The 57,671-nt window shown below is 56.2% G+C and carries 41 protein-coding genes (2 of these 41 cut by a window edge); 14 read left to right on the forward strand and 27 right to left on the reverse strand.

What is annotated here, in order from left to right:
- Window positions 1-251: the 3' end of an efflux transporter outer membrane subunit gene (locus ACOYA6_RS07855; RefSeq protein ID WP_139565230.1), read on the forward strand. The gene continues 1,111 nt to the left of window position 1, outside the view; the window shows 251 of its 1,362 coding nt (coding positions 1,112-1,362); the start codon falls outside the window, past its left edge; its stop codon occupies window positions 249-251.
- A 533-nt stretch (window positions 252-784) separates the two neighbouring features.
- Entirely contained in the window at window positions 785-6,679 is a 5,895-nt protein-coding gene (locus ACOYA6_RS07860) for a DUF3320 domain-containing protein (RefSeq protein ID WP_422654442.1), read from the forward strand.
- A 539-nt stretch (window positions 6,680-7,218) separates the two neighbouring features.
- Here the strand turns inward: ACOYA6_RS07860 and pgaD are convergent.
- The 7 genes from pgaD to ACOYA6_RS07895 all read right to left on the reverse strand — a co-directional run bounded on the left by pgaD (window position 7,219) and on the right by ACOYA6_RS07895 (window position 16,918).
- Complete coding sequence (pgaD, locus tag ACOYA6_RS07865) at window positions 7,219-7,656, reverse strand: poly-beta-1,6-N-acetyl-D-glucosamine biosynthesis protein PgaD (RefSeq protein ID WP_039028573.1); 438 nt, start codon at window positions 7,654-7,656, stop codon at window positions 7,219-7,221.
- A complete protein-coding gene (gene pgaC / locus ACOYA6_RS07870; RefSeq protein WP_223075391.1) occupies window positions 7,653-8,987 on the reverse strand; it encodes a poly-beta-1,6-N-acetyl-D-glucosamine synthase in 1,335 nt (444 codons plus the stop codon). The genes pgaD and pgaC overlap by 4 nt, the downstream gene beginning before the upstream one ends.
- Window positions 8,984-10,999 (reverse strand): poly-beta-1,6-N-acetyl-D-glucosamine N-deacetylase PgaB, encoded by a 2,016-nt coding sequence (gene pgaB, locus ACOYA6_RS07875; RefSeq protein WP_422654443.1) that lies wholly within the window; start codon window positions 10,997-10,999, stop codon window positions 8,984-8,986. The genes pgaC and pgaB overlap by 4 nt, the downstream gene beginning before the upstream one ends.
- A gap of 9 nt (window positions 11,000-11,008) precedes the next feature.
- The gene (gene pgaA, locus ACOYA6_RS07880) at window positions 11,009-13,471 is read right to left on the reverse strand and encodes a poly-beta-1,6 N-acetyl-D-glucosamine export porin PgaA (protein WP_422654444.1); all 2,463 of its coding nucleotides are present in this window, start codon (window positions 13,469-13,471) and stop codon (window positions 11,009-11,011) included.
- A gap of 325 nt (window positions 13,472-13,796) precedes the next feature.
- Entirely contained in the window at window positions 13,797-15,212 is a 1,416-nt protein-coding gene (locus tag ACOYA6_RS07885; protein WP_422654445.1) for a surface lipoprotein assembly modifier, read from the reverse strand.
- 52 nt (window positions 15,213-15,264) lie between these two features.
- Window positions 15,265-16,005, reverse strand: coding sequence for a Slam-dependent surface lipoprotein (locus ACOYA6_RS07890; RefSeq protein WP_422654446.1), 741 nt, complete (start codon window positions 16,003-16,005; stop codon window positions 15,265-15,267).
- A gap of 406 nt (window positions 16,006-16,411) precedes the next feature.
- Window positions 16,412-16,918 carry an Lrp/AsnC family transcriptional regulator gene (locus ACOYA6_RS07895; protein WP_170927880.1) on the reverse strand — a complete coding sequence of 169 codons (507 nt, stop codon included), beginning with the start codon at window positions 16,916-16,918 and terminating at the stop codon, window positions 16,412-16,414.
- An 84-nt stretch (window positions 16,919-17,002) separates the two neighbouring features.
- On the opposite strand from ACOYA6_RS07895, the gene ACOYA6_RS07900 reads away from it, so the two are divergent.
- Together ACOYA6_RS07900 and ACOYA6_RS07905 are read left to right on the forward strand one after the other, a co-directional pair.
- Window positions 17,003-18,178 carry an MFS transporter gene (locus ACOYA6_RS07900; protein ID WP_422654447.1) on the forward strand — a complete coding sequence of 392 codons (1,176 nt, stop codon included), beginning with the start codon at window positions 17,003-17,005 and terminating at the stop codon, window positions 18,176-18,178.
- Between the two features lie 215 nt (window positions 18,179-18,393).
- Window positions 18,394-18,885 (forward strand): 2-thiouracil desulfurase family protein, encoded by a 492-nt coding sequence (locus ACOYA6_RS07905; protein WP_223075405.1) that lies wholly within the window; start codon window positions 18,394-18,396, stop codon window positions 18,883-18,885.
- 90 nt (window positions 18,886-18,975) lie between these two features.
- Here ACOYA6_RS07905 and ACOYA6_RS07910 read toward each other — a convergent pair whose 3' ends face one another.
- Together ACOYA6_RS07910 and ACOYA6_RS07915 are read right to left on the reverse strand one after the other, a co-directional pair.
- Window positions 18,976-19,467: a GNAT family N-acetyltransferase gene (locus ACOYA6_RS07910; protein WP_422654448.1), complete on the reverse strand. Its 492-nt coding sequence runs from the start codon at window positions 19,465-19,467 to the stop codon at window positions 18,976-18,978.
- 70 nt (window positions 19,468-19,537) lie between these two features.
- Window positions 19,538-19,957: a translesion error-prone DNA polymerase V autoproteolytic subunit gene (locus ACOYA6_RS07915; RefSeq protein ID WP_039028559.1), complete on the reverse strand. Its 420-nt coding sequence runs from the start codon at window positions 19,955-19,957 to the stop codon at window positions 19,538-19,540.
- A 244-nt stretch (window positions 19,958-20,201) separates the two neighbouring features.
- Here ACOYA6_RS07915 and ACOYA6_RS07920 point away from each other — a divergent pair, with 244 nt between their 5' ends.
- From ACOYA6_RS07920 to ACOYA6_RS07935, 4 genes are all read left to right on the forward strand, one after another.
- Window positions 20,202-20,393 carry a hypothetical protein gene (locus ACOYA6_RS07920; protein WP_039028558.1) on the forward strand — a complete coding sequence of 64 codons (192 nt, stop codon included), beginning with the start codon at window positions 20,202-20,204 and terminating at the stop codon, window positions 20,391-20,393.
- Between the two features lie 219 nt (window positions 20,394-20,612).
- A complete protein-coding gene (locus ACOYA6_RS07925; protein WP_422654449.1) occupies window positions 20,613-21,338 on the forward strand; it encodes a hypothetical protein in 726 nt (241 codons plus the stop codon).
- An 18-nt stretch (window positions 21,339-21,356) separates the two neighbouring features.
- Window positions 21,357-22,247, forward strand: a complete 891-nt coding sequence (locus tag ACOYA6_RS07930; protein WP_422654450.1) for a LysR family transcriptional regulator — start codon at window positions 21,357-21,359, stop codon at window positions 22,245-22,247.
- A gap of 149 nt (window positions 22,248-22,396) precedes the next feature.
- Entirely contained in the window at window positions 22,397-22,924 is a 528-nt protein-coding gene (locus tag ACOYA6_RS07935) for a helix-turn-helix transcriptional regulator (RefSeq protein WP_139565240.1), read from the forward strand.
- 42 nt (window positions 22,925-22,966) lie between these two features.
- Here ACOYA6_RS07935 and ACOYA6_RS07940 read toward each other — a convergent pair whose 3' ends face one another.
- The 13 genes from ACOYA6_RS07940 to ACOYA6_RS08000 all read right to left on the reverse strand — a co-directional run bounded on the left by ACOYA6_RS07940 (window position 22,967) and on the right by ACOYA6_RS08000 (window position 46,935).
- Window positions 22,967-24,154 carry an OmpP1/FadL family transporter gene (locus ACOYA6_RS07940; RefSeq protein ID WP_139565241.1) on the reverse strand — a complete coding sequence of 396 codons (1,188 nt, stop codon included), beginning with the start codon at window positions 24,152-24,154 and terminating at the stop codon, window positions 22,967-22,969.
- Between the two features lie 224 nt (window positions 24,155-24,378).
- The gene (locus ACOYA6_RS07945; protein ID WP_422654451.1) at window positions 24,379-25,494 is read right to left on the reverse strand and encodes a BamA/TamA family outer membrane protein; all 1,116 of its coding nucleotides are present in this window, start codon (window positions 25,492-25,494) and stop codon (window positions 24,379-24,381) included.
- Window positions 25,491-27,107, reverse strand: a complete 1,617-nt coding sequence (locus tag ACOYA6_RS07950) for a mechanosensitive ion channel family protein (RefSeq protein ID WP_039028553.1) — start codon at window positions 27,105-27,107, stop codon at window positions 25,491-25,493. The genes ACOYA6_RS07945 and ACOYA6_RS07950 overlap by 4 nt, the downstream gene beginning before the upstream one ends.
- Before the next feature lie 107 nt (window positions 27,108-27,214).
- Window positions 27,215-36,907 carry an autotransporter-associated beta strand repeat-containing protein gene (locus tag ACOYA6_RS07955; RefSeq protein ID WP_422654452.1) on the reverse strand — a complete coding sequence of 3,231 codons (9,693 nt, stop codon included), beginning with the start codon at window positions 36,905-36,907 and terminating at the stop codon, window positions 27,215-27,217.
- A gap of 257 nt (window positions 36,908-37,164) precedes the next feature.
- On the reverse strand, window positions 37,165-38,160 hold the full coding sequence (locus tag ACOYA6_RS07960) for an HAD family hydrolase (protein ID WP_223075410.1): 996 nt from the start codon (window positions 38,158-38,160) through the stop codon (window positions 37,165-37,167).
- Between the two features lie 3 nt (window positions 38,161-38,163).
- Window positions 38,164-39,174 carry a PDZ domain-containing protein gene (locus ACOYA6_RS07965; protein WP_422654453.1) on the reverse strand — a complete coding sequence of 337 codons (1,011 nt, stop codon included), beginning with the start codon at window positions 39,172-39,174 and terminating at the stop codon, window positions 38,164-38,166.
- Complete coding sequence (locus ACOYA6_RS07970) at window positions 39,171-40,694, reverse strand: tetratricopeptide repeat protein (protein ID WP_422654454.1); 1,524 nt, start codon at window positions 40,692-40,694, stop codon at window positions 39,171-39,173. The genes ACOYA6_RS07965 and ACOYA6_RS07970 overlap by 4 nt, the downstream gene beginning before the upstream one ends.
- Window positions 40,691-41,668 carry a VWA domain-containing protein gene (locus tag ACOYA6_RS07975; protein ID WP_422654455.1) on the reverse strand — a complete coding sequence of 326 codons (978 nt, stop codon included), beginning with the start codon at window positions 41,666-41,668 and terminating at the stop codon, window positions 40,691-40,693. Before ACOYA6_RS07975 ends, ACOYA6_RS07970 begins: the two co-directional genes overlap by 4 nt.
- Entirely contained in the window at window positions 41,661-42,101 is a 441-nt protein-coding gene (locus ACOYA6_RS07980; RefSeq protein WP_422654456.1) for a DUF4381 family protein, read from the reverse strand. The genes ACOYA6_RS07975 and ACOYA6_RS07980 overlap by 8 nt, the downstream gene beginning before the upstream one ends.
- Window positions 42,102-43,007, reverse strand: a complete 906-nt coding sequence (locus ACOYA6_RS07985; RefSeq protein ID WP_422654457.1) for a DUF58 domain-containing protein — start codon at window positions 43,005-43,007, stop codon at window positions 42,102-42,104.
- Window positions 43,007-44,002, reverse strand: coding sequence for an AAA family ATPase (locus ACOYA6_RS07990; RefSeq protein ID WP_422654458.1), 996 nt, complete (start codon window positions 44,000-44,002; stop codon window positions 43,007-43,009). The genes ACOYA6_RS07985 and ACOYA6_RS07990 overlap by 1 nt, the downstream gene beginning before the upstream one ends.
- Window positions 43,999-45,294 carry an anaerobic sulfatase maturase gene (locus ACOYA6_RS07995; RefSeq protein ID WP_422654459.1) on the reverse strand — a complete coding sequence of 432 codons (1,296 nt, stop codon included), beginning with the start codon at window positions 45,292-45,294 and terminating at the stop codon, window positions 43,999-44,001. The genes ACOYA6_RS07990 and ACOYA6_RS07995 overlap by 4 nt, the downstream gene beginning before the upstream one ends.
- Window positions 45,295-45,342: 48 nt before the next feature.
- Entirely contained in the window at window positions 45,343-46,935 is a 1,593-nt protein-coding gene (locus ACOYA6_RS08000; protein ID WP_039028543.1) for an arylsulfatase, read from the reverse strand.
- Window positions 46,936-47,430: 495 nt separating this feature from the next.
- On the opposite strand from ACOYA6_RS08000, the gene ACOYA6_RS08005 reads away from it, so the two are divergent.
- On the forward strand, window positions 47,431-48,354 hold the full coding sequence (locus ACOYA6_RS08005; RefSeq protein ID WP_422654460.1) for a hypothetical protein: 924 nt from the start codon (window positions 47,431-47,433) through the stop codon (window positions 48,352-48,354).
- 611 nt (window positions 48,355-48,965) lie between these two features.
- Here ACOYA6_RS08005 and ACOYA6_RS08010 read toward each other — a convergent pair.
- Window positions 48,966-49,853, reverse strand: a complete 888-nt coding sequence (locus tag ACOYA6_RS08010; protein WP_039028541.1) for a dihydrodipicolinate synthase family protein — start codon at window positions 49,851-49,853, stop codon at window positions 48,966-48,968.
- Window positions 49,854-49,871: 18 nt separating this feature from the next.
- Window positions 49,872-50,750 (reverse strand): DMT family transporter, encoded by an 879-nt coding sequence (locus tag ACOYA6_RS08015; RefSeq protein ID WP_422654461.1) that lies wholly within the window; start codon window positions 50,748-50,750, stop codon window positions 49,872-49,874.
- 88 nt (window positions 50,751-50,838) lie between these two features.
- Between ACOYA6_RS08015 and ACOYA6_RS08020 the strand changes: the two genes are divergently transcribed.
- From ACOYA6_RS08020 to ACOYA6_RS08030, 3 genes are all read left to right on the forward strand, one after another.
- Window positions 50,839-52,173 (forward strand): aminotransferase-like domain-containing protein, encoded by a 1,335-nt coding sequence (locus ACOYA6_RS08020; protein WP_422654462.1) that lies wholly within the window; start codon window positions 50,839-50,841, stop codon window positions 52,171-52,173.
- A 292-nt stretch (window positions 52,174-52,465) separates the two neighbouring features.
- A complete protein-coding gene (locus ACOYA6_RS08025; protein WP_039028538.1) occupies window positions 52,466-52,648 on the forward strand; it encodes a con-10 family general stress protein in 183 nt (60 codons plus the stop codon).
- A 117-nt stretch (window positions 52,649-52,765) separates the two neighbouring features.
- Complete coding sequence (locus ACOYA6_RS08030; RefSeq protein WP_139565254.1) at window positions 52,766-52,999, forward strand: hypothetical protein; 234 nt, start codon at window positions 52,766-52,768, stop codon at window positions 52,997-52,999.
- Window positions 53,000-53,077: 78 nt separating this feature from the next.
- Here ACOYA6_RS08030 and ACOYA6_RS08035 read toward each other — a convergent pair whose 3' ends face one another.
- Window positions 53,078-54,346, reverse strand: coding sequence for an MFS transporter (locus ACOYA6_RS08035; RefSeq protein WP_422654463.1), 1,269 nt, complete (start codon window positions 54,344-54,346; stop codon window positions 53,078-53,080).
- A 9-nt stretch (window positions 54,347-54,355) separates the two neighbouring features.
- Complete coding sequence (cybB, locus tag ACOYA6_RS08040) at window positions 54,356-54,883, reverse strand: cytochrome b561 (RefSeq protein ID WP_422654464.1); 528 nt, start codon at window positions 54,881-54,883, stop codon at window positions 54,356-54,358.
- A 184-nt stretch (window positions 54,884-55,067) separates the two neighbouring features.
- Between cybB and gap the strand changes: the two genes are divergently transcribed.
- Window positions 55,068-56,069, forward strand: a complete 1,002-nt coding sequence (gene gap / locus ACOYA6_RS08045) for a type I glyceraldehyde-3-phosphate dehydrogenase (protein ID WP_422654465.1) — start codon at window positions 55,068-55,070, stop codon at window positions 56,067-56,069.
- Window positions 56,070-56,172: 103 nt separating this feature from the next.
- A complete protein-coding gene (locus ACOYA6_RS08050) occupies window positions 56,173-57,099 on the forward strand; it encodes an alpha/beta hydrolase (RefSeq protein ID WP_422654466.1) in 927 nt (308 codons plus the stop codon).
- 227 nt (window positions 57,100-57,326) lie between these two features.
- Here ACOYA6_RS08050 and aldA read toward each other — a convergent pair whose 3' ends face one another.
- Window positions 57,327-57,671 carry the end of an aldehyde dehydrogenase gene (gene aldA, locus ACOYA6_RS08055; protein WP_039028534.1) on the reverse strand. 1,095 nt of this gene lie beyond the right edge of the window, so only the last 345 of its 1,440 coding nucleotides appear in the window; the start codon falls outside the window, past its right edge; the stop codon is at window positions 57,327-57,329.

Below are 57,671 nucleotides of genomic sequence, written 5' to 3' on the forward strand. Positions count from 1 at the left end.
ACGTGGCCGACGCGCTGGCGCGCCGGGAAACCCTGAGCGAGCAGCTTGATGCCCAGCGCGAGTACGTGGCGGCAGAGCAAAAAACGCTGGATGTAGCGACCCGTAGCTATCAGGCGGGAGCGGGAGATTACCTGACGGTACTGACCGCACGGCGCTCGCTGTGGTCGGCCCAGTCGTCGCTGATCGCGCTACAACAGACCGACCTGGAAAACCGCATTACTCTGTGGCAGTCCCTCGGGGGCGGTATTTAGCAGGATTTGCCGGGCATGCCATCGTCGCCAGCGCCGTGCTGGCGACGAACTATGTGCGTGAGTTTGAGCCTGGTTCGGGGAGACTGGGGTGACTGACGGCGAGAAGAATCTTAAAGAGCGGAATGTCGGCTTTGTGCCAGGAACGGGCATTACAAACTCTATGATTCGTAATAAAGATTTCTAAAATCATATGGCCCGCCTGGATGGGATATTTACACCTTCACACAGGGAAAAGTGGAATCGCATTATCTTGCCAATAGCTGGCGTATAGAAGTTGGAAGAATACACCATCTTATTGCTGCAATAATCAGCGCTAGAAGATCGTTATGAACTGCTGGTAAATCCCAAGTTTAATGTGGCTTAGGTGGATTGAATCCTTTATCGTATAAACCATTAAGATAAATCTTAAGTCCATATATCAAGTCGACGATAAATTGACCTGATAGCCCTATTCAGCAGGATTTTCGTTCACCTAGGCTCCTCCATTTATAAACATGCCCTAAGTGATATATTCTCATTGGAGACGGAATTTTATGAGCATTAAGGCATATGTCAGTGTCGCCCATAAGCTGGGATTCACTTCGCACCAAAATGCGGTTCCCCTGTTACGTGAATTGGTATTACATAACGAATCTGACCAAACGTACCAGGATTTAACACTGTACTTGCAGACAACACCTGCGGTGCTGGAAGCGAAAATGTGGAAAATTGATCGCTTGCTTCCTCGCTCCTCACTCGATATTCGCGATCGTGATGTCAAACTGAATGCTGAATGGCTGGCTGAACTGACTGAAAGTGTGCTTTGCGAAATCACGTTATGTTTACGCCAGGGAGAGGACGAACTTTTTACCATTAATTATCCCCTTGAAGCCCTGGCAAAAAATGAATGGGGCGGCGATGCGATGATGGAGTTATTGCCGACGTTTATTATGCCGAACGACCCAGCCATAGACCGACTGCTTAAAGCAACAGCAGATGTTCTGCATAGCGCAGGGAAACGCGAATCACTTGATGGCTACGAGAGCAAATCCAGGACGCGAGTCTGGGAGCTGGCTTCTGCTCTCTGGACCGCCATTTGCAATATGAATATCAGCTATGCCCTGCCCCCTGCCAGCTTTGAACGCAACGGTCAGAAGATCCGCACACCCGGCACCATTATTGAAGCCAGAGTCGCAACCTGTCTCGACACGACACTCTTGTTTGCTTCTGCCCTAGAACAAATGGGTCTTAATCCGCTGATTTTGTTAACGGAAGGACATGCTTTTGCCGGTTTATGGCTCCAGCCACAGGAATTCGCACAACTAGTTACCGAAGATGTCTCAGCCGTACGTAAGCGGATTGATTTAAAAGAGATAGTGGTATTTGAAACGACGCTGGCCACCAAAGCACACCCGGCATCCTTTACGCAGGCTTCCGGCGAGGCGCTTCAGCATCTAACGGAAAAAAATTTCTACGCTGTTATCGATGTACGACGCGCACGAATGCAAAAAATCCGCCCGCTTGCCTTGGGTGGAATGACGGCAGCCACTCAGGCCGATGGCGCAGAACAACTCACTTCACATGGGTTTGAAGATGCGCCGCTTCTGCCCTCATTTGATCTTGATATCGAGATCGCTGATGAAAAAAACGCAACCAACCGCCTGGTACAGTGGCAACGTAAACTTTTAGATTTAACTACCCGAAACCGTCTGCTTCACCTGCCGGAAAGTGCGAAAGCTATCCGGTTAATCTGTTCAAATCCTGGCGTGCTAGAAGACAAGCTGGCAGAAGGAAAGCGCCTGCGTATTGTCTCCTTGCCAAATCTGGAAATGGGTGGTCGGGACACAGAGTTATATCAGCAGCAAACTCATGAGAACTTACGCGACGAGTATGCTCAGCTTGCATTAGATCGCGGTGAGGTTGTCTCTCCTCTTGAGCAAGAGCGCCTTGAATCTTCACTAATCGATCTGTATCGAAAATCAAAAAGCGATCTCGAAGAAGGCGGAGCAAATACGCTTTTTCTGGCTGTAGGGTTTCTGAAATGGAAAAAAGCAGCTGATGACCCTAAAAGTTATTTTGCACCGTTGATCCTGCTGCCCATTCAACTTGATCGTAAAAGTGCACTGTCTGGCGTCACGATGCGACTGCTTGAAGAGGAACCTCGCTTCAACCTGACATTACTTGAGTTGCTGCGTAATGATTTCGCACTAACCATCAACGGCCTGGATGCCGAATTGCCTACCGATGAAATCGGGATTGATGTTGACGGCATCTGGAACCTGGTACGTCGTGCTGTACGTGATATGCCGGGCTTTGAGGTGACTCGCGATGTGGTGATTGGCACGTTCTCATTCGCCAAGTATCTGATGTGGAAAGATCTCATCGACCGTACACCACAGTTGATGGAAAGTCCGCTGGTCAGATACCTGATAGAGCGCGGGCAGGAAAATGCGACCCTGGAGAAAAGCGGCGACATCATCGATGTCGATGAGCTGGATGATGAAGTCGGCACGCAGGAGCTTTTTCTGCCATTGCCTGCTGATTCGTCGCAAGTCGCAGCGGTTGTTGCTTCGGCCAAAGGACGCGACTTTGTGCTGGACGGCCCGCCCGGAACAGGTAAATCGCAAACCATTGCCAATATGATTGCCCATAACCTTGCGCTAGGGCGACGTGTGCTGTTTGTCGCGGAAAAAAAAGCCGCGCTGGAGGTGGTTTATCGCCGACTCGAAGCACAAGGATTAGGCGAGTTTTGTCTGGAATTGCACTCCAGCAAAACCTCGAAAATGGATTTCCTTAAGCAGCTCGAACGGGCATGGGATGCACGTGATGCACTGACCGCGCAGGAATGGGAAGAAGAAGCAAGCAAGGTACAAAACCTGCGGGATAAGCTCAATGAGGTTGTGCGGTTACTGCATAAACGTTGGCCTAATGGGCTGACGCTGCATCACGCAATGGGTCGGGTGATAAAAGATGCAAACGTCGCGACACCCCAATTCACGTGGCCAGATAACACTCTGCATACCGCCGAAGAGCTGGAATATTTTAGGCAGATCGCCAGACGACTGGAGTTGAACCGCGATGCCTTTAAACAACATGATGAGCACTTTGCTCCAATTATGCAGACAGATTGGACAAACGGATGGCAATCATCTCTGATCGCCAGCGCAAAAGTGCTGCCTGAAAAAATTGCAAAGCTTGAGCACGCGACCGATGCGCTACTGCAGGCAACAGGCATCACCGTGGAAGACAAAGGGCCGGTAAAATTGGCGCAGCTGGCCTCTTTCTGCGAATTGCTGACGAAAGCAGGCGGCCTCGATCTCAGCTTCATATTCACTCCCGATGCGGCATCCCGTATAGAAGCAGCGCATACGGCAATATCCTTATTGCAGGAGATCACGGCGACCAAAGCACGGCTGTCCGTCACCTACCCTGCCGATAGCTGGCAGCAGGTCAATGTGCCGCAGCTCCAGCAGGCACTGGCGCAAGCAGATAAAAAGTTCTGGTTCTTTGCCACCAGTGCACGCAAAAAAGTTATTCAGAGCATGATGCAACAATATGCACTGAATTCAGCACCTGATTTATCTGCCGATCTGCCTGTGATTGATCTTCTCCAGGCGCTGTTACAACGTCTGACGGCGATCAATAGCGATACAACTCCACTGCCGGGCTGGAATGGACTGGCAACGGATTATAGAAAACTGGAAACGACAGTGGCACTCGCGGAAGAGGTCCGCAGCACACTGGGTTCTTTTGCCTCGTCTCCGCAGCAACTTGCCGGGATTCGCACTGCCGTTAAAACTCTACTTATTGATGCCAATGATCTTCTGGGGTCCGCTGGCGTGGTTGCCAACCTGAACCGGAACCTTCGCACGGCCCTGACCGGTTTCGACGAGGTAAAAACGACATTTTGTGGTCTGATTAAAGCGCCTGGCGAAACGCTGTCCATCCCGACATTACGTGACTGCGCAGTGAACATCCTTCAGCACTCATCGGGGCTGAAAGCATGGAGTGACTGGAGCCGTGTACGAGAGGAAGCCATTTCTCATGGACTGATGCCAATGCTGGATGCGCTGGTTTATCTTGACGCTTCCGACACCAGCGCAACCGACATTTTCGAAACCGCCTATTGCCGCTGGTTCGCCTCATGGGTTATTGACTCCGAGCCGCTGCTCCATAACTTTGTGCCAGCGGAACATATGAGCGATATTGAGGCCTATCGACAGCATACCGATCGTCTGGCGAAGTTAACGGTACGGTATATTCGCGCGCGTCTGTGCGGTGTTATCCCCGCGAAAAATGAGCTTGTCAAACAGGGGGGGTTTGCCTTACTCAAGCATGAACTACAGAAATCTCGCCGTCATAAACCGGTGCGGCAGATGGCGGCAGAGATGGGCGATGCAATGTCAAAACTTGCACCTTGCATGCTGATGAGTCCCCTATCTGTCGCGCAGTTCCTGCCGTCCAGCCAGGCGCTGTTTGATTTGGTTATTTTCGATGAAGCCTCACAAATTTCTCCATGGGATGCTATCGGCGCGATGGCGCGCGGGAAACAAGTTGTGGTGGCTGGCGACCCACGCCAGATGCCGCCAACCAGTTTCTTCAACCGTGGCGCCAGTGATACCGAGGATGATATTGAAGATGATATGGAAAGCATTCTCGATGAATGCCTTGCTGCGGGCTTATACAACCATAGCCTGAGCTGGCACTACCGCAGTCGCCATGAAAGTTTGATCACCTTCTCGAACCATCGTTACTATGACGGTAATTTGATCACGTTCCCGGCATCGGAAACCCGACAAAGCGCCGTGCAGTGGTGCAAAGTTGCCGGAGTGTATTCGAAAGGTAAAGGCCGTCACAACCAGGCTGAAGCCGAAGCCATTGTCGCAGAGACGGTGAAACGCCTGACTGACAAAAAATTCATCGCGTCAGGAAAATCGATTGGCATTATCACGCTTAACACCGAGCAGCAGAAACTTGTCAACGACCTGCTGGACAGAGCCCGTCAGCAGCATCCGGCGATCGAGCCCTTCTTCCAGCAGGATCTTGCAGAACCGGTGGTGGTGAAAAACCTCGAAACCGTGCAGGGGGACGAACGCGATCTGATTATTCTAGGCATTGGTTTCGGACCTACAGAACCCGGTGCTAATACAATGTCGATGAGTTTCGGCCCGCTTAACCGTGAGGGCGGCTGGCGTCGTTTGAATGTTGCCGTGACCCGCGCACGCCAGGAAATGATGGTCTTTACCTCCTTCGATTCATCAATGATCGATCTCAATCGTACCAGTGCACGCGCTGTCGCCGACCTGAAACACTTCATTGAATTTGCCCAGCGCGGTCCACTAGCACTGGCACAGGCTGTTCGCGGTTCCGTTGGCGGTTATGACTCCCCTTTTGAAGAAGCGGTCGCCAATGGTCTGAGGAGAAAAGGCTGGCATGTTGTTCCACAAATCGGCGTGTCCCGATTCCGTATTGATCTGGGGATCGTGCATCCAGATAAACCGGGTGATTACCTTGTGGGAGTTGAGTGCGACGGTGCTACTTACCATAGCGCAGCAACGGCCCGTGATCGTGACAAAGTGCGTAGCGCCATACTGGAAGGGTTGGGCTGGAAATTACTCCGTCTCTGGTCAACCGAATGGTGGATTGATAAAGAAGGTGCGCTTGAGCGGCTCGATTCCGCCATCCGTAATCTGCTTGAAGAATCCAAATCCGCTGATGTAATGCATACGGCGCAGGCAGAAGAATCTGATGATATTTGTGGTGAAATAACCGCTATTGTAGGGTCGGACAATCTCTCGTTAACTTCCACTGTTGTACAGGGAGCCAACGATGAAGAGATCTCAGCACCCGTCGAAGTGATAGAGCAACTCTGTAAAAAGTCTGAAGACAACGATAGCGCAGAGATCGTTGTGTCAGAGCTAAAATACGCTTCATCACTGCACCCGGAAATTAACTTAGCCGCTGAGGGGGATAAATACATCGTTAATGACCTGCAAGAATGGAATAGCAGAGTTGATGCCGAACGCTTCTACATTGGCGGGTATGACGAAACATTGAAAGGGCTCATCGACTCAGTGGTGAAAGCTGAATCTCCACTGCTGGAAACAACGTTGGTGCAGCGCATTGCTCGCATCCATGGTTTCAATCGTGCTGGTAGGCTAATTCGTGAAAGGGTGATGGAGTTGGTAGATCAGCATTATCATGTTGCACCAGACCTTTTTGGTGAAAATTTTGTCTGGCAGTCCACAACTCAGCAGGCAGACTGGAATACGTTCCGTTTGCCTGCTACAGAAAATGATATTCGTCAGATTGATGCTATCGCTGCAGAAGAGCTACGCGCATTGGTGCTGAATACAAAGGGCGAGAACAAAATTGCAGATATTACCCGATCATTGGGCATTAAGCGGCTAACAAGTCACGCAAGACAAAAACTGGAGTCATTACTCTAGGCCAGACAGGCTATTCCTGGGTTATCTACAGGAATAGCCATCATTCAATTTTTCAGTCCTTTTATTTTGTGCCAGCTGTGCAAATTTGACCACCTTGGTTGTAATACAAGGGATATTCAAAAAACAGCTTAACACCTGGAAGCTTACGCTATACGTGTTCATTTCCTCTTGCTCGAGATGTAGATTTAACAACCCTGATGCTACATCTTTCGATGTCGGGTTATTCAGGGAGTCGTGAAGCCGTGGCCCACTCCTCATTGATTAATACTCTATTACTTTAGACGCTTACAAACTGCTTCCAAAGAATCGCTAACTTCCGCTGTTCGCTCATCGCTGCCGAAAATTTCCAATACCAGGCACTTATTTTACCCGATGTCGATATGTTTCCAGGCATTGTCAGACTGTTTCGCCAGGCGATCCCCGGCATCATGACCGGCATCGCACTCCGCTCGCTTATCCATGCCCCCATGTATTACGCGCACCGCAGGCAACCCAAAAAACCTGCCAGCAAACATCCAGACTTACCGGCAGGTTTTTTGTTACTCGCTCTGCACGCCTGCGAAGGTTTTCACCATCCACACGCGGTCAATGGCGCCCGTATCATAATGGGCGAGGGTAAAGACCTGGGCCTGACTCATCACCAGCGCCAGTTCGGGGGTGATATTGAAACTTGCCGCCACTTCATCGCGTTCAAGTTCCGGCCGTCGCTTACGACGTTCAATACGAAAGCGAATCTGGTTGTATTTTGCCCAGCCGATCAGCGCCATACCAATAAGACAGGCCACCAGCAGGTAGATACTCAACGTATTGAGCGTGGTGTAGAACGGCCGGGTCCCTATAAAAGGATCATGTTCAATCGCGTTTATCAGACCACTGTAAATCAGCCAGCTAAACCCCAGCCAGGCAATGATCGTTAACAGGGCATCCAGCACGCGAGGAAGCCGCTGTTGTTCAGTAAAAATTAACGGTTGCATCATGGTTTTAATCTCCCAATACCGCGATCGGGACTCACCCAACGAGCTCTGCTGCGTTTGCGGCGCAGCATGACTTTCGGGAAAGCCACAAGCGTAGTGAACAGGCTCAACATCCAGTACACCACCGGAAACCAGATAACCCAGAACAGCGACGCCGCAATACCCTTCTCGTAGCGTCGTTCAATAAACAGACTGACCGCGAACTGCAACAGACAGACCACGCCCAGCATCAGGCCGGTAAAAGCCGGAGGGAAAAGGTGCTGAACATATAAAGAATCGGGCATCGGAATAAGCAGCCCGATGAGAAACAACAGGATGGTGATGGCATAAGCAAAGGCCCATGCGGTTGACATACAAAACTCAATAAACAGAGGCCACATGCGCCGGTACTCCCAGCCCCACAAGCGACGCATATTGATAATAAACACCTCCGCGCCCCCCTGCGCCCAGCGCAGACGCTGCTTCCAGAGCCCTTTCAGCGTCTCGGGCATCAAAATCCAGCACAGCGCACGAGGTTCAAAGAAAATGGACCAGTGGCGCAGCTGTAACTTCCAGCTGATATCAATATCTTCCGTGATCATATCCGGGCTCCAGTACCCCACCTCTGCCAGGGCGCGACGGCGAAACGCGGCAATGACGCCGGAAACGGTAAAGACCTGACCATAGACGCGCTGGGTACGCTTGATGAGGCCGATAATAGATGAAAACTCCCCCACCTGGACTCGCCCAATCAGCGTTGAACGCGTGCGGATACGCGGATTGCCGGTCACGGCCCCCACGCGAGGATAATTGAGCAGCGGTGCGACCATATATACCGCTGCATCCTTATCCAGCAGCGCATCACCATCAATGCACACCAGAAAATCACTGCGCGCCGCCGCCGCACCCGCCTGCAGGGCTACCGCTTTGCCCTGATTTTCCGCCAGATGAATCACCCGCAGCCGCGGATATTCACTCGCCAGCTTGTCCAGCACGGCCGCGGTGTTGTCTATAGAGCCGTCATTAATAGCAATCACTTCTATATTTTCATAACGTTGCGCCAGCGCCGCTTCGATAGTCTCCCGGGCATTCACCCCTTCGTTAAAGCACGGCACAAGAATGGAAATCAGAGGATTGCCTGCGAGCTCAGGTGGCGGCGTGTCCGGCCCCCATGGCCAGTGGCGCTCGCGGTAAAACCAGAAGTAAAGCCCACCGCTCATCCAGAGGGCCGACATAAACAGCGGCCAGAAAAAGACGAAATTAAGGATCACTTCACCGGTAAAAATCACCGCCACGCCGAGCGGAAAACTGAACATCAGGCAAAGGATCAGGAAGGCGATGAGGCGATCGGTCATTTTTGCGGATACCAGTAAGAGGAAAAAGCAGAACGGATCTCTGCCATCCGGGGTTGATCGTTAATGAAATCGTCCGGGTAGTAGCCAAAGTTTCCGGCGCCGCTCATCTTGAGCTGCCGCATCCACCCGTTAAGCATTTCACCGCTAATATCGTCCTGCCCTGCCCCCTTACGCCAGTCGCGTGCCTGAAGTTCAAAAACCGTTTTATCCAGTGCGCCAGGGTAACGGGCGACCTGCCTGACGAGTCTGTCCAGCCAGGCATTGGCATCCTTGACCGGGACATTTTCCATCAGCGGCATCGCCATCGGGGCTGTCCAGTCGTAGGTGCCGAGAAAATCATTCAGATTCTGCGCAAACCAGGTTTCGCTCTGCGGATCCAGTACCGGCATGGCGTAAATGTTGCGGGCGGTTTTGACCTGTGGCCCGCGCACGGCACGCACGGTTTGCGTGAGCTGTCGGGTAAAATCAATCAGGGCGCGACTTTTAAAGCGCGTCCAGCGCGCCAGCAGCTGCGGGTCGGCGCGGATCTGCGCAATGCTGTCCGGGAAGCCTGCTGCACGATAGGCTTTGAGCGCATCCGGAGAGGCATCCTCAAAGTCGGTCAAAAAAGCGTCATCATGGAACAGGATGCCGCTGAAGTTAGCATGGCGCGCCAGGTCCTCGTAGATGTCGTTGATCCTCTGCCGGGCAACCGCACTCCAGGGGGATAAGCGCAAATAATGGCGGTTATCTGGCGCACTTCGTCCGGTATCTGGCGACCAGGCCGCCACGCGAGGCACCGAGGGATCTAACCCAAACGCCAGCACCGGCATCCAGGCGTAAACCTTCACCCCGGCACGGGTCTGCAGCTGCCAGGACACGAAGTTAAACAGATCCGCCCGCATAGGTAGCCAGCGACTGCGGAAATAGAGCGCATTGACGTTGCCATCCCCTTTAGGATCGGCATAGGCCTGTAAAAAGACGTGGGTTATCTTCATGTCGAAAACACGCTGGATGAGCACATCAATATTTCTACGCTGTTGAGCCGGGTTTTTGTCATACACATAGTCGAGATCGATATGCATAACCCGCATGGTGTCAGGTTCCCTGACCTGGGCTATCTGGCTGGCGAAACTGCGCAGCGAAGGGTTGTTGGAAATCAGCACCCGGGGAATGTCTTCCAGACTGGCGGCATTCGCCAGACCCTGATTCAGGCTGAACGCCATCTGGTAGCCCTGCTGATGCGCGAGCTTCAGCGTGGTCCCGCTCGCCGCACCGTAGGGCCAGACCCAGGCTCGCGGTGCTTTCCCGGTGACCTCTCTGATTTTGTTCGAAATGCGAGCCAGGTCGGCACCCATACGCTGTTCAAACTGCGCATCCGTTTCGTACTGCCCGCGGGTTTTATCGTAGAAACGGTTAGCGGCCGCGGGCTCCTGACTGCCCTGCGGATTGGCCTGGTGGCCGTAATGGGATGCCCAGGTGTGCGCACCCACTTCCACCAGCCCCGACTCGCTGGCCTCGCGTACCATCTTCCAGGTGGCAAATTTTTCCCGCGGCGTTTTTAGTCCGCCAAAATCCACCAGCGAATGTTCCGGGGCATCCACCCAACTGCCGACAGGCGCCCAAAGAGCAGGCCATTTGAACAACCGAAGCAGCGGCAGAACGCGCGTCGAGAAGCTACTGTATCCATCATCAAAGGTCAGCATCACCGCCTTTTCAGGCAATGTCGTTTTCCCGGCATGGGCATCCAGCACCTGCTGCACGCTAATCGGGTGGTAGCCGTTATCATTCAGCCAGGCAAACTGGTCGTTCAGGGCGCTGGTGCGCACGGACAGATAGCGCTGATCGGCGGCACCGTCCTCCACGTCATGCCAGGCCAGCACCAGAAAGCTGTTTGTGGGCCAGCGCTGGTCCGCATACAGCGCCGGTCGCTCGGCGGGAGGAAGATAACGCGGTGCCGCGGCCAGTGCATACATGCTCATCATCATCCACCCGACGATTACCCCTGCGGCAAGAAGCCATCGTTTCATCATGAAGCGCCCTTAAAACCTGACATTCAGATCAAATGCGAGGGCAATATTGCGCTCCCGCTTCCCGTCGTAAGGACGCTTATCCCAGGTCAGTTTCACCCCGGCATCCACTACGTTATTCCATTGAATTCGTTGCCCGTAACCTAACTGGTTGATGGCTCCAGGGCTGTGCCCTTTTTGCCAGTAACCGCCCGCTCCCGCCTCAAACTGCTGCTTCCAGACCGTGTCGTAATGGCGATACAGCACCTGTTCGGCGCGCAGCCCTGCCACCGCCGAAAAATCACGTTTGGGGTTGTAATAAGGCACATCTTCTTTGCTGTTATTACTGCCGCCGATGCCAGGGATGAAATCCAGAGTAAAACGTGGCGACGTCCAGAGGCGTTCTTTACCGCTGATGCCGTATTCCAGCCGATCGTTGCCGTCGGTGAAGTGCGCGCCGGAAAGCGAAACTTGATATTCGCGTCGTTCGTTCTGATACCAGCGCACCCACAGATCGCCGCCGTTGGAGTTCACCCCATTGCGCAGGGCACGCAGCGGCGTGTTACGGGATAACCGCTCCGCCGAGGCCCCGGCCCGCCAGTTGTCGCTGAAATCGTACCAGCCGGAGAGGCGTCCGCCGATTTTCTGATCGCTGCCATCATTGCGCCCGGAGATCTCCATCTCGGCCCAGAGATCCCTTGAGGTCCACTCCGCGCCCGCCAGCAGGTCCCGGCTTATTCCCTTCCCCTCCTCAAAATCGCCACGGGCAAAGTTGTAGCCGGTAAACAGTCGCCAGTTTTGGTTAATCGGTGGGCTATAAAGTGCCGTGTTGAGGGTGAAATCGTTTTTGCCGCTGACCGGACTGTCGGAGGAGATGCCCTGAGACCCGGCTATGCGCAGTTCAGCTTTGTTATGCACCGCCATCAGTCGTTCAAGCTGCAACGTGGCGGCGTCATCCGGGCTGCGCTTGACCACATCCTTCGTCAGCTCGTCGGCCTGCCGCCACTCCTGCAGATCCATAGCCGTCCATGCCTGTTGCCGTTCCAGCGCCAGGTTGCTGGGTTCAATGACTTCAGCAAGCTTAAGTTCGCGCTCTGCGGCACGCGGTAACCCTCTCGCCAGCAGCACTGAGGCATAGGCAATACGCAGCGCCTGGTTACCCGATCCTGTACGCGCCAGCCGCTCCGCATGCGTCTCGGCTGCAGGCAAATCATTGGTGGCCACCAGATATTCGGTTTGTAAGGTTCTGGCCAGCAGCCAGCTGTCATTAGGCTGCGGTGTGGGAGAACCATAGATCCGTTGCAGGTACGGGGTCTCTTTACTGTAGGTATCCAGCTGCTGCTTCGCTTCGTCGAAATGGTTGTTATCGAGACGGGCATACAGCAACTCCTGTTGATCGTCCATGGTCAGCGGCTGTGATGCCAGGGTTGAGCCACGCGGAAAATAGATGCTTTCAAGCAGCGACTCGGCTTTGTCCGGCTGCTTCTGCGCAAGATATGCAGAAGCGACCCATCTTCTGGCGTAGTCAGGAACGGGCTTTCCGTTCGCCTCGAGCGATTCAAATTCGGCGATCGCGTCATCCATATGTTTACGGATAACCAGCGCCCCCAGCCGGTCAATTCTTGCGCGTCGCACATCAGCCTGCGCCTCGGGGTTGTCTTTCCACTCGTCAATCAGCGCGTTATAGCGAGCCAGTGCTTTGTCTGCCACCAGAAATCGCTCATCTTCATTGCGGGTGGGCGTGAACGCCGCGCGGACGGTTTGCGCCGCCGCATCCAGTTCAAGCTGACGTTTAATGGCATCCGGCTGCGGGTAGCGCTCTGAAAGGGTCAGCGCGGGGCCGGCAATACGGTTGGCCGACATGGCAGCCAACAGCGTGGGCACCACGTTTTTGTTTTGGTCTGAATCGGTATCGAGTTGGCTGGCCGCCAGGACGGAATCCCAGTTTTTCCCCTGAGCATGATAAACATACGCCAGCAGTGCCTCTCTCTCTGGCCCCGGCTCCTCGTCTGCCCAGCGCCGGGCTTCGGTGATGGCCTGCTCGTTGCGATGGGCATCTGCGAGCGTCATTATCCAGCCGGTGCGGGCGTCGCTATTACCAGGCTCGTCTTGCAGAACGGTTTCCCAGACGGCCAGCGACGCATTCCACTGCTTTTGGTTACGCAGCGCGCGGGCGGCAGCGACCTGCCCCCGGGCAGGGATGGCCATGCGCTGGCGATAACGATCCCATACCGCCAGCGTTTCAACGTCATTATTGGCCCATGAGGAAACCTGAAGCCAGTCAGCAATCTCTCCCGCCGTTAACTGTGTCTGCTGTTCCCGAACGGCAAGGTATTGCAATAAAGGCTGGCGGTCGCCATCCCGTGCCTGAATAATAAGTTCATCGTAGGCAGACGTTTGGGCGTATGCCCATGTCGGGAATAACATGCTCACCATTAATAAGTATCGTCCTGAACGCAGTTTAATAACCCGCGAGGAGCAGGAAACTCTGAACATAGTTAACCCTTTATCTCTGTTATAACGTGAGCCTTTCATTTATTCATGACGAAAAGATGACTGAAATTCAATAAATAAACAAGCAACAAAAAAGTCTATATAAATTTAAAATCTCATGCTTTTTCCTTATTTATTATTTTTCAGCCAGGCACTACCGTTTTTTTCAAACAACCCCTAAGCGCCACTCAAAAAGTTAGCAGCCACCTTTATCTTTTACCAACCCATAAAATAAAAAAAACACGCCGGAGCGTGCTTTTCATGTTAATCTCATTCTTTCGTCTCAGATCCTTTCTGCATACTCAGTAAAAAGTGCTGGCAATGCCTGTTAAAAATTCTTATCCAGCGAAAGCGTGATATTTCTCTGTCGATAATCATAGAAATCGATATTGCTGTCGACCCGCTTCCAGGTGAAATTCAGTTTCGGCATAACCCCAAAGAAATAAAGGTCGCGATGCCAGAGCGAGAGATTATAGATCTGTTCATTATCTTTCCGGCGCGTCGAGAATATATCGCTGTCGGCCTGGTAATCGCGTCTGGCAACGGCCGTGGTGGCGGCAAAAGAGAGTTGCCAGGGCATATCAACCTGCACCCCGCTGCGCAAACCTACCCGATGGTTAGATTCACTGCGGGTGAAGGTCTGCTGATCGAGCAGATCGAAGCCAGCAAATCCTGACACCCGGTTACTGAAGGCATGGGACAGGGTTGTGGAAGAGTAACGGTTTTGCCCGCGCAGGAATCGATAATCTTGATCATCATAATCCAGCTTCTGATATTCCAGCGCCTGACTCACCTGCCAGGTGGGCGTCAGTAAATAACTGTATTCGGCGCGCACGCCAGGGCCAGAAGAATACGCCTCGGTGCCATACCATCTTTTTTCATAAAAAGGCAACAGGGCAAATTGCTGGCGGAAATTACGCCATTGATATCCGGCATAAGCACGGGTGGTAATATCATCAAAATCATGATTATTCCAGTAACTCTTTCCGTTTACCGTACCCAGAAATCGCAAGCCATGCTGATCGTAGAGTTGTACATCTTTTTGTAATGCGCCATTGAACCAGAAACCTTCCCCACGCTGAGGGAAACTATCCTTATTACGAATAAAAAGACGATCGCCAACCCGAATGGTTTTACCCGATGACGCATTATTCACATTGCTGTCATTCAGATAGCTCAGGCTGAATGAACCCGTTAATGCGCTGCCTTTCTGAATGCGCTCAAGATATTGGGCAATGACCTGCTGAATATTCTCAGGCGGATTGCTTTGTAATACGCGACGAAATTGATAATCAGCCGCGTCAAACTGCCGATTTTCAAACATGGCACGCGCTAAATCCAGACGCACCGCCGCATAGTCAGGATGCTGACTCAGAATAGCGCGATAGTGTTCTATCGCCTCTGCATAATGCCCCTGACTGCGCGCCAGACCGGCTTTTGCAAAAAGAATCAGGGTTGAATCCGGATTGGGTGACGCCTCGTAGACAGGTAAAATGGCACGCACCATTGGCCACTTTTCTTCACGAATGGCCTGATCGAGCAGCGCCATCGCCAGCTCTGGCTTTTCCGCCAGTTGAGCATTGGTCACATGCAGCGTGTTATCGCCAGACCCGGCGCGCTTGTCCGGCGTGGTCAGTCGTTCAAAGTGGGGAGCAGCAGGAATCGAGTCGGTTTCCGGCGGCGCAGCAAAGGCAACGCTGAGCGGGCACAGCAAACTCAGTGCGCCAGTACGCAAAATAGTCATAGAAAGGCTTACCATCTGAAGGTCCGGTCAGCCAGGCTGACCGGGAAACGATTTATTGACGTGTCGCGCCAAAGGAAGCGTTTTTAGTGGTGTCTGCAAACTGCGCCACACCGCCTAACTCTTCAGCCGTGGGACCATTGAAATGGCCGGTGAACGTTCCCGCCTGCCCGCCGGATTGCGCATTACCGGTGAAACCCCCGTTGGCAATGTTGCCCTGCATCGCAATTTCGCTACCAAAGGTATCATTTCCGGCAATGGTGCCGTTGATGGTTTTCGCAGCAAAATCAATGTTAAAGCTGGCATCGCTCAGGATATCTTCACGCATACCGTGACCCACATAGGTCGCCGTTCCCTGGGTTGGCACGTTAGCCGCGAGCGTGGCATCCCCGGTGTAGAAGACGTCATGCTGCCCTTTTTCAAACTGTGTCCAGGTACCGAACGTGGTGTAACTCATACGGCCACAGCACCATGACGTTGAGGAGACCGGGGAACGGTCGTCACGGGTGAGCCGCTGGGTTTGCACCAGGCCCGCAGAGATCCCGGTGCCGCGCATAACATATTCACGGCCCTCAGGAGTGGTGTAGGTCCAACCGGAAAGGGTACCGCCGGTGGTCAGGCTGACCGGTGCCGTGGCCGGGGTTTCCGGCGTGGTGCCCGTATTGCTGTTATCCGTTTGCTCAGGCGCAGTGGTTACCGGGGGCGCGCTGTCGCTACCACCGCCCCCGCCGCCGCCGCCGCCACATGCAGTCAGTACAAAAGCGGTCAGTAATAAACCAGTTTTTAAGATCCCCATACGCTAAACGTCCTTGGTTGTGAATAAATTCGCATGATTTGTAACATAATTTTTGCGAATGAATTTACGCCAAAACATTCAGCATCTCTAATGAATAGGACTTATTCCCGTTAATTATAAGATTAATCTTAACAACAACTTAAATAACCTCACGCCTGCGAATCCGTTAACCGGCGTTAATTTGACTTAAGGCGATTAATTAGCGCTTTTTATTATGTGCCCTTATTTACCCGATGTTCAGATACCAACAGGACGGGATATAAAGTTAAAGAGATAATTGACGACTCAGGATAAGGCAGACGATACGCATCGGGACTAAATCTGAACTCATCAACGGTCCGCTTTGTGCCAAAAGCGGACATTTATTTGTAAAAGAACTGAGTTATCTTTGCCAAGCCTGCTCTTATCAAGCTGAATCAGGTGATGGGCCACGTTCCAGGAACGTAGAAAGCGCGATATAGCTGCGCACAGAGCGTACACCCTCAAGGCTCTGAATCTCCATCAGGAAATTTTCCAGCGATTCGGTATCGGCGGCCCGCACTTTGATAAAGACGCAGCCGTCACCGGCAACGGTATGTAATTCTTCCACTTCCTTGCGGTTGGTGAACTGCAAAAGGGCACGTGTCGCATGATAGCTGCTGGTATCGATAACAAGGAACGTTAAAAGGGTCCGTCCCAGTTTGCAGCCATCCAGTACCGCCACGGTACCCTTGATTACCCCATCACGCTTCAGTCGTTTTACGCGATCGTGAACTGCGGGGGCCGATAAATTCACAATCTCGCTCAACTCCGTATAGCTGCGGCCTGCGTCATCCGCTAAGGCACCTAATATTTTTCGGTCAATGGCGTCCAGTTCCGCTGGTTTATGCCTTGTCTGCCGAATACCATCTTTTTCTTTATCAAATGTACTCATATGGCTTCTCATTCTGAATGAAAATATGAATATACTTTATTCCACCTAATATTATTAAGCCACAAAACAGATAATGGAGTTGCAATGCCTATCGCACTTTTCGCCCTTGCTGTCGGAGCATTCGGTATCGGTCTGACTGAATTTGTCATTGCCGGAATTCTCCCGCAAATTGCCGCAGAATTTAGTGTCAGCATTCCTAAAGCGGGATTGTTGGCGACTTCCTACGCGCTTGGCGTCTTTGTCGGCGCACCGCTGTTAACCGTGCTGGGCGCAAGAGTTCCTCGTAAGGCTATGCTGATCGCGTTAGCGGGAATTTTTACTCTGGGCAATGTTATTACAGCACTTGCGCCGACGATGGCGGTAGCGGTTGTGGGTCGTATTATCACCTCATTTAATCACGGAGCATTTTTCGGTATAGGTTCAATTATTGCTGCATCGCTGGTCGCGCCCGGTCGTCAGGCAAGTGCCATCGCCTTTATGTTTTCGGGGCTGACATTAGCCAATCTTCTCGGCGTGCCTGCCGGGACGTGGCTTGCTCAGACATTTAGCTGGAGACTGGTATTTTGGGTAATTGCTGGTATTGGTCTGCTGACAATGGCAAGCGTAGCCATACTGGTTCCACACATTGCGAAAGGTAAGCCTATTGCTTTACGTAACGAGCTTCGGGCCTTTGTTGATCCGCAGGTGCTGCTGGTCATGGGGATTACTATTTTCGGCCCGGCAGCCTTTTTCACGTCTATCACCTATATTGCGCCGATGATGGTTCAAGAAGCCGGTTTCTCCGAAGGCGGCGTGGCGGGGTTAATGGTGTTGTTTGGTCTCGGGCTTGCCGTTGGCAACTGGGTTGGCGGACGATTTGCCGATCGCTCCCTGTTTGGCACGCTTTTCGTCACCCTCGCGGCTCAGGGGATGGTACTACTGGTATTTTGGGTGGGAGTCGAACATCAGTGGATTGCCGGAATTTCAGTATTCCTGATGGCGGCATTCGGCTTTGCGACAGTATCGCCTATTCAGAAGTTGGTGATGGAACGGGCAAGCCAGGCGGGTGCCCCCACGATGGCTGCATCGGTCAATATTGGCATGTTTAATCTGGGAAATGCGCTGGGCGCATGGGCTGGCGGGGTAACTATTGCCGCAGGGTTTGGTCTGGCGTCACCGAACTGGGCGGGCGCTATTCTGTCCTTAATTGCTCTGAGCTTGGCTTATCTTGCCTGGCTCAGTGCTCGTAAAGGATATGTATTAAATGCTGATTCTTACTGATTGAATAATCAAAGACTATTGTTTATCTGTATTAACAACATGTATTGCGGACATCTGTTTAAACTGGGCGATGTCCGCTTTTCGCTCAAAGCAGACTCTCAGCCCCGTCCACTCCGTGTCAGGCGCGGACGTTCTTACGTTGAAATCCTTTCATTTATGAGGATGGAGCAAGCTGTTACAATCCTTCGTCTTTTTCATCCTGACACCCAGAAATAATGATAAATAAAATATTGGTCAGTGCTTGCCTGATGGGCCTGAAAGTCCGTTATAACGGAAAAGAGAAAGCGCAGATGACTCATCAACTTGCTCGCTGGCAACAGGAGCAGCGCCTGGTGATCCACTGCCCTGAGTTAGCGGCCGGGCTACCTGTTCCAAGACCACCTGCAGAGATTGTGTCGGCTGATGGTAAAGACGTAATGTGCGGACAAGCCAGAATAATTGAAAATACTGGAAGGGATGTTACGAAGCATTATCAACTTGCAGCCTGGCTGGCTCTGCAAGCAGCACGAGAATCCGGGTGCACTGCTGCATTGTTAACTGATGGTAGTCCAACGTGCGGAAGCCAGTTTATCTATGACGGTTCTTTCCGTAGTCAGCGTAAACCGGGTATGGGAGTGGCGGCATCGCTGCTCTCCGAACATGGCATTGCGGTATTTTCAGAAACGCAGTTTGCAGAGCTTGTGAGCTGGATTGAAGAACGGGAATGAAGGGTTCCCCAGGTTTAAGCCGAACGGTATCAGATTCGCTTTTCGTTCAGGATGTGCCTGCCGGGCTCGCGCCGCGGCAGGCGGTTTACATCAGAGCGTCATCATCATTTCATGCCAGGCCATGCCGCCGTGATCGGAGGCAGACGGCCTGATGTACTGGTAGCCAAAGTGGGCATAGAGATCGACGTGGCGATCCTTGCACATCAGGTGAAGGGTCTTTTTATTCATCGCTCTCATCTTCGACACGAATTCACGCATCAGCAGCGACGAATAGCCTTTGCCCTGGTAAGCCGGGTCGACCACCACGGACATGATCACCGCGTTTGGCGCCGCGGGATCGTGCCCCACCAGCTCCTTAAACTCTTCGTCGGACATCACCACATCCCACGCGCAGCCCGCATTAATAAAGCCGATGACCTTGCCCTCCAGCTCCATGCAGAGGAAGCCTTCCGGGTAGCGGTTAATACGGGTGGCAATTTTTTCACGCGTTGCCGCTTCATCCCCTTCATAGGCGGTGATTTCAATCTCAAAGCAACGATCGACGTCAGCAGGGGTTGCCTGGCGGAATACCGGGGTGGTCATGTTTTTACCTCTTCATCGTGTTATGGCCGACAGGTTACCTTTTCCTGAGTGCGTGTGCGTCAGAATTTGGCTAATCCGCCGACTTAACGATGTAGGTCACCACCCCAAAGATATCGAGAGAGTCCTCACTGCCCACAAGGATCGGCGAATAGGCGCTGTTCATCGGGTTAAGCTGCACCCGGGGCCTGAGCTGGAGGCGTTTTACCGTAAATTCCCCTTCCACCGCGGCGATAACAATATCTCCGTGCTGCGCGGTTCTGGCGCTGTCGACAATCAACAGATCGCCGTCGCCGATGCCGGCATCAATCATCGAATCCCCCGCCGCCTTGACGAAATAGGTCGAGCTGGGGTGTTGAACAAGTAATTTATTCAGATCGATACGCTGCTCAACGTAGTCCTGGGCCGGACTGGGAAAGCCGCACTGCACCACATCGCTGAAAAGGGGGAGCGCAATTACCTCGCGCAGCGCTGAAAGTTGGTAAAACTCCATGATTCGTTCCTCGAATACTGTTTTTATATACAGTAGTCGTGACGAGAGGCGCAATCAAGTCGTGGGCCAGCAACGGCAGTTTATTGCTTAACCGCTTCGCTTATAAGTGATTATTGCAGCTAGAAATATTTGTTTTGTAAATGTTTTCAGGACGGGTGCGCAGCGATTCTTTCTGCAAAGCCCGGGGGATCGACTATTTTTTAATTTCAGACACCGGTTGTTTATCTGCTGAAAGGTAAATCCCATGCTTCCTAAGCTTATCGTTCTCGTCGTCGCTTTACTCTCCGTCAGCGCGCAAGCGGGTGCTGACAACACGCCCCAACAGCCCGAAAATAAGGCCGAGGTTATCACCCAGAACAGTGGCGATAAGGGGGAGTCTGATCATGAAAGCGTGGTATTCCTGGCGCAAGGCATGAGTGGATTTATTGGTTTTTAATGCAGAATTAGATGTGATGTACGAAATAAGATATCCTGTCGACTTCAGGACATTTACATCATCAGGCATTTACCAATGAGCATAATCGATATTAACAGGATGAAACTGTTTTTATGGCGTAAATATTTACCTTTGTTACAAAGTTATAGCGCCGCGAAAGGTATACCATACGACTATTATTCCGTTTTTTTAAAAGATGCAGAAAATAATCGTTATATTTTGCAGAACATACAGGACTGGGATAACGCCCAGGATGCCTCTTTATCATTATCGTCGCTGTATCAGAATGGCAATATTGTAAAAAAACTTGTCGATATTCCTGAGATGGACGCCGAGATCGTCCATTACAAAAAAAATTATGCGCAGACTTATAAAAGCATTATTGCATTTGCGCTCGATCGCACCCTGAAGGTTATTACGCTAAAGACGCAGATTGCCCGCCTGAAAGGCAGAGTGATTTCAGGCGCAAAATCGGATACCGAAACCATCAGCCGTGACCGTTTTAATTTACTCAGGCTACTGGTCGCCAGCTATGTTAATCAGCGGCCCTCACGCACCGCGTCCGGGTTTAGTGTGGATGAGGTGATCGCCCTGCTGTATGGCACGCTGTGGTATAAGCACATTAAAAATGAAGCCTTCAGACGAAAAATAAAACTGCTGCTGGAGTCGCTGGTGATAAGCGGAGATTTAACCGAAGACCAGGGTGTCTATTACGTTCAGGGCCAGGCAATTACCACCCTCGTTGAGTATGAGAAAGAGGATCGCCGGGTTACTCAGCAACAAAAGATGCACAAAAATATTGTCCGCTTTATGTTCGTTATTACCGTTGCCACCTTATTGATTATTCTGGTGTTGCTGGGCATGGCCGGGATCGTCGATTTATCTGCCATCTGGCAAAAAATCCTGCAAATTAAACCGGTCCGGTTTATGCTGAAATTCATCTAAAAACAGGAAGTGACGCCAGTGGAACACAAGTTTGATATCAAAACCTTAAGAACCATTCATACGCTTTGCTCCTGCGGCAGCGTAATGCAGACCGCGAAGCTCCTGGGCGTCTCTCCCGGTGCCATCAGTTACACCCTCAACAAAGCGCGCAAAATCACCGGTTCGGCCCTCTTTTATCGTTCCAGAACGGGGATGGTGCCGAGCAGCCTGGCAGAAGAGCTCAGCCAAAAATATCAAAAAATAGTCAACGAACTTGACGTAGAGAGCGTCCTTTCCGCAACAGAGAAAAATATCTTTACCGTCAGCTGCTATTCCGTCCTTGAACTGCTGCTGTCAACCGCGCTAATTGCTACCACGGAACAGCTCCCGCGCATCAATTTTTGTTCAGCCATTGAAAACGATGAAGCCAGAATAGCCAGGATCAGAAATAAAGAGGTGGATATTGATATTGGTACCCGCCTTCCGGTGAATAACTCCATCATCCAGCTTAAATTTTTCACCAGCGAAATCTCGGCCATTGTCCGGCACAACCATCCGGAAATCGGTGAAACATTTTCCCTGTCTGACTGGACGCAGCATCAGCATGCTATCTGGTCCCGGGGAATGCATTTGATCAGCGACAGCGTTGAACAAACCAACCGGTTTAATGCACTTTTCCAGACGCGTAATGTCGCCTTTGTCGCCAGCAGTACGCTCAATCTGGTGATGCTTTGCGCCCACAGCGACCTTATCATTTTGTTACCAACGTTAATTGCTAAAAATATTAAGCCCCTGCTCCCGATAAAAGTTCTGGATGTTCCAGCAGAACTTGATATGTCTTATGAGTGTTATCTTCATTATCATCACTCCCTCGCCACCAACCCCATGCTGGGAAAATTAATTCAGCAGTTTCAGTCTACGGTGACATAAGGCCAGAGGTCATAACTTCAGTAATTACAGGACAATTCAAATAATTTAAATCGAGTATTTAAATTTTCGCGGCCGTTTTAATTTTACAGCCCCCTCCTTCATCTATAACCTAGCTGCTCCCTTTTAACTCTCTATAACTCGATATTATTATGCGTACTGTTTTCTTAAGCGATAATTATTATCTTTGTTCAGGCATTCATTGCTCAAAGCTGAATACTGTATTTATGAGTAATGATGCAGATCTGGACCAGCTGGATGAGTTGGGTACATTTCGGGATGTCATCATCGCTATTGCCCACGATGGCCTGCGTAACCAGGTTATTAAAAAAGTAAGGCAGGAGAAATCCAGATATATTGTTTTACTGAACGAAATTGAGGCTGATTGCTACATCAAAATAGATAACATCATTTACTCATCGTTGCGCTTTACCCTGCAACCCTTGCAGCATCTGATCAACTTTTTTCCTCACTTCAGGCAGCATCACTTTACGCGCCGGGAATACGACGTGCTGAAGCTGGTTCACCTGGAGAATCATAAAATTGCCAGGCGTCTGAGCCTGTCGCAAAAAACCACCAGCACCTACCGTATCAAGATTCAGGAGAAGCTGAACATGCGAGCAAAAAATATGCTCGCTATGCACAGGGTCAGATCCGCCATCATCGACCCGTCATTGTGACAGCAGTTTGATAGCCACTCCCGCCAGGCAGTGGCGCGCGCCTTAAAACTGATAGCTGTAGTTCAGGCTGGCAAACCACAGGTACGGATCGTCATAGCTGCCTTTCAGGATCGCCGGAGACTGCACCCGGGAAGACTGCATATGCAGATACGAAACCGCGAAACCAATATTGCTTTGCGGTGTTATCTGATATTGCGCGCCGGTGGCGAAACGCCATTCGTCGCCGGTCGGGAGCGACAGCGCCACGTCACTCTGCGATTCATAGATGGTGCTGTCAAACGCCACCCCGGCATTGATACGCCACTGCTCTGTCGGGCGATACTGCACCCCCAGCGCCGTGTGCCAGGAGTCTTTGAGGCGGTTTTTCTTGTCGAGATCCTGCCCTACCACGGTAATTTGCGGGCTACCGAACTGGCTCCAGTCCTGCCAGCCCAGATCGCCCATTACCGACCACGTCTGATTAATATCATGCACCAGGCTTAACATGATCTGCTGCGGAGCCCTGACCTGCGCCGAGATCGGCAGATCGTATTCAACGTTCGGCAGGTTCGGGAAGCGGGCCTTGCCGTCAATATCAAAGTCATATTCGGTTTTACTGGTCCAGGTGATCCCCGCCCGGGTCTGGTCGGTGAGTTCCATCAGTAATCCCAGTCGATAGCTCATGGCCCAGTCGTGATCTTTTTCGGTTTTATCATCACCGTCGACGTTGCGCGTCAGCGAGAAGAGTCCGTAGTTAACGTTGACCGAGCCGCCAATCGACACCCGGTCGTTCAGCTTATAAGCCAGCGAAGGGCTTAGGGTCAGAGCGACCATTGCGCTCTTCTTGAGAAGCCTGTCGCCCGCCCACTCACCGTAGTCGGTCGCCAGGCCGTAGTTGCCGTACATGCCGATCCCGGCATACAGATCGTCATTGATTTTTTGCGCGTAAAAGCCGCTGGCATTGGGGAACGCGCTCATGATATCGCCCGGGCTTTTTCGGCCGGACTCGTTGTCCAGGGTGTAAGGAATGTTCCCGTCCATCATCTGCACGCCGCCGGTGAACATGTGATCCGGAAGGCGGGTCATCCCGGCCGGGTTGGTGACAATGGTTGACGCATCCTGGGCGCGCGCCGCCTGCCCCGCACCGGCAAGGGCCGTATCTTCCGTGCCGATTTCGTAGAAGTAGAGACCACTGGCATGGCCCGTCTGGGCGAAAAGCAGCCCCAGACATATCACCGTCAATTTTTTCATTTGCCACCTGCTTATTGTTGTCTGTTTAGTAAACGTAAATAGCGCCCCTGCGCTCACCCTTGCTGTGTCCCTGATAAACCGGAGCAGGGATCTTCCGGGGAAAACGCGGAGATTTCTTCAGAAAAGCCTTAAACGGACTGAAAACCGTCCCCTTGCGCTGTTTCGTGCCGCGCTCACATGCCAGGCGGCACCATGACCTTAGTCCATCGCATAACCATTCTCATTTACAGGCCGGAGCCCACGTTGAAATAGACCGCCTGCTCGTGATCGCTGAAGGCCACGTCCACCCCGGTGTGTAACCCGTACTGCCGGGCAATCAGATAGCGAAACCCGGTGCCCCAGGCCACTTCTGCGCTGGTGTAGAGATCGCTTGCATGATCTTCAGCGCTACCGGCCCCGACAAACCCCTGCACAACCCAGCGCGGCGTCACCTGCCAGCCGAGCTGGGCCTGCACGGTGCTGACATCCTCGCCCTGATAGCGATAGCTGGAGATCCCCCGCAGCTTGATATAGGGGCGTGCCATCGGCGGCAGGTGTTGATCCTGTTGGGAGAGCATTTGATAGTTCCCGGCGAGCGACAGCGTCCAGGTGGGGTTCAGCGGCAGGAAAACTTTGCCGTCCAGGGTCAGCAGATCGTAGCGGTAATCGCCTCCCAGGAAGTGGCCGTAAAACTGGTACTCACCGCTGAGCGAGACCCCTTGCCCCGGCCAGAAGAAGTTATCGGTGGTGTCATATTCCGCCACCACGCCAAGCGACGAAGAGGTGCTGTCATCTCCCAACACCCGCTGCCACACGCGATCGATAACCGGATTGTTTTTGGCGGCGATATCCGCCTTGCTCCAGGACTGGGACGCACCGAGAAACACCGGCGAATCCCCGACGCGGAACAGCAGTTTGTGCATACCGCCGTAGCCCTGGGTTTCGGTGTTGATGGCTTTGTTGCGGCTGAACCCGGCGACATCGCCGGAATAGATATCAAGATTGATATCGGCATAGCCGCCAGCAATCAGATAGCGGATATGGTCCTCCTGCCAGGTCCGCCGGTGGCCACCGCCGACAAACCAGGTGCCGTTTTCAGTGCCGCCTCCGCCGAATGCCGTCATCGCCGGAGGGATAAATCGCCCGTTAGCCTGGGTGCCTTTCCCGTGCAGAAACAGGCCAAACAGCCCGCCGCCGTAGCCGATGGCGGGCTCAGTGATCACCACCGGGATCGGCAGAAATCCGTAAGGCTTATCCTCAAGGTTATGGCTCATATCCAGCATGCCGTCTTCAGGATCGATCAGGCCAACCGACGTGGCTTGCCCGCAACAGAGTGCAGTCAGCAGCAACAGCCGCTTCATCCTTTATCACCGTCGGGAGCCGACGCCGGAGCCGGATACCAGTTCTCTTTCGCCACCATCACCGCGCCCTCTGGCTGCATCACGAAGTTCGGCGACATGATCTGCACGTTAAACTCGTTGAACACGTCCTGTATGTGGCTGTGCAGTTCGTTGCGGGCCATCGCCAGCGACTGGCCCGGCAGAAGCCGGACCTGCAACTCATAGGCGATATACCAGTCCATCAGGCTCAGCTGACGCACCAGCGGCGCGTGGGTATGATCGATGCCCTGCGCCCGCTTGGCGGCCAGCTCCAGCATGGCGTGGACCTGCCGCCAGGGGGTGTCGTAGCCGATGGTAACGCCCACCGTCAGGTTCACCCCGCCGTCCGGGTTCTGCACGCTGAGGTTGGTGATTTTGCCGCTCACCACCACCGCATTGGGCACCGTCACCACGTAATTTTCCCGGGTGATGATCTTGGTGGCGAGCATGCCTATCTCGCTCACCTGCCCCTCGTTATCCCCCACCCGGATCACATCGCCTTTGCGCAGCGCGCGGGAATAGGTCAGCACCAGACCGCTCATGGCGTGGTTCATCACCCCCGCCGATCCCAGGGTGAGCATTAAACCGAAGAAGACGCTGATCCCCTTAAAGGCCAGCGAGTTGGCACCGGGTAAAAAGGGGTACGCCGCAGAGAGGGCAAACAGCCACACCACCACCGAAATCAGCTTGCGGGTAGCGCCGACGGTTTCCGGGTGGATCCCCGGCAGCTGCAGCCGCCCCGCCTCTACCTGGTTCAGGACCACTTTCAGCAGCTTGAGGATAAACGCGGTGATAAGAAAAATGAGCATAACGATCAGCAGCCCCGGCAGCGCCGAGACAATCGACAGCGCCATCTGCCGCAGCACGCGCATCGACCAGTCGCCGAGAGAGGTTCCCCATACGCGGGTCCAGGGGAAGAGGCTGAAGACCCAACTTAGCCAGAAATAAAACGCGACGATCCCCAGTAAAATCATCAGCAGGGCGTACAGCCGCGTTTCGATGGCACCGATAAAACGCCGCCAGCGATGCGGGATCCAGCTACGGTTCTCAATGATCCGCTGACGATAAAAACGCCGCACCCAGCGCCAGGAGCGGTATGCGCCATAACAGAAGAGAATGAAGACCAGGAATCCCGCCGCCGCTTTTACGGTGGAGAGCGCCAGCCAGCCGGAATCATACTGATCGCGCAGGGCCATACGCTGGGCTTCCATACGGGCCAGCACCCGCTGGGCGGCCTGATCCAGCGTTAAATCATCCCCTTCGTCCAGATCCCCCTGCGCCAGCAGCATCACCGGTTTGCCGTTCATGACGATCAGCCTTCCCTGCTGGTTGTAGCGTGACACCGTCACTATTTTTAGCGGCTCACGCACGTCCTCCTGGGTGAAGTTGCGCAGCGTATTGCGGATACGCAATACCCGCTCCTCGGGCGTGGTCAGGCCAAACTTCGCCTGCAGCATGACGATGGGTTGATGAAAGATATAGACGGTGCGGGCGCGCTCCTGCTCGGTGGGCGCCTGACGCGGTTCCGCTGCGTGCGAAATAAAAGCAAAACCAGAGAGAAAACACGTTAACAGTACGAGCAGGATCCTGTTCATTTCCACCACCCGAAACGCGCAATTATCGTTATTTTTCAGACTGCCCGCGAAACGGCTGGTCTGTGCTCATTTGAGCGTAGACCAGCGTTTCGCTAATGCAATACCACTCAGAAACGGATCTTCATCCCCAGCGAGGCCGAGATGTCGGCATCGAGACTGGTTTTGCCGCTGTTGTCCCAGGTTTTGCCCACTTCGGTGTAGGCCTGAACGTCATCGGTCACCATCCAGGTGGCACCCACTGCCGCCTCGGTGGCGGAGAACTGCTGGTTGGCCTTCAGCGTGGTTTTGCCGTTGCTGTTGGCGGTATTGCGGTAGGTCACCTCATCCTGGCCGTCGGTCAGCTCCTGCCAGTAGTTCACACGCACGTACGGCTTCACTATGCCGTGGTTGGTGTCGTACTCCGCGGTGAGACGCGCCCCCAGACGGCCAATCACCGCGCTGTCGGCCTTGACGCTGACGCGGGTTTTGGCCGGATCCTTGAGGGTGACGTCATCGAAATCACTCCACTGCCAGATCAGCTGGGCCTGAGGCTCAAATGCCCAGCCGGTATCGCCAAAGTACCAGGGTTTACCCACTTCCACGGAGGCGGTCACCGAGTTGCCGTCCGGATGGTAGGTTTCATGGTCGGTCATGTTTTTCAGATCGACCGAGTGATAGCCGTACTGCAGAACGTTATCGACGTACAAGCCGTCGGTGTCGGTCCAGGTGGCATAGCCGCCAAGGTAGGTGGAGAAGGTGGAGTTATACGCCGCCCCGCCGCTCATCCCGGTATTGCCGTCGATGGCGCTGTCGATATCCATAAAGGTGGTGTACATCCCGGCACGCCACTTATCGTCCTGCCACAGATCGAGCCCCATCTGCATGCCGTTGTACTGGCTGTGGCTGGTGCTGCCTGTGGCGTCATCCAGTTTCTGATCGACGGTTTTGGTCAGGTAACGCGCCCAGAAACGTCCCTCCTGGTCGGCAGGGTTGTCCGCCCGGTAAGGCCGCTCGTCGCCCTGGCGCAGGTGCAGGGTGCCCAGCACAAACAGGTCCGCCTGACGGATAATGGACGGCAGCGTATCGAAGCCCGGCACGTCCGGGCGATAGCCGGCACGCAGGAACCAGTCTTCGCCCGCGCCATTAATATCCCCCGCAAATAGCTGGTACTCCCAGGCCCCGGCGGTCAGATAGTCGGAGCCGAGTGTGAAGGCGTCTTTGGTGGTTTGCGCCGTGGTGACGCCGCCGTTGATGGCATCGACCACCAGAATGCCGTCGCCCTCGGTGGGCTCCCCAAGCCGGCTGACGTCGATATCCAGCAGGGTGGTGCCGCTGGCGGTTCCGCCGTCGATCACCAGATGGTCCGCCACGCCGGGGCTGTTCTGCTGGGCGGCAATTTTCAGCGTGCCGTCAAGACCCACATAGTCGCCCTGCACCGTCAGCGTCGAGCCCACATCGCCGCCGCGCAGATTCACCGTGCCCTGGTTCACCAGGTTCGCCACGGTCTGATTATGCCCGCCGGTATCAAGCAGACCGTTGCTGCTGACAATATGGCTGGAGGCACTGCTGAACCGGTTCTCGCCACCTGCCAGTAACGTGCCGTTTTCCACCAGCGTATAGCCGGACCACGTGTTGAGCCCGTTCAGGACGGTAGTGCCCTCACCGCGCTGAATAAAATCACCGGTTCCGCTAATGATGCCGTTGAGATCCAGGGTGTTGGCGCGATCCACCACCAGCGTCGCCAGGTTGACGATATTCCCCAGCACGCTGCCGCTGTTGCCGCCGTTCCCCAGTTGCAGGGTACCGTTACGGATAGTGGTTTCGCCCTGGAAGCTGCTGTCCTGAGTCAGGGTCAGGGTGCCGTCACCCTGTTTCGCCAGATTGCCGCTGCCGCCTATCGCCGTGAGCAGCGAGACATCGTTGCCGTTGGTGTCGATCGCCCCGCCGTCCCCGGCGAGCGTCACGGCGCGGGCGGTATCAAACGCGGCACCGTAGCGCAGCGTACCGCCGCTGAGGGTGATGCCAGTGCCCGCAGCGCCGAGATTCGGATCGCCGGAAACCTGCAACACCCCGCCGCTGACGGCGGTCCCGCCCTGATAGGTATTGCTGCCGTTCAGCACCAGAGTGCCGAGATCGGTTTTATTCAGCCCGCCGCTGCCGGCAATGAGAGAGTTAATGGTGGCGGTATAGCCTGCACCGTCCAGGGTGCCATCGCCGACCCGCAGAACGGTGTCGGCGGTGTTGGTGGTGATCACCCCGTCGTTAATAACGTAGCCGTCAGTCATAAACTGCGCGCCGCTGATGGTCACCGCCCCGAGGCTGTTATCCACCGTCACGGTGCCGGACTCGCCGCCAAACACCGCGAAGGCGCCATCGCTGAACGGGGTGTTAAATGCCCCTTCCGGGTTAGTGCGATCGGTGGTCCAGTTATCATTGCCGTTGCTGTTCTGCCAGACGCCGTTACCGCCGTCGATCACGTCGTTATTTTTCAGCGACCCGCCCGCGCCGCCAAAGCCATCCCAGAAGCGCATGGTGTACCCGGTGCGGTTCACGAGGTTAACCTGGCCGTCGATTGAGGTCTGGACATAGAGATCGTCTGCCGCCGCGGGAGCCGTGCCGATCTCCAGAATGTTGTTGGTCAGGGTGCCGCTGTAGTCGATCACGCGATAGACGCCGACGTCAAAATTCCCGCCCGGGGTCTGGGTGATATTGAGCTTGCCGTCGAGGTTGAGGTCGCCGTTCACCGTCAGGAGATCGTTCAGCGCCCCGCCCGGGGTGCCGGACTGGCCGAACTGGAAATCAAGCTGGGCGTTCTGCGCCAGCGTCAGGCTGCCCATGGTGAGTTCGCCCACGCTGTCCAGCGTCGCGCCCGGCGTCAAATGGCCATCATCCGCCACGCTGACGCTGCCGCCCAGGGTTCCCGCGCCGCCAAGGGTAGCCCCGGCATCGACGGTCGCCGCCCCGGAGGCCGCACTCTGGTCGCCGTTGACCAGCAACACGCCCTGCTGAACCGCAGTCGCGCCGGAGTAGCTGTTATCCCCGGTCAGGGTCAGGGTGCCGCCGCCGGTTTTCACCAGCCCGCCGCCAATGCCGCTGATAATCCCGCTGATGGTGTCGTTCAGGCCGAGGTTACCTTCCGTCAGGGTGGCCGCGCCCAGGTCGACGTTCCCGGCCCCGGAGAGGGACCCGATAGCGGTATTGCCTGCGGAGCCCGCCAGCGTGACGTTACCGCCCGCCAGGTTACTGATGCGTGCTGACGCCGCCTGGGCATTGCCCGCGAACGCTACCGTGCCGCTGTTGGTGGTCAGGCTGGTTCCCGCGTCGGCGCTGCCGGAGAGCAGCATTTGCGAGTCAGCATCGACGTTAATCGTTGCCGCCCCGCCGCTGCTGGTGTCGCTCAGTTCAAGGGTACCGTTGGTCAGATTGATGGTGCTGCCGTCCGCCGTCGCCGTATCGTTAAAGGCCAGAGTGGCGTTGTTGACGTCAAACAGATGCGACTGGGCCGCGCTGTCGTTATTCACATTCAGGCGCGCCGCGTCGGTCAGGCTCACAGTGCTGTCCGCCCGGCCCAGCGCGCCGGTGGCGTTGGCATTGACGGTCAGGGTGCCGGTGCCGTTTTTACCGGTGATCGTGGTGTTCCCCTGATAGGTATTCGCGACGTTAAGATCCAGCACTCCATCGCCCGTTCCGGTGGAGCTGTCTCTCACCGCCAGCGGGCCGTCGCCGCCAATGCCCCCCTGGGAAGCGAAAGTATTGCCGTACACATCAAACGTACCGCCCGCCACGCCATCGACGATAAACAGGCGGTCGGTGGTGTAATCCGCCCCGGTCTGGAAGGTGGCGCCGTTCTTGAGGAACACAAAGGTCCCGGCGTCGCCGAGGCTGGAATCTTTGGACACTTGCAGCGTGCCGTTCCAGACCTCTGTCCCGCCGCTGTACTGGTTGTCGCCGTTGAGGATCAGACGGCCCGGATCGGTTTTCAGCAGGCGGATCGCCCCGTCGGCATCGCTGTCCTGCACCAGGTCAACGTTGAGAGTGGTATTCACATCCGCACCCGCCGCGCCATCCCCGACGCGAATGGCGAAGTAGCTGTCGCCATGGGTTCCGCCCACCGCGTCATAGCTGTTATCCGGCGTGATCACGCCCGCGATGCCGGTGGACACCATGTGCAGCTGCGAATCCTGGTTGATCAGATCCGGCGTCAGCACATAGCCGTCGGTCGTAAACTGCATCCCGCTGGTGATGACATCGCCAAAGGCATTGCTGACCAGCACGGTATCGGCATCGCCCTGGAAGACGGCAAAGGCGCGCTGGGACCACGGGGCGTTGCCGACGCCGTTGCTCTGGGTCCAGTTGTTACTGGTGCCAGCAATTAAGGCGTTCCAGGAGCCGAATCCGCCATCGACAATGCCGTTGCCGGAGGTGCCGTCGCCGTGGTTGGTGGCGTTCAGATCGCCGTCCCAGAACTGGAGCTGGTTGGAAGGCACCACAAAATCCAGCACCAGGTTGACCTGACTGGCGATGTTGGTCTGAATGGCATACTGGTTGGCATCGTTCGGCGGTAAGGTGCCGATGTCCATGGTGTTATTGATCAGTGCCCCGCCGTAGTTAAACAGGCGATAGACCCCCGGCAGGAAGCTGCCCCCCGCGGTGAGCGCCACGTTCACCACCCCATCAAGGGTGAGATCGCCCGCTACCGTCACCAGATCGTTCAGCGCCCCGCCAGGGGTATAAACTTCTCCCAGCTGGAACTGGCTGTCGGTGTCGCTTGCCAGGGTCAGGTCGCCGTTGATGGTCAGCTCGCCGGTGCCGTTCCCGCGGGCATCATCCCCCGGACGTAATACCGTGCCCGTTTCAAAGACCACGTCGCCGCCCAGGGTGCCGTAGCCGCCGAGGGTACTGCCAGACTGCACGCTGGTCAGCCCGGTGCCGGTCTGCACGCCGTTGATCAGCAGCGTGCCCTGCTCGACGGTAGTGGTTCCGGCGTAGCTGTTATTGCCGCCCAGACGCGTCACGCCGCTGCCCAGCTGGCGGAACGCCCCGCTGCCGGAGATGACGCCGTTTAACGCCACGTCGTCTGAACGGTTGACGGTTAACAGCCCGTTGTCGGTGATGTTGGTGGTGGTGGATAAGCTCCCGGTGGTGCCGCCGTTGCCCAGCGCCAGCTCTGAATCCGGGCCGATCAGCGTATTGCCGGTGTAGGTGTTGTCACCCAGCAGGACGGTGTCGCCGCCGCCGATGCGCTCCATGCCGCCGGAGCCGGAGATGACGCCGCTATAGGTCTGAGCCCCTGCGCCGTCAAAGGACACCAGGCTGTTAGCGCCCACAGTGGCAATGTTGTACTGGCGAACCGTCGCCTCGCCGCTGGTAACGGCATTATCCCCGGTGCGCAGCGTCGCCCCGTTGTTGACGTTGATCTGCGATGCGCCAGAAAGGGCAAGATCGTTGACCACGCGGATATCGGTGGGATCGCCGTCCAGGGTCAGGGTGCTCCAGCCGGTGCCGATGTTGGTGCCCGTTGCCAGATCGTCCGCCGCCAGCGAGCCGATATTCGCCGACCCGGCATTGCTGTGGGTGCCGTTAAAGGTCAGGGTGCTGTTGATGCCCCCTTCGCTCAGCACGTGGCGAACGCGGGTTATGCTCACATCGCCAAAGGTGGCGCTGTCGTTGCCGTCGGCCCCGGTGAAGGTCACGCCGCCCGCGAATTCGCCCGCCGTAAAGCCAAACTGGTCGCTGCCGCTGCCGAGGGTGATCTCCCCCTGGGTGGTTCCGGCGTTGATGTTCATCACATCAACGCCGCTGCCGGTGAGCACCACCTGCGCCGTGTCGCTGGCAGCCCGCAGCGTGCCGGTGTTGACGACAGTGTTATTGGCCGTACCCGAGGCATAAATAACCGTCGCGTCCTCGCTCTGGCTAATGATATTGCCGGTATTGGTGATGGTGCGGCTGACGGCGGTGCCGTTCAGGGCGATCAGCGACTGCGCGTTAGTGGTGCTGGTGGAGGTGATGGTGCCGCTGTTGCTGAATGCCGACGTGTTCTGCGCCAGGATGGTGCTGCCGGTGTCGCTGCTGGTGGTGATGACCCCGCTGTTGCTCAGGCTGCTGGCGTTGGTCGCCTCAATCGCCGCCCCGGCGGTTGACCCCATGGTGATGGAAGTGCCGGAGTTCACGTTGCCGGAGGTGCGCGCCAGCACCCCGGTGCTGTCGGTGCCGTTACCGTTGATGGTGTAGCCGGTGCCGATGGTCAGATCGCCGGTGGTTTGCGAGCCGTCCGCCTGCATAAAGGCAAACCCGCTGCCGCTGCCCGCCACGTTCAGGACGTTGCCAGTGCCTTCTGCGGTGAAGGTCACCGCCGTGCGAATAGCAGGACCATCGCCGGAATTAATGGTCACGTTGTTCAGGTTGATGTTACTGGAGCTGGCATTGTTGTTGATGCCCGCCCCGGTTCCGGTCACGTCGATGGTGGTGTTGCTGGCGTTGAAGGAGGAGGCTCCGGTGCTGTCGATGCGCACCCCGTCCGCACCGTTGCTGGCGGTGATCTGGTTACCCGTGCCGTTGACGGTGAGCGTCGCTCCGTTACCCGCCAGCTGCACCGCCGCCAGGCCGCCGTTGGCGGTGACGGTGCCGAGCTGGCTGACCGTTGCGCCCGCCCCCTGCACCCGCAGACCGATGTTACCGCTGCCAGCGGCCCCCGAAACGGTGATCGCCCCGCTGTTGTTCAGCAGACCCGCGTTCTGAATATCCACGCCAATGTTGTTGGTGCCAGCGACGCTGACCGGCGCGGTGACCGTGGCCTCGCCGTTGTTATGTAAAATAATCCCGGTGCTGCTGTTCCCCAGCAGGTCAATCGCCGCCCCCGCATTCAGGGTGAGATTGCCGAGGTAGCCGACGTTATACCCCACAATACCCGTCTGCCCGGCGGCAGAAGTGATGACCGCATCGGAAGTGACGCGGGTTAAGCGCGGATCGGGATCGATAGTGGCGTCGATGTTGTAGTTACGCCCGTCCACCAGCACGGCGGTGGTGTTATCGCCCGTCAGGTTAATCGCCCCTTCGGTGATCGCCCCGTTGGCCCCGCCGGTCAATTTGACCCCCACCGCACCCGCGCCGGAGACGTTAATGGTGGCATCCCCGGTGGTTAACTGGGTGGCGACGTCATCCGCCGGATCGGCATTGTTCAGATCGTCCACGCCGTTGGCAAAGACCCCCGTCGAGCCCTGGCCTGAAACGTTCAAATCGTAGCTGCTGCCGGTCCCGGTATCACCGTTGAAGACAGCCCCGTGATCGACAACGAAGAGAATCGACTGGGTCTGGGCGCTGTCGGTAATGGTGGCATTGGTGATATTGATGCTGGAGCCCTGGCCCCAGGCGTAATAGCCGATTTGCTGCGAGTTCTGGAACGACAGTGACGCATCTGCCCCGATATCAATGGTGGCATTGCCCCGGGCGTGCACGCCAATCGCCCCCGCCGATAACAGGCTGATATCGGAATCCAGCGTCACCTGGGCGGCATTGTTGTTCAGGCCTTCGGCATAGACGGCGTAGTTGCGGTAGGTGTAAGGCTGGTTATCGGTGCCGCCGGTATCCCCCGCGCTGCCCACCACAATCTCGCTGCTGGCGGTGGAGTTCAGGGAGGCGTTGGCGGACTGCGCCAGGATATTCAGGGCGATGTTGTTGTCACCATCAACAAAAATATTCCCGTTGTTGGTCACCACCCCGCCATTGTCTTTGACGTACATGCCGTAGTTGGCGGCAGCAGAGGTCTCGCCGGTCGACGTTGGCGTCAGGGTACCCAGCACGTTCAGCTGGCCGTTGTTGGTCGCCGCCTCGGTGCCGCCCTCAACCAGCATCGCTGCGGCATTGCGGGTGCCGGAGAGCAGCGTGATGGTACCGTCGGCAGTGTTCTCCATGTTGCCCTGGCCGGTGGTGTACATCCCGGCGCTTAACGCCCCGCTGCCCACCAGATTCACCGCCTCCGGGGTCTCCCCGGAGATAACAGGCGTTGCGCCAAGATAAATTTGCCCGGCATTGGTCACGGTGCCCGTTGACTCACTGTAAATCGCATACCCGGCAGCCCGTCCATCGGGATTACGGCTGTTACCCGTCAGGGTAATAGTGCCGGTATTGCTGAGGGTACTGTTACCGCCAACGGCCATCCCCCATGCGGTACGGGAGGCGTTATCCGTTACCGCAACATTGATGTAACCCTGGTTGGTGAGCGTGGCGTTCGTTACGCCAACCATCCCTACGCTACCGGCGTTGCTCACATTCTGGTTAACGCCGTCTTTCTCAAGGAATAGCCCGGCGTTAATCACCCCGGTATTCAGCGCCGTGCCGTAACTGGCCAGCATCGCCGCCGAGGTGGGGCTACTGCCGCTACTGCGCCAGGCGTTGATGGTGCCGTTGTTGACGATCGCCCCGCCGTCGAATGCCTCCATCACCGCCGAGGCCCCATCCACGGCGAGGCTCGCGTCGGTGGTGACGGTCCCGGTTGCGCCCGTGCCGTTGGCATAGATCACCCGCAAGTCTCCGGTGCCGAGGGTGGCGTTATTGTTATGCGCCAGCCTGTCTTCCCAGACGTTATAGGTGAGATTAATTTGGGTGCTTTGCGCCTGGCTGAGTAACCCGGTGATGATGCTGTTATAGACGGTCTGGGCTTCTACCGCCGAATCAATTACTTCGCCATCCACCTCAGCACCCGCGGTCAGCCAGTACTGAATTTGCGGGCTTCCGGCGTACGCGCCCTGGCCGGTGAGGTAGTTATTTACATCGGCGATGTCATCGGAGGAGGTGATGTTAAATTCGCGGGTACCCACCTGAATCACCCGCCCGCCGGGCAATTCGGTGTAGTTCGGTAACGTCAGGGTGTAGTTATACTGGGTACTTTGCGCCCCCACGCTCTGCGCTTGCGCACTGACCACCGCCGCAGGGCGGAAATGAATGTAGTTATCGGACAGCCAGTTCACTGCGCTGGTAGCGGTCTCTCCCGCATCGGCCCGCGCCAGAGTGGAGTTTTTGGTCAATAGATCGAGAGTGTTTTCCGCTGCGGCTATGGGCGTTGCGCCGTTGGTATCCGCCCCGACGTTAATGTTCGCCGTGCCGCCATCATTCCCCACCTCGGCGATCCCAAACCCATTCATGATCCGGACGGAGTTGGGGTCATACACCGACAACTGCATGTTCCCGACCGGGGTATCATCCGAGGAAACAAAGGTATTTGAGTCGTAAATACTGATGACCTGGAAGCTGCCGTCCAGTCCGGGAACCTCAACGTTGAGCTCCTGATCCTGCTGCGGGTTGGCCGGGTTTGGCGAATAGGTAAACTCACCGATATTGGCTGAAGTAATAGGTGTTTCGACCCCCTGCGAATCGGTGGCCGTGATGGTCAGGATGCGATCGCCTTCGGGCGCAACGGCCCCGGGCAAGGCACTGGTTACTGCCACCGTGCGTCCGCTAACGCCATTCCCGGCAGTGACATCCGGCATTACCGGTATCGGCCCGAGAATATTCAGCGTGGTGCCCGGCGCATAATGATTCGGTAAAACCTCATTATCGATGCTGAATGCAATGCCGGTGTTAATGACGGTATCGAAGTTATAAGCAGGATCGGTTGAGAATAAATAACTGGGGTAAACCGAAGCCCAGTTAACATCGTCAGCAGAAGCGACACCGGATAAACCGAAGAGTAATACCGGAGCGGCGCGGGTGACCAATAAGCGGCGCCGACAACGTTTTGATCCAGTATGCGAAGTAGAAAGTTCACCTACCGCGACAAAACAGCCTGCCACATGGCTCCATACATGACGATATATTTTGTTCATAACATACCCTGTCTAACCCAATAGTTTGAAATCTATGGAAATACGCGGAAAAGTTAAGAAACATTCAGACAATGAATATATTTAGGTTAGTCGAATAAATTTATTTTACCTGGCAGAAAGCCCGGTAAATTCAATACGAAAAAGTAATGAGGAAGGGAGAAAAACTACGCATTATTCAGAGTACATCCACCCTGAAGCCCTCTTTTAAATCGACCTGAATAAGGCTGATAGTAAAAGAGGGGGAAACAGGCCAGAGGCTATTTTTTACACAGTGCCGGATCGAAAACGGTCTTCCAGTCTTTTTGCATATCCACCACCGTCCAGCCTTTTTCTTTCGCTACGCTTAAGCCCTCTACCAGTTTTCCGCTGGCAGGAGGATGGCTGTCATAGGCATATTCCCGATCGGCATCGGTATGATGAACAATAAGCCCAAATGTTCTGTAATCCGGATTGGCCGCGGTGTATTGCATCATGGCTAAATCACCGTCGCTGTTACCAAAGGCGGCCACCGGACGTTGCCCCATAAACAGGTGGATCGCCACCGGTTTGGCGGCGGCATCGTCGTTGAAAGCACCTTTCATGGTTTTGCGCAGCTGGGTGCCGTTATCGGTCAGCGTAAAGTCGCTGAGCGCAAACGAGCCGACCACCTGCTCAGGCGGAATGCCGTACATTTTATTACTCAGCACCCGCATAAAGTCGATTCCGCCGCCAGAGATGATCCAGGTCTTAAAGCCGTTCTCCCGCAGATAGTCCAGCAGCTGGCGCATGGGCTGGTAGCCCATGGTGTCGTAGCGGCAGCCAAAACGTTGATCGCGCTGGTTATCCACCCACTGGCTGACGCGCTGGTCAAACTCCTCGGTGGTGATGTCACTGTGCGTTGCCGCCAGAAGCTGCATCAGCCCTTTTTCACCCGAGGCAGCGACCGCCTTCAGGTCGTTATTCAGCACAGCGCCCAGCACCGGATCGTTCTTCCATTCCGGATGCTGCGGCGCAAGGCGTTTGACTTCATCCACCGCAAACTGCAGCTGGAACGTCAACGGCGCTTCAGGCCACAGGGTGCCGTCGTTATCAAACACCACGTAACGTTTGTCCGCCGGAATAAAGGTTGCGCGGTCCTGATTCGTGGCATTTTGTACCCACTGCACGATAGCGTTTTTTGCTGCGGTATCATTCCAGGCTGAGAGCGGATCCGCCGCATGGGCACCGCTGACGGCACCAAGCAGCAGCACGCTGAGCATTAACTTTTTATTCATCGTTCACCTCTTTTTTTCAGGCGTCAGTTTGGGCAGAGGGACAGGAGCCCAAAAGTTGCGCCACCTATGATGGAGATATTTAAGGCTTCGCCACAGCAGACGTCGCGTCAACAGGATAACGGCAGCCAGGATAACGACCGCCGCGAGGATCAGCGCCGTTCGCCAGTGATGTTCATCCGTTGTCCCCCGAAGTGCCGATTCGCTGCCCTGCGCGCGCGCTTCGGCCACCTGCAACGTGGACCCCGGTAATTCGGCAACCTGCCACTGCTGATGGGCTGTGTCCCACCAGCGCAATTTAACGGGCGGAATGACAATCGTACCGGCCCGGGACGGGAGATAGCGCAGCTTCTCCACCCGCTGAGCCCCTTCGATTTGACCGCGCCCCGACTTCAGCAACGTGTTTTCGGGGGTCAGCCGTTGGGTATCGGTTCCGGGGATCGCATACAGGATCTGCGGGACCTGCGCCGCGGTAATGCCGGTGGCATTCACCGTAACAGCGCGCTCCACCACATCCCCCACCCGCAGTTCGCCGTCATTGCTGGCGTGATACTGGGTAATTTTCTGGGTCAGGGTCAGGCTACTGGCGGGAAGGAAGCGGTCCGGCTGCTCCACGCCCTCAGGCCACGCCACCGCGGTTTTCAGCTCCGGCAATTGCACGGTGACAGGGGCCTGGCTGGCAGAAGTGAGCGTGACCTCCGTGGCGGGCAGCAGCAGATCGCCCTCATCCCACGCCATCACCTGTCTTTCGAGGCGAATACCACTCCAGCTTGTTCCTCCCTGGCGGCGACTTAACAGCTGATTCGGCAGCGGCGTGGTCATTAATGCCCCGTTTTTAATCACAAAATCGGGCCATTCCGGGGGCGGATTAAACCAGCTGTCGGTCCAGAAGGTGACCGCGATAACCACCGGCTGGCCTGGCGCGACATGTTCAGGTGCGACCAGTTCGCGGGTGATATCCATCGCCGCGCGGGCGGGTATTACCGCCAGCAACAGCAGAAGAAGAAAGGCTTTCATGGCGTCGGCTCCGTACTGGCGCGGTAGAGATTTTCCAGCAGGCCGGATGGTGATACCTCCAGATTGTCGAACCACTGCTCCACCTGTGGATTACTGCTGGCCGTGGGCTCAAGATCCTGCTGATTTACCCCCTGACCTTTCTTCAGATCGTGCTTAATCTCGTCGGGCTTGTAGTCCTGCTCCTTGCCCTGGGCAGCCTGGCGGTCGCGCTCTTTCTGGCGCAACTGCATGATAATGGCAGCGATAGCGGCGCGGTTCTTTTGCGCCAGCGCCCAGTCAGGACGAAGGCTTAACGCGCGATCGTAGCTGTTAAGGGCCTGCTGCCACTGCTTTTGTCCGGCGTAGCTGTTGCCCAGCCACAGAAGCGTATCGGCGGTCTGCGGAGCCTGACGAAACGCTGACGCGGCGGCGACAAAATCCTCCGCGCGGTAGTACGCAATCCCCTGCCAGAGCGGATCCTGGAAACGTTGCGCTGCTTTCGCGTAGTCGCCCTTGTTGAACGCCAGCTGCCCCTGCATATCCGGGCTTACCCAGGCATCCAGCCAGGCGGCCTGACTTTGCGGGGCATACAGCAGCGGCACGACAACGATCAGGGCACAAATCAGCTGCCGCCGTCCGAAAAGCAGCAACAGCAGCATCGGGATCACCAGCAGATACCCGCTGTTTTTCCAGTGCAGATCGCCGCGGGCGTTGTTCTGCGAAGCCACCGACTGCTGGACGTGACGGGTAATTACCGGCAGATCGCTGTCATCATTGCTCACCAGCGTAACGGGAATACCGCCATCACGCAGGCCGCTGAAACGTTCGACGTTGAGGCGGGTATCGATCCCACGCTGGGCGTAATCGTCAGGCAGTTCGCCGCCGCGCGCCGTACCGGGCACCCAAATCTGCAGCGGCAGTTTTTGTTGTGCGAGCCAGGCCGCATCCTGCGGCGAGAGGGTATCGGCGATCAGTAAAATATTGCGCGGCGCATCGGGGGTTTCCGGCATATTTTTCAGGGCCAGAGCGATGGCCTGCCGTAACCCGGAGCCTTCGCCCTCGGGCAACAGCGCAGGATTTTGCGCGTGAAGAAACAGCGAGTAGAACGAGGGATCGACGGTCAGCGGCGTGGTGAGGTAAGCCTGGGCGTTATACACCACCAGCCCAAAATGCGTGCCGGTTGAGCGCGACATCAGCTGCATAATTTTGCTTTGCATCCGCTGATGGCGGCTGGGCGCAAGATCCTGGGCGTACATGGCCGGATCCTGCTGTAACACCACCATCAGATTACTTTGCGGCGTCAGGGCAGCGGGCAGTTCCCGCTGCCAGGTCGGGCCTGCCAGGGCGATCACCCCCAGCGCGCAGAGCCACGGCAATACCCGGGTGATGCGCTTTTTGCGTCCAATAATGAGTGCCCTGGCAAAGGGTTTATCCATAATCTGCTGCCAGGCGCTGCGCTGTCCGGTCGCCACAAACCACAGCAGCGCACAAACGAGCAGACCCGCTAACCACCAGGGATGGGTGAAGTGAAAATCACTCATGCGGCTCTCTCCCGAATGAATCGCCCAACCGCGAGCAGGACCAGTAGCCCCAGCGCCAGCAGCAGCGGCCACTGGAAGAGCGGAACGTGCCACGACCAGCCGATGGATTTCACCTGTACTGGGGTGATGGCGTCGATCTCTTTCCAGACGCTGTCCAGCGCGGCCCCGGAGTTGGCCGCCGTCCAGGATTGCCCCCCGGTGATCTGCGCGATGTTCTGCATCAGCGGCAGATCCACTTTGTCATCCCCGGTACTGTTGATGTCACCAAAGGCGATGGTGTGCACCTGAACGTGATGGGCAGCGGCCAGCTGAGCGGCCAGAGCCGGTGCCAGCTGCGAAGCGGTATCGTTGCCGTCAGTGAGCAGGATAGCCAGTTTACTGGCTGCTTTATCGGTGGTGTTATCCAGCAGTTTGACCCCGACGCCCAGCGCATCACCGATGGCCGTTTGCTGGCCAACCATGCCGGGAGCCAGTTGATTGATGCGCGTTTGCAGCGCCTGCTTATCTTCGCTGACCGGCGCAAACGGCCAGGCCTGGCTGGCAAATATCACCAGACCTATGCGATCCGACTGCCGGGCCGCGACAAATTTTCTCACCGATGCCTGGACCGCCTGCAGGCGTGTCACCCCGCCCTGGACATCGTTTTTCGCCATCGAACCAGAAACATCCAGGATCAGCACCACGTCACGCATGGGTTTTTGAATATGCTGGGGCGGCGTGAGGTACTCCGGGCGGCAGAGCGCCACCACCAGCAGCAGCCAGACCAGCCAGAACAGCAGGCTGGACAGTTTACCGGTGCGCACCGGCTGGCTGTTCAGCTTCAGCTCATCAATCAGTTCCGGTAAAAACGGGACCCGGACCTGCTCTTTGACCTCGCGATCCTGCGACAAAAAATAGCGGCCAATTAACGGCAGAAAAATCAGCAACGCTGCCCACGGCCAGGCGAAATCGATCCGGCTCAGATACTCAGACATAGGGCAGTTTCTCCAGCCAGTTTTTCAGCTGAAGCTGCAAACGCGCGGTGCGACCGGCGTCGAGCTGGTTATCGGGCTGGCAATATCGGACGCTTAACTGCTGGCGCAAATCATCGTCGATGTCGACCTTTTGCAGCAGCTGTTCCGGGGTGATGGCGTTGCTGACGCTGGCGCGTGGCTGGTGCATCAGCAGGATGCGTTTGATCAGTTCCAGCCAGCCATCCACGCTGTGGGGTTGTTGCAGCGAGGCCCGCGCTTCCCGACGCCAGGCGTTACGCCGCCAGCGCGCCAGACGGAACAGGGCTAACAGCAACAATGCGATAAGCACCACTCCGCCCGTCACCCACCAGCCTGGAGGTAATGGAATCCAGGAGATACCCTGCGGCAGCGCCGGAACGGCGAGCTCAGGAACGCTAAATCCTTTTTCCAGCATTCAGAGGCCCTTTTGTAACTGTTTGATAAGATCCTGAGTGACCACAATCTGATTAACGCGAATACCGAGGCGTGTCAGGCGATTTTCCAGACGCGCCAGCCGGGAGGCAATGCTCTGCTCGATTTCATCTTTTAGCTGAGGTGAAAGCGAAAACGCAGCCTCACGCCCCTGATAGCGGGCGGCCAGATCGCCGTGCGCAGGGAGCCGCAGGTGCAGATCGTCAAGCGTGATGAAAGCGCTGATCTCACAGCGTCGTCTCAGGCCTGCTAACAAAGCTTCTCCGGCAGCATCCAGGTCGTGAAAATCGCTGAGTACGGCCACCCACGCGCCCGCCGGAATAAGGGGCATGGTGCGTTGCAATACGTGGGTAAGCGAGACAGAGGCAGGGGTTTCGTCAGGATAGCGCGAAGGTAGCGCCTGGTTATAGCGCAGCACATCATCCAGCACTGCCGGTAAATTACGGGCCGGGGCACGGCATTTTTGCAGGCTGTAATCGCTGTCGCCAAATACCACGCTACCGACTCGGTCGCCGTCGTGCCAGCTGCGCCAGGCCAGCAGTCCGGCAATTCTGGCGGCGGCAACGGATTTGGTCTGCCCGCGGGTGGAGAAATACATATCCAGCCGCTGGTCGACAATCAGAAACACCGGACGCTCGCGCTCTTCGTTATAGAGGCGGATCCAGGGCGTTCTCAGGCGCGCCGTGGCCTGCCAGTCAATCAACCGCACGTCGTCGCCGGGCTGGTAGCGGCGCAGGCTGTCAAAGTTAAGCCCACGCCCCTGCTGACGGGAGACGCGCTCCCCGGCCAGCGCACCGGGCGGAATTTGCCCCGGCGGATTGGTCAGCAACCGCGCTTCCCCTGCCAGCGCCATCAGCGTGTCGCGATCGACCTGCAGTGCGCTGTCCATCACGCCACCACAGCGTCGAGTAACATCCGAATGATGTCGTCCGCAGAACGGTTATCGGCACTGGCCTGATAACTCAGCATCAGACGATGGCGCAGTACCGGCGGAGCAACGCGCTGAATATCTTCCGGCAGCACCGCGTCGCGGCCCTCCAGCCAGGCCAGGGCGCGTCCACAGCGGTCCAGCGCCAGGGTACCGCGCGGGCTGACGCCGATGCCAATGTATCCCGCCAGCGTGTCACTGACCTTCTGCGGATGGCGGGTCATGTTCACCAGGTTCACAATGTAATTTTCAATGGTTGGGGCAACATGAATCGCCGAGATCTCCTGCCAGCAGGTGGCGATATCCTGCTGAGAGAGCATCAGGGTTTCTGGCTCAACGGCAGGCTCAGAGCTTTGCGCCAGATACTTCTGCTGCTGTTCGGCCCGCACCATCTGCATCACTTTTTGCTCGTTTTCACCTGACGGGTAATCCACCAGCACTTTCATTAAAAAGCGGTCGAGCTGGGCTTCCGGCAGTGGCCAGGTCCCCTCCTGATCCACCGGGTTTTGCGTCGCCAGCACCATGAATACGCCGGGCAGCGGCCAGGTTTTTCCGGCGACGGTAACATGACGCTCCTCCATCGCCTCCAGCAGCGCTGACTGCACGCGTGCCGAGGCGCGGTTTATCTCATCCGCCAGGATGATGTTGCCGAACACCGGCCCTGGACGAAAGCGGAACTGGTCCTCTTCACGGGTGGCATTTTGCTGGTAAATCTCACTGCCGGTGATGTCAGAGGGCAGCAGATCCGGTGTGAACTGAATGCGGCGAAACTCCCCTTCCACATGGCGGGCCAGCTCGCGTACCGCCCGGGTTTTTGCCAGTCCCGGCAGCCCTTCCAGCAGGACGTGCCCATCGCACAGCAGCGCCACAATCAGCATTTTTACGACCGACTCCTGGCCCAATACCTGTTGATTCATGCGCTGCTCAAGCTGAAGCAGTTTTTCTCTGTTTGTCATTTACGCAATCCTGCAAAGTCACGTTTCAGAAGCGTGGCGATACCGACCAGGATCGGCTCGGCATAATTGAAGAACGCTTTGATGCCGGGGCATAGATAGTTGAGCCCGGCTTCACCGTCCGGGGCGCGGACAATGCGGTTTTTCGGGCATTCACCCCAGCACAATTTCAGATAAGGACACTGTTTGCAGTATTCCGGCAGGGTCTCTTTTTTACCTAAACCGAAGGCTTTCTGCCGTTCGGAAAAGGCCATGTGCGCCAGTTTTGTGTCGGCGATATTGCCGATCTGGTATTCGGGGTAGACATAGTGGTCGCAGGAGTAGATATCGCCGTTTTTCTCCACCGCCAGTCCTTTACCGCAAAACTCAGAGGCGGTACAGATTTGCGCGGGCATCCCCATGGTTTGCGCCACCGCCGTTTCGAACAGGTTCACCTGCACGCGGCCTAAATCGTTATTCACCCACTCTTCGAACACGGTTTTCAGAAAAGTGCCCCAGTCGTCGGGATCCACCGACCAGTCGGTGACGATAGAATCTAAATCGCCCGGTCTGGCACGGCGGGTGCCGGTTACCGGGATGGTCTCATCACGCCAGAACTGCGGTGCGGTGCTCTTGAAATCGACAGGTTCCACGCAGGGATTAAACTGGACGTAGGTCGCCCCCAGTTCACGGGTGACAAAGCGGTAAACGTCAAGCGGGAAGCGCGCATTGGTGCGGTTTACCGTCACCAGGGCGTTAAAGGGCACCTTGTATTTTTTCAGCGCCTCAACGCCTTTCATCACTTTATCGAAGGTCGGTTTGCCGCTGCGCGTCACGCGGTAGCGGTCATGCAGTTCTCGTGGCCCGTCGATGGACAGCCCCACCAGAAAGCGATGTTCTTTAAGAAATTCGGCCCATTTATCGTTGATCAGCACGCCATTAGTTTGTAAGTCGTTTTCGATGCGCTGGCCGGGCTTTTGATACTGTTTCTGGAATTTCACTACCTTTTCGAAAAACTCCAGTCCCATCAGGGTCGGCTCACCGCCCTGCCAGGAGAACACCACCTGATCGCCATCCTGACCATCAATGTACTGGCGAATGAAGTTTTCCAGCACGTCATCGCTCATGCCGGTGTGACGGTCCTGATGCAGAAGTTCTTCTTTGTGCAGATAAAAACAGTATGAACAGTCGAGATTACAGGTCGAGCCGGTGGGTTTCGCCATGACATGGAAGCGTCTGGTATACGCTGGCCCCTTGCCGTCATATTTTTCTGCGGACGGTAACGCTTTAACAGGCAACGTGGTGCTGTACTTCATCGCGATCCCCTGATGACCGGGTGGTTGCCCACCCGGGTTTAACGACAATTAATTACTCTTCGCGCCTTGCTCAATCAGCGACTGGACGTCGGAAACGGTAAACGAGCCCGGTTTCTGACGCGGCGGGAACTCCTGGAAGCTTTGCAGCATCTCGCCAACGTATTTCTGCGCGCCGCCCAACAGGAACAGACGGCTGTAGAACCAGTTGTTGTAATCCATACCGGTATCGCCTTTCTCCAGCGGGTCGATCTCAAGATCGAAGATCATCGGCGCACGCAGGACGGTAAACGGATAGCGCCAGACGTCCATGCCGGTATGTTCCTGAATCATAAAGTGCGCTTTCCAGCGGCCGTAACGGATGGCCAGCAGATCACCGTCATCACTCCAGTAGAAGAACTCTTTACGCGGGTCTTCACCTTTGCCCTGCAGGAAGTCGAGCTGGTTATAACCATCCAGGTGAACCTTGTAGGTCATGGAGGTGGTTTTGTAGCCTTTTAACAGCTGCTCTTTGATGTCCGGGACACCCGCAGCGGCCACCAGAGTCGGGAACCAGTCGTTACTGCCAAAGATATCGTTGATCACCGTACCCGGCTGGATATGGCCCGGCCAGCGGATCATCGCAGGGACGCGGAAGCCCCCTTCCCAGCCGGTATTTTTCTCGCCGCGGAACGGCGTCATCCCTGAGTCAGGCCAGGTGGCCAGCATCGGGCCGTTGTCGGTGGTGTAGACCACGATGGTGTTGTCTTCGATGCCGAGATCTTTAATTTTCTTCAGCACTTCACCTACCGTCTTATCATGCTCAACCATGCCGTCGGCATAGGTTCCGAGCCCTGTCGCCCCAATACTGGCGTCTTTCAGGTGCGTCTTGTTGTGCATGCGGGTGGTGTTGTACCAGGTGAAGAAAGGCTTACCGGCCTTAACCTGGCGCTCCATAAAGTCGTTGTTGGCCGCGAGGGTTTCATCATCGACGGTGCCCATACGCTTGATGGTGAGCGGACCGGTATCTTCGATTTTGCCGTCAGCGCTGCTCTTAATTACGCCGCGCGGGCCAAACTGTTTACGGTATGCAGGATCTTTCGGGTAGTCCGGGTTCTCAGGTTCTTCTTCGGCATTCAGGTGGTAAAGGTTACCGAGGAACTCATCAAACCCGTGGGCGGTAGGTAAAAACTCATCCCGGTCACCGAGGTGGTTTTTACCAAACTGCCCGGTGGCGTAGCCCAGCTGTTTAAGGATGTTGGCAATGGTAGGATCGTCTTTGCTGAGACCCTGAGGCGCGCCCGGCATGCCCACCTTACTCATCCCGGTACGGAACGGCATCTGCCCGGTGATGAAGGACGAACGCCCGGCCGTTGAGCTCTGCTCGGCATAATAGGAGGTAAACTTCGCCCCCTCATTGGCAATACTGTCGATATTTGGCGTCTTATAACCCATCATGCCCTGGTTATAAGTACTGAGGTTCCAGTAACCCACATCATCACCAAAAATAACGACAATATTGGGTTTTGAATTATTTTGCTCTGGAGCAGTTGGAGCCGTGGTTGTAGATGAAGCGGGTGCTGCATAGGCTGCGGTAATTGCACTCGATGCAAGCGTTAGCATACTGGCCAACACTGTCCGCTTGAATGGAACGGATTTGAGCATGGTGGAACTCCTTTCATTAGAGGCAAAAAAAGTATAGGCAACCTACTGATGAATGGGGCAATTGTCATAAATAAAACATTTAAAAATGGATAAAAAATAGCAGAGCCACATGAAGAAAAATATTTAACTTAATGATTTTAAATAATTAATTAAATTTAGTTTAAATTCACAATATGCGAGTTATCGTTCTCGCTGGTGTATCGTTGCGTGTAATTGTCGCTTCATTGAATTCATCTGTTATTTACTCCCAAAAGCACAAATCAATCGAAAAAAGCGACTAAAGAAGAGATGAAATTTTTAAACCTCTTTTATTTTTAACTTTTTGTATAATATAAAAATATCTCGCTGATGTAGTATCGGTATGCCCTCTTGAAAGGTTCATCAGCTGCCGTCCGGTGGTTCTGAAAAAAACTCTCCTGCTCTATAGTTAATTAACCCCCATGCTGGCTGAAGCGGCGAGGCGTTATGCGTGTGGCTTTTCCCGGTCTTCTTTTAATGCTGACTGCCACGATGGTTTATAGCCCGGCGGCATATGCGGTGGATAACCCTCGGATAAAACAGCGCGCGGATGCCGTCCTGACGTTAATGAGTTATATGGTGGTTCCTGACGTGACCGCCAGCGACCTGAATATTGGCACCGGCAGCAATGAAAGTAACGAACTCACCATCACGCAGTTTGGCGGCGGCGCCACCCTGAGCGAATCCTTCCCGATTTACGTTGAAGGGGCATTGGGTTACAGCCGTTACGACCCGCAATTCGTGGTAAGCAATGGCACGGAAACACGGCGCATCCCCACCCGCTGGAACAGCCTGACCGGTACCGGGGGAATTGGCTGGGATTTCCATCTTCATCGCGATCGCTGGGGCGGAAATCTGATCCTGCGCCCGATAGCCAATGTGATGCTGGGCACCATGGCCAGCGATGTGCGCATCGGGGCATGGGTCATCGAGCGACGTCGACACGCGGATTATGATTTTCTGGATGGCGGCAGGCTGAATGCTTACGGCACCGGCGGTTCGTTGATGCTCGACTATGAACTGGTATCAAAACCCCAGGATATTGATATAGAACTGCGCTACTCGGCAATGCGCCTGCAAACCTTCGGCAGCACTTCCGATGCCGTTGACGGGCATGCGAACACCCAGAACCTCGGCCTTTACCTGCGCCGTCGCGCGCCCATCTCCGACTGGACGCTGTTAAAAAGCCCGGTGCGCTATGTGCTGGAAGGCGCGCATACAGAATATCTGGGCGAGCAGCGCGGTAGGCTCGGGTTTAACAGCCTGAGTTCAGTTGGGGCAGGTATCGAGCTGGACAGCAGCAAGTATCCGGTCTTTGTCACCCGCACGCGCCTGGTGGCGCGCTACATGTTTGGTCAGAATACCAGCGGATATGGGATCGGCCTGGCGATGAGTTTTTAAGGTGCCATGCCCGGCGGCATTACAAAAATTCGTAGGCCGGGTAAGGCGAAGCCGCCACCCGGCAAGGAAACTATGGTGAAAGGAACCACCACCGCATCCGCATGTTCCCCTCACCCTGACCCTCTCCCCAAAGGGGAGAGGGAATAAACCCCGCCCGGCGGCGCTGCGCTTGCACGGGCCTACAAATGCAGTTCGTGGCCGTTCGTAGGCCGGATAAGGCGCAGCCGCCACCCGGCAAGGAAACTATGGTGAACGGAACCACCACCGCATCCGCATGTTCCCCTCACCCTGACCCTCTCTCCAAAGGGGAGAGGGAATAAACCCCGCCCGGCGGCGCTGCGCTTGCACGGGCCTACAAATGCAGTTCGTGGCAGTTCGTAGGCCGGGTAAGGCGAAGCCGCCACCCGGCAAGGAAACTATGGTGAACGGAACCACCACCGCATCCGCATGTTCCCCTCACCCTGACCCTCTCCCCAAAGGGGAGAGGGAATAAACCCTGCCCGGCGGCGCTGCGCTTGCACGGGCCTACAAATGCCGTTCGTGGCCGTTCGTAGGCCGGGTAAGGCGAAGCCGCCACCCGGCAATGGTGCACCGTGCCCCGCCCGGCGGCGCTACGCTTGCGCGGGCCGACAAACCTGTCCCAGCGCCTCCCGCTCTTCCCCCGCCAGCGTCTGCAACGGGAACGGCAAACACGGCGCCGCAACCCTGCCCGTCAACTCCGCCACCGTCGCAATCACCCGCAAACTCCCGTACCGACGGAAGAACCCCCACAACGGCTCCAGCGCGTCGTTGAGCCGCCGGGTTTCCTCCACATCCCCCCGCAGCGCGGCCTGCGTCAACCGCAGGCAATAATCCGGGAAAAGCCCACCCAGCACCGAGTACCAGACGTCGCACCCCGCCAGCAGACCGGCTGCCGACTGCGCATCACCGCTGATGCCAATCGTCACCCCCTCTGCCACCTGGCTTTTCAGCGCCGTCACGCGGGCGGAAGCCTCCGCCGGATCCGCCGGAATATAGCCGAGCTTAATTGAACCCATATTAGGCAGCGCCGACAGCGCCACCAGCAGCTCATCAGTAAAGTCAAAACCGCTGGTGGCCGGGTTATCGTAGATACAGAGCGGAACGGAGATTTCACCGCACACGCGCTCGTACAGGCGGAACACCTCTTCCGCCGTCAGCTTCTGGTAGCAGAGCGGTGCCAGCAGCAGGCCGCTCACCCCGGCTTTTTGCGCATCGTCTGCCAGCCTCAGGATCTCTTCCGCGTTGACGCTGCCGATACTGGTCATCACCGGCACGCCTGCGGCAGCGCTTACCGCCAGCCGGGTGGCGGCAAAACGCTGCTCCCGCGTCAGATAGGCATAGCTCCCCGTAGAGCCCAGCGCCCCGATGGAATTCACCCCCGCCGCCGCCAGCGCTTCAATCAGCGCCACGAAGGCTTTTTCATCGATCTCACCCTTCACCAGCGGCGTCAGGGGAAATGCGCTCAGACCTGTAAACATCCTGAATTCCTTATAAAATTATCGGGAAAATTTCCGCGAACCTGTCACACATAAAATCACGCCCAGGGTAATTAACAGCATCACCGGGCTGACCTTCTCATGCAGCAGCGTGGCGGACAGCCCCAGCCCCAGAAAGGGTTGCAGCAGCTGCAGCTGCCCGACGGCGGCGATCCCACCCCGGGCAAGCCCTTTGTACCAGAAGATAAAACCGATCAGCATGCTGAACAGCGAGACATAGCCCAGCGCGGTCCAGGCCGATATACCAACAGAACTGAATGATGCAGGCATTGTCAGCCAGGAGGCAACCACCATGAAAGGTAGCGCCAGGATCAACGCCCAGCCGATCACCTGCCAGCCGCCGGATTCGCGGGTCAGCGCCGCCCCTTCGGCATAGCCCAGACCGCAAACCACCACCGCCGCCAGCATCAGCAGATCGCCGGTTAACGAGAGCGCGGCACTTTGCGACAGCGCAAAACCCACCACCAGCAGACTGCCGAGCACCGAGAAGATCCAGAAGGCTCTGGCTGGCCGCTCCTTGCCGCGCAGCACCGCGAAAATGGCGGTCATCAGCGGCAGCAGGCCAAGAAACACAATCGAATGGGCGGCGGTAACGTGCTGGAGCGCCAGGGCGGTCAGCAGCGGAAAGCCGACAACCACGCCCAGAGAGACAACCATCAGCGGCACGATTTGCGTGGCGGGCGGGCGTTTTTCCCGCAACACGAGGATCAGCACCAGGGCCAGCGCCCCGGCAAGAGAGGCCCGGGCAAAGGTCAGGAAAAAGGGATCGAAATCCTGCACCGCAATCCGCGTGGCGGGCAAGGACCCGCTGAAAATCACCACCCCCAGCAGGCCATTCAGCCAGCCCGAAAGCGAGGTTTTATCTCCCGCACTATTCATTACCCTTACCTCACGTGTTGAGCCTCTGTTGAGCGGATGGTAGTCTCGCCAATCCGATACAATCAAATTATTGTCATGGATACATTTGATGAAAGCTCGCTATAAAGCCATCGTGGATCGCTACGCGCAGCAGATCCGCTCCGCCACGCTGACGGCAGGCACCCGACTGCCGACCCACCGGACGCTCGCCGCCCGGGAACATATCTCGCTGGCCACCGCCACGCGCGTCTATGCCGAGCTGGAGAAGATGGGGCTGGTCAGTGGGGAAACCGGGCGGGGAACTTTCGTCAGGGAGATCCTGTTGCCGTCCGGGCTGGGGATCGACCAGCAGGCGGTCGCCACCGATGTGCTGGATCTGAACTTTAACTATCCCGCCCTGCCGGGTCAGGGAGAGCTGCTCCGGGAGGCGCTCAGGCAGATCGCAGGCGTCGGCGATATTGAATCGCACCTGCGCTATCAGCCGCATGCGGGCAGGCAGACGGAGCGGGAGATCGTGGCCGCACACCTCTCCGGGCCGCACTTTCAACCTTCGGCAGATAACCTGTTGATTGTGAACGGTGCCCAGCATGGCCTGACCATCGCCCTGATGGGGCTGCTCAGGCCCGGCGACGTGGTGGCGGTAGATGCCCTCACCTACCCGGGCTTTAAGGCGTTGGCGGCGCTGTATCACCTTGAGCTGGTTGCCATTCCCGCCACGCCGACCGGCCCCGACCTGGACGCGTTACGCCAGATCTGCCAGAGGCGGCACGTGCGTGTCATTTACACCATGCCCACGCTGCATAATCCCCTGGGATGGGTGCTGGACCGCAACCAGCGTCAGGCGCTGGCGAACATCGCCCGGCAGTACGATCTGCTGATTGTCGAAGACACCGCCTACAGCTGGCTGATCCGCCGTCCGCCGCCGCCCATCGCCAGCCTGGCCCCGGAACGCACGGTCTACGTCACCGGATTTTCAAAAAACGTGGCCACCGGCCTGCGGGTCGGGGCGGTGGTCTGCCCGCCTGCGCTGCGTCCGGCGCTGGAGCGCGCCATACGGGCCACCACCTGGAACACGCCTTCGGTGATGATCGCCATGGTGTGCCACTGGATCCAGGACGGCACCGTGGCCCGCTTCGAAACCCTGAAAAGGCGCGATGCCCGACAGCGGCAACGGGTGCTGAACGCGGTGATGGAGGATCTGCCCTGCATTACCCATCCCAACTCTTACTTCGCGTGGTTGCCGCTGGCGGAGGAGGCCCGGGCGGATCGGGTGGTGAAGGCGCTGATGGACAACAACATCTCCGTCTCTACCGCAGAGCCTTTCTCCACCTCCGGCACGGTGCCGCAGGCGATCCGCGTCGCCCTCGGATCGGTGCCGGTTGAGACGTTGCGCCACGCGTTGCAGCAGGTCAGAGCGGCTATAGAGCTGGAGCAGAGCCGATAAGACAAATCTTAATTTTGATGACAGAGGGAATTATTTTAGCAATCTGTAAACATCTCCCTTTGTCCTGCAATTATTCGTCAGACATATAAGCCTTGCTAACTTACTTATTAGCGAGGATATATTTCCGTTCGCCGGTAAAAATATTTAAAGAGCTGGTTAAGAACTGAAAAAAAACGCATCGGGAGGCTTATTGACCTTTTAACCGTTCTGTCTACAGTTATTTTTGCACGCATTTGAAGAGGTTATCACCTCTTGCAATATATATTCTTAACGAAAAATCTGGAGACATGTTATGACCAAGCATCGAGGCGGTTCCGGCAATTTCGCAGAAGACCGGGAGCGTGCATCCCAGGCGGGCCGTAAAGGCGGACAGAGTAGCGGCGGTAACTTCAAAAACGATCCGCAGCGGGCATCCGAAGCGGGAAAAAAAGGCGGACAAAATAGTCGAGGCGGCGGACGCAAACCCGCTGCGTAATCATCTGAATATATTCTCCACTGACGTGAATATGTCAGACAATATATGCAGAAACGTAAAGAACGGTAATTAACACCATTCCTGTAAATGCAGCCCGATAAATTACGCGGAGGTTATATGATGCATTTAAGAAGAAGAGTTCGTAACGCACGCAATAATCATCGCACCCGTGACGATGTCGGCTGGATAATTCCAGGTGATGCTGAGCGTACCCGTTCACCGGATAGTGCACCGGATCGTGGACCGGCGCTCAATATCGTCGGGAGTCAGGATGCTGACCGTGAAGTGAGGCTCAGTCAGCGTCAGTCCTATCTCGTTAACGCCATCGCGCACCGGGATCTTCTGAAGTAATCAGCTGTTAAGTGATGCAACATTTGTTGTGCTTTGTTATTTGCCCGGCCTTCCCCGCCGGGCATTTTTATGCCGCGTTCAGGGGCGCAGCGGCAGCCCGGCGGTCTCTTTCGCCCGCAGCACCGTGAGGAAAGAGATCAGCGCCGCCGCCATGATAAACAGCGCTGGCGAGTGCTGATTGCCGCTTTCGACCAGCAGGTACGTTGAGAACCAGGGCGTAATGCCGCCAAAAAACGCCACCGCCACGTTATAGGCGATGGCGATGCTGCCAAAGCGAATGCGGGTAGGAAACAGCTCCGCCATGGCCGCGCTGCTGGCGCCATCAAAAAGCGCAATACAGATCCCCAGCAGCAGCATCGCCAGTATTGCTGCGAAGATATTGCCCTGCGCCATCAATGCCATCGCAGGCCAGCTCACGAGGATAAACCCGATGCAGCCCGCCAGCATCAGCGGCCTGCGGCCAAACTTATCCGACAGATAGCCCATAAAAGGGACCATCACCGCGACGGCCAGCAGACCGAGGGTGGTGATGAAATAAGCCTGCTCCTGTGGGAAGCGCAGTTCCGTCGCCAGGTAGCCAGGGATAAAGGCCTGCAACATCCAGTGCCCTACCGCCTTGATCGCCACAAAACCGATACAAAAGAGCAGCGCGCGCCGCTCGGTGGTGACCGCCGTGTGCAGCGGCGCGGCTTCCGTTTGATGGCTTTTCTTCAGCGCCAGGAATTCGGGGGAGTCCTCAAGATGGGTTCGCAGCCAGAGGCCAATCCAGCCCAGCGGACCGGCGAGCAAAAACGGAATACGCCAGCCCCAGTCGTTCATCGCCGATTCCCCCAGCACGGAGGTGAGCAGCAGCACCAGGCCCGAGGCGGCCACAAAGGCCAGAAAGCCGAAGTTATCTATCCAGCAGGTAAAGAAGCCCCGGCGATGGGCAGGCGCATACTCCGCCAGAAAGGTGGTGGCCCCTGCGCTCTCGCCCCCGGCGGCGAATCCCTGAACCAGCCGCACCAGCACCAGCAGCACCGGGGCGAGCAGCCCCGCCTGGGAAAAGGTCGGCAGCAGTCCGATTAAAAAAGTGGCCCCGGAGGTCAGCAGGATCACCGTGGCCAGCACCCTGCGGCGGCCAATCCGGTCGCCGAGAGATCCAAACCACAGTCCGCCCAGCGGGCGCATCACAAACCCGGCGCCAAAAACCGCAAACGACGACAGCAGCGCCGTGAGCGGATCTTCCGCATGGAAGAAGTGCATGCCAATCAGGGCGGCTAAGGTGCCGTATAGCCCGAAATCGAACCATTCAACAAAATGGCCAATTCCGGTGGCAAACAGCACCTTGCGCAGTTGAGGGGACACGGGAAGCCCTTAGCGCTTTTTCGGCATCATGCGCAGCAGGGTGTTGTCTTTCCAGTAGTAGTGATGAAGCAGTGCGGCAAAGGCGTGGATCCCAATAATGAAATAGCCCAGGTTCGCCAGGGTGACGTGCCAGGCTTTCAGCGTATCCACCAGATCGAAATTCGATTCGGCGGCGTGCGGCATTCCCAGCCCGAACGCAAACCAGGTATTGCCCCGGTTATACATCATCACCAGGCCAATCAGCGGCAGCGCAATAAACAGCAGATAGATGGCAAGGTGCCCCAGGTGGGATAAGCCGATATACATCGGTTTTGGCTTGGGCACGATCGGCGGCGCGGGATTCTTAAGGCGCACCAGCAGACGCGCGACCATCAGCACCAGAATGGAAATGCCGCACGACACGTGGATCATATTAATCAGCGGACGGTCGCTGCGGGGAAACCAGCCGCGAAACTCCATGGCACAGTAGGCGACGATCACCAGCAGAAAAACCAGCCAGTGAATCGCAATTTGCAGGCCGGTGTATTTGTTGCGCATAAGTATTTCCTGAAAGAATGCCAAAAAACGTAAAATAACCAGCTTCAGTCAAAAATTCATTAATTATTGTCCCCGATTTTTCAAAAACTTCCTCGCAGATGAGCCATCTTCAATTGCCTCGCTGGGCTTCATGGTCTAATCCTGGATGAGTTCACCCTACCGTACGTCCACACAGGAGAGGATCATGAGTAAGATTGGCATTAACGGTTTTGGTCGTATTGGCCGACTGGTTCTTCGTCGGTTGCTTGAAACTCAGGACAGTAATAGCGTGGTGGCGATTAACGATTTAACGTCGCCGAAGGTGCTGGCCTACCTGTTGAAACATGACTCCAACTATGGCCCCTTCCCCTGGAGCGTCGACTTCACGGAGGATTCGCTGATCGTCGACGGCAAATCCATTTCGGTCTATGCCGAGAAAGAGGCGAAGAACATTCCGTGGAAAACCGCCGGGGTGAATCTGGTGGTGGAGTGTACCGGGTTCTACACCTCGCAGGAGAAATCCCAGGCTCACCTGGACGCAGGTGCCAAAAAAGTGCTGATCTCCGCCCCGGCCGGCGAGATGAAAACCATCGTCTTTAACGTCAACGACGACACCATCGAGGCCAGCGACACCATTATCTCTGTCGCCTCCTGCACCACCAACTGCCTGGCCCCACTGGCGAAAGTGCTGCACGACGCCTTTGGCATCAAGGCGGGCACCATGACCACCATCCACGCCTATACCGGCACCCAGGCGCTGGTGGATGGCCCGCGCGGCAAAGATCTGCGCGCATCCCGCGCGGCGGCGGAAAATATTATTCCGCACACCACCGGCGCGGCGAAGGCCATTGGACTGGTGATCCCGGAACTGAGCGGCAAGCTGAAAGGCCACGCCCAGCGCGTACCGGTCAAAACCGGCTCCGTGACCGAGCTGGTGTCGATTCTGGAGAAAAAAGTGAGCGTGGATGAGATCCATCAGGCGCTGAAAAAGGCCACCGAGGGCAACGAGTCCTTTGGCTATACCGATGAGGAGATTGTCTCTTCCGACGTGATCGGCTCGCACTTTGGGTCAGTCTTTGATGCCACCCAGACGGAGGTCACCGACGCGGGTGACGTCCAGCTGGTGAAAACCGTGGCCTGGTACGACAACGAGTACGGGTTTGTCACCCAGCTGGTGCGTACCTTAGATAAATTCGCTGCGCTTTAATCACATTGCGGACAGCCCTGCTGTCCGCATCCTGTGAATCCGTTCAGAGTTTCAATTCGTTAACCCTGATATAACAAACGCTTTCCAGAGAGGGAGCGTTATTATGGAAGCACTGAGCCGCGAAACATTAGAACAGAATATGGCGCAGGCCGTTGGCCGCTCGACCACCTTTAGTATCTGGCCCACCCCTGAAGCGCCCGGCGCGCGCACCAGCGACGCCGTTTTTACCCCCGAACCCCGCCACACCGGCACCTCCGACTACGATCGCGCCGTTACCGGCATCCGCTCGCCACAGATAACCGTGTATGCGCCGGACAAACCTAACGGCGTCGGCATTCTGGTGGCGCCGGGCGGCTCCTATCGTCGCGTGGTGCTGGATAAAGAGGGCAGCGCGCTGGCCTCCTTCTTCAACGCACGCGGCTATACCCTGTTTGTGATGACCTACCGTATGCCGGGAGACGGTCATGAAGAGGGAGCCGACGCGCCGCTGGCGGACGTGCAGCGCGCCATGCGGGTAATTCGCGCCAGCGCCCGGGAGTGGAAGCTGGACCCGGCGCGCATTGGGGTACTGGGCTTCTCGGCGGGCGGCCACGTGGCGGCAAGTCTCGGCACCCGTCATGACGACGCGGTATACGCCCCGCTTGACGCCGTCGACGAGTACTCTGCCCGACCGGCCTTTATGGCGCTGGTCTATCCGGTGATCACCATGCAGGGCGAACATTACCACCCGGGCTCACGGCATGAGCTGATGGGAGATAACCCTGGCGAGGAGCAGATCCAGCGCTATTCGCTGGAAACGCGGGTGACCCGCGACGCTCCGCCGACCTTCCTGCTACACGCTGCCGACGATCCGGCGGTAAAAGTTGAGAACAGCCTGGCGATGTACAGCGCCCTGCGGCGCGCGGGGGTACCGGTTGAGATGCATCTGTTCGAGCGTGGAAAGCACGGGTTCGGCATCCGCGATGCCCAGGGCCTGCCGGTCGCCGTCTGGCCGGAATTGATGATGAACTGGATTTCGACGAAGGTGTAAACCTGTAACGCCGGGTGGCGGCTTCGCCTTACCCGGCCTACGGGGGTGGTGCGGTCTGGATGCCGGATGGCGGCTGCGCCTTACCCGGCCTACAAAACCAACAACCGGCATCGGACACGTAGGCCCGTGCAAGCGCAGCGCCGCCGGGCATGTTGGCGGCTATGCGGCCTGATGCCCTCACCCCGGCCCTCTCCCACAGGGAGAGGGAGAAATACCGGGCATGTTTATCACGACTGCAAATACACCACCTGGGTCTGCAGGTACTCGTGCAGACCGTGCTTGCCGTCTGCCCCGCCGATCCCCGATTTACGCCAGCCCGCGTGGAAGCCCTGCATCGCTTCAAAGTTCTCGCGGTTGATGTAGGTTTCGCCGAACTTAAGCCCTTTAATGGCTTTCATCGCCACGTTCAGGTCCTGGGTGTAAATAGAGGACGTCAGGCCATAGTCGCTGTCGTTGGCCATCTTCAACGCCTCTTCCAGGGTGTCAAACACCACCACCGGCAGCACCGGACCGAAGGTCTCTTCGTGCATGATGGTCATATCCTGACGTACGTCGAGCAGCAGCGTTGGCGG

The organism is Leclercia barmai (genome assembly GCF_049312895.1).
GTDB classification, from domain to species: Bacteria; Pseudomonadota; Gammaproteobacteria; order Enterobacterales; family Enterobacteriaceae; genus Enterobacter; species Enterobacter barmai.

Coding starts and splice junctions, on each gene's coding strand:
- ACOYA6_RS07890 (WP_422654446.1), bottom strand. CDS start 16,005: ATGGGGATCTTAAAAACTGGTTTATTACTGACCGCTTTTGTACTGACT.
- ACOYA6_RS08010 (WP_039028541.1), bottom strand. CDS start 49,853: ATGTTTACAGGTCTGAGCGCATTTCCCCTGACGCCGCTGGTGAAGGGT.
- ACOYA6_RS07895 (WP_170927880.1), bottom strand. CDS start 16,918: ATGAGTACATTTGATAAAGAAAAAGATGGTATTCGGCAGACAAGGCAT.
- pgaA (WP_422654444.1), bottom strand. CDS start 13,471: ATGTTCAGAGTTTCCTGCTCCTCGCGGGTTATTAAACTGCGTTCAGGA.
- ACOYA6_RS07935 (WP_139565240.1), top strand. CDS start 22,397: ATGCGTACTGTTTTCTTAAGCGATAATTATTATCTTTGTTCAGGCATT.
- ACOYA6_RS07960 (WP_223075410.1), bottom strand. CDS start 38,160: ATGAATAAAAAGTTAATGCTCAGCGTGCTGCTGCTTGGTGCCGTCAGC.
- ACOYA6_RS07980 (WP_422654456.1), bottom strand. CDS start 42,101: ATGCTGGAAAAAGGATTTAGCGTTCCTGAGCTCGCCGTTCCGGCGCTG.
- ACOYA6_RS07885 (WP_422654445.1), bottom strand. CDS start 15,212: ATGACTATTTTGCGTACTGGCGCACTGAGTTTGCTGTGCCCGCTCAGC.
- ACOYA6_RS07900 (WP_422654447.1), top strand. CDS start 17,003: ATGCCTATCGCACTTTTCGCCCTTGCTGTCGGAGCATTCGGTATCGGT.
- ACOYA6_RS07945 (WP_422654451.1), bottom strand. CDS start 25,494: ATGAAGCGGCTGTTGCTGCTGACTGCACTCTGTTGCGGGCAAGCCACG.
- ACOYA6_RS07905 (WP_223075405.1), top strand. CDS start 18,394: ATGATAAATAAAATATTGGTCAGTGCTTGCCTGATGGGCCTGAAAGTC.
- ACOYA6_RS07910 (WP_422654448.1), bottom strand. CDS start 19,467: ATGACCACCCCGGTATTCCGCCAGGCAACCCCTGCTGACGTCGATCGT.
- ACOYA6_RS08025 (WP_039028538.1), top strand. CDS start 52,466: ATGACCAAGCATCGAGGCGGTTCCGGCAATTTCGCAGAAGACCGGGAG.
- ACOYA6_RS08030 (WP_139565254.1), top strand. CDS start 52,766: ATGATGCATTTAAGAAGAAGAGTTCGTAACGCACGCAATAATCATCGC.
- pgaB (WP_422654443.1), bottom strand. CDS start 10,999: ATGATGAAACGATGGCTTCTTGCCGCAGGGGTAATCGTCGGGTGGATG.
- ACOYA6_RS07995 (WP_422654459.1), bottom strand. CDS start 45,294: ATGAAGTACAGCACCACGTTGCCTGTTAAAGCGTTACCGTCCGCAGAA.
- ACOYA6_RS07860 (WP_422654442.1), top strand. CDS start 785: ATGAGCATTAAGGCATATGTCAGTGTCGCCCATAAGCTGGGATTCACT.
- ACOYA6_RS08000 (WP_039028543.1), bottom strand. CDS start 46,935: ATGCTCAAATCCGTTCCATTCAAGCGGACAGTGTTGGCCAGTATGCTA.
- ACOYA6_RS08020 (WP_422654462.1), top strand. CDS start 50,839: ATGAAAGCTCGCTATAAAGCCATCGTGGATCGCTACGCGCAGCAGATC.
- ACOYA6_RS08005 (WP_422654460.1), top strand. CDS start 47,431: ATGCTGACTGCCACGATGGTTTATAGCCCGGCGGCATATGCGGTGGAT.
- pgaD (WP_039028573.1), bottom strand. CDS start 7,656: ATGATGCAACCGTTAATTTTTACTGAACAACAGCGGCTTCCTCGCGTG.
- ACOYA6_RS08015 (WP_422654461.1), bottom strand. CDS start 50,750: ATGAATAGTGCGGGAGATAAAACCTCGCTTTCGGGCTGGCTGAATGGC.
- ACOYA6_RS07975 (WP_422654455.1), bottom strand. CDS start 41,668: ATGTCTGAGTATCTGAGCCGGATCGATTTCGCCTGGCCGTGGGCAGCG.
- ACOYA6_RS07950 (WP_039028553.1), bottom strand. CDS start 27,107: ATGAACAGGATCCTGCTCGTACTGTTAACGTGTTTTCTCTCTGGTTTT.
- ACOYA6_RS07970 (WP_422654454.1), bottom strand. CDS start 40,694: ATGAGTGATTTTCACTTCACCCATCCCTGGTGGTTAGCGGGTCTGCTC.
- ACOYA6_RS07965 (WP_422654453.1), bottom strand. CDS start 39,174: ATGAAAGCCTTTCTTCTTCTGCTGTTGCTGGCGGTAATACCCGCCCGC.
- gap (WP_422654465.1), top strand. CDS start 55,068: ATGAGTAAGATTGGCATTAACGGTTTTGGTCGTATTGGCCGACTGGTT.
- ACOYA6_RS07940 (WP_139565241.1), bottom strand. CDS start 24,154: ATGAAAAAATTGACGGTGATATGTCTGGGGCTGCTTTTCGCCCAGACG.
- pgaC (WP_223075391.1), bottom strand. CDS start 8,987: ATGACCGATCGCCTCATCGCCTTCCTGATCCTTTGCCTGATGTTCAGT.
- ACOYA6_RS07990 (WP_422654458.1), bottom strand. CDS start 44,002: ATGACAAACAGAGAAAAACTGCTTCAGCTTGAGCAGCGCATGAATCAA.
- ACOYA6_RS07920 (WP_039028558.1), top strand. CDS start 20,202: ATGCTTCCTAAGCTTATCGTTCTCGTCGTCGCTTTACTCTCCGTCAGC.
- ACOYA6_RS07985 (WP_422654457.1), bottom strand. CDS start 43,007: ATGGACAGCGCACTGCAGGTCGATCGCGACACGCTGATGGCGCTGGCA.
- cybB (WP_422654464.1), bottom strand. CDS start 54,883: ATGCGCAACAAATACACCGGCCTGCAAATTGCGATTCACTGGCTGGTT.
- ACOYA6_RS08050 (WP_422654466.1), top strand. CDS start 56,173: ATGGAAGCACTGAGCCGCGAAACATTAGAACAGAATATGGCGCAGGCC.
- ACOYA6_RS07955 (WP_422654452.1), bottom strand. CDS start 36,907: ATGAACAAAATATATCGTCATGTATGGAGCCATGTGGCAGGCTGTTTT.
- ACOYA6_RS07915 (WP_039028559.1), bottom strand. CDS start 19,957: ATGGAGTTTTACCAACTTTCAGCGCTGCGCGAGGTAATTGCGCTCCCC.